This window comes from Stenotrophomonas sp. STK16_22 (assembly GCF_051984505.1).
In the GTDB taxonomy this organism is placed as follows: domain Bacteria; phylum Pseudomonadota; class Gammaproteobacteria; order Xanthomonadales; family Xanthomonadaceae; genus Stenotrophomonas; species Stenotrophomonas maltophilia_A.
Map to the genome: position 1 here is coordinate 56,234 of NZ_CP196972.1, position 57,671 is coordinate 113,904.

Annotated in this window: 45 protein-coding genes (2 of these 45 running past the window's edge); 20 read left to right on the forward strand and 25 right to left on the reverse strand. The window is 67.9% G+C overall.

Going from position 1 to position 57,671, the window contains the following annotated elements:
- A protein-coding gene (locus ACSYAO_RS00255; protein WP_049461550.1) for a GNAT family N-acetyltransferase crosses the window boundary here: on the forward strand, positions 1-10 show its 3' end. Its footprint begins 518 nt before the window's first position; 10 of the gene's 528 nt are visible here — the last part of the coding sequence; its start codon lies off the left edge, out of view; the stop codon is at positions 8-10.
- Positions 11-36: 26 nt separating this feature from the next.
- Here the strand turns inward: ACSYAO_RS00255 and ACSYAO_RS00260 are convergent, their stop codons facing one another.
- Positions 37-687, reverse strand: coding sequence for a YceH family protein (locus ACSYAO_RS00260; protein WP_032128686.1), 651 nt, complete (start codon positions 685-687; stop codon positions 37-39).
- A gap of 101 nt (positions 688-788) precedes the next feature.
- Between ACSYAO_RS00260 and ACSYAO_RS00265 the strand changes: the two genes are divergently transcribed.
- The 4 genes from ACSYAO_RS00265 (at position 789) to plsB (ending at position 6,448) form a co-directional block, all read left to right on the forward strand.
- The gene (locus ACSYAO_RS00265; protein WP_049461551.1) at positions 789-1,712 is read left to right on the forward strand and encodes a 5'-nucleotidase, lipoprotein e(P4) family; all 924 of its coding nucleotides are present in this window, start codon (positions 789-791) and stop codon (positions 1,710-1,712) included.
- Entirely contained in the window at positions 1,709-2,434 is a 726-nt protein-coding gene (pyrF, locus tag ACSYAO_RS00270) for an orotidine-5'-phosphate decarboxylase (RefSeq protein WP_032128688.1), read from the forward strand. The genes ACSYAO_RS00265 and pyrF overlap by 4 nt, the downstream gene beginning before the upstream one ends.
- 424 nt (positions 2,435-2,858) lie before the next feature.
- On the forward strand, positions 2,859-3,812 hold the full coding sequence (locus tag ACSYAO_RS00275; protein WP_049398565.1) for a hypothetical protein: 954 nt from the start codon (positions 2,859-2,861) through the stop codon (positions 3,810-3,812).
- A complete protein-coding gene (gene plsB, locus ACSYAO_RS00280) occupies positions 3,812-6,448 on the forward strand; it encodes a glycerol-3-phosphate 1-O-acyltransferase PlsB (protein WP_049461552.1) in 2,637 nt (878 codons plus the stop codon). The genes ACSYAO_RS00275 and plsB overlap by 1 nt, the downstream gene beginning before the upstream one ends.
- 100 nt (positions 6,449-6,548) lie before the next feature.
- Here plsB and ACSYAO_RS00285 read toward each other — a convergent pair whose 3' ends face one another.
- Positions 6,549-6,752 (reverse strand): YdcH family protein, encoded by a 204-nt coding sequence (locus tag ACSYAO_RS00285; protein ID WP_049461553.1) that lies wholly within the window; start codon positions 6,750-6,752, stop codon positions 6,549-6,551.
- A 91-nt stretch (positions 6,753-6,843) separates the two neighbouring features.
- Here ACSYAO_RS00285 and ttcA point away from each other — a divergent pair, with 91 nt between their 5' ends.
- From ttcA to ACSYAO_RS00300, 3 genes are read left to right on the forward strand one after another with little or no spacing between them, the layout of a single operon-like run.
- Positions 6,844-7,764: a tRNA 2-thiocytidine(32) synthetase TtcA gene (gene ttcA / locus ACSYAO_RS00290; protein WP_180862782.1), complete on the forward strand. Its 921-nt coding sequence runs from the start codon at positions 6,844-6,846 to the stop codon at positions 7,762-7,764.
- A 36-nt stretch (positions 7,765-7,800) separates the two neighbouring features.
- The gene (locus ACSYAO_RS00295) at positions 7,801-8,706 is read left to right on the forward strand and encodes a recombination-associated protein RdgC (RefSeq protein ID WP_005411825.1); all 906 of its coding nucleotides are present in this window, start codon (positions 7,801-7,803) and stop codon (positions 8,704-8,706) included.
- A gap of 59 nt (positions 8,707-8,765) precedes the next feature.
- On the forward strand, positions 8,766-9,545 hold the full coding sequence (locus ACSYAO_RS00300; protein ID WP_032128692.1) for a M48 family metallopeptidase: 780 nt from the start codon (positions 8,766-8,768) through the stop codon (positions 9,543-9,545).
- Positions 9,546-9,994: 449 nt separating this feature from the next.
- Here the strand turns inward: ACSYAO_RS00300 and ACSYAO_RS00305 are convergent, their stop codons facing one another.
- Positions 9,995-10,861 (reverse strand): methylglyoxal synthase, encoded by an 867-nt coding sequence (locus tag ACSYAO_RS00305; protein WP_049461554.1) that lies wholly within the window; start codon positions 10,859-10,861, stop codon positions 9,995-9,997.
- 167 nt (positions 10,862-11,028) lie between these two features.
- Between ACSYAO_RS00305 and ACSYAO_RS00310 the strand changes: the two genes are divergently transcribed.
- Positions 11,029-13,437 (forward strand): ATP-binding protein, encoded by a 2,409-nt coding sequence (locus ACSYAO_RS00310; RefSeq protein WP_100437680.1) that lies wholly within the window; start codon positions 11,029-11,031, stop codon positions 13,435-13,437.
- On the opposite strand, the gene ACSYAO_RS00315 is transcribed toward ACSYAO_RS00310, so the two are convergent.
- The 3 genes from ACSYAO_RS00315 to ACSYAO_RS00325 all read right to left on the reverse strand — a co-directional run bounded on the left by ACSYAO_RS00315 (position 13,423) and on the right by ACSYAO_RS00325 (position 19,976).
- Positions 13,423-14,868 carry an FAD-dependent oxidoreductase gene (locus ACSYAO_RS00315; protein ID WP_014035469.1) on the reverse strand — a complete coding sequence of 482 codons (1,446 nt, stop codon included), beginning with the start codon at positions 14,866-14,868 and terminating at the stop codon, positions 13,423-13,425. The two genes, ACSYAO_RS00310 and ACSYAO_RS00315, sit on opposite strands and share 15 nt — an antisense overlap.
- A gap of 89 nt (positions 14,869-14,957) precedes the next feature.
- On the reverse strand, positions 14,958-19,412 hold the full coding sequence (gene gltB, locus ACSYAO_RS00320; RefSeq protein ID WP_049461555.1) for a glutamate synthase large subunit: 4,455 nt from the start codon (positions 19,410-19,412) through the stop codon (positions 14,958-14,960).
- Positions 19,413-19,586: 174 nt separating this feature from the next.
- Positions 19,587-19,976 (reverse strand): I78 family peptidase inhibitor, encoded by a 390-nt coding sequence (locus tag ACSYAO_RS00325; protein ID WP_005407509.1) that lies wholly within the window; start codon positions 19,974-19,976, stop codon positions 19,587-19,589.
- 111 nt (positions 19,977-20,087) lie between these two features.
- Between ACSYAO_RS00325 and ACSYAO_RS00330 the strand changes: the two genes are divergently transcribed.
- Complete coding sequence (locus tag ACSYAO_RS00330; protein ID WP_049461556.1) at positions 20,088-21,143, forward strand: DNA topoisomerase IB; 1,056 nt, start codon at positions 20,088-20,090, stop codon at positions 21,141-21,143.
- On the opposite strand, the gene ACSYAO_RS00335 is transcribed toward ACSYAO_RS00330, so the two are convergent.
- Positions 21,121-21,429 (reverse strand): hypothetical protein, encoded by a 309-nt coding sequence (locus ACSYAO_RS00335; RefSeq protein WP_005407511.1) that lies wholly within the window; start codon positions 21,427-21,429, stop codon positions 21,121-21,123. The genes ACSYAO_RS00330 and ACSYAO_RS00335 overlap by 23 nt on opposite strands.
- Before the next feature lie 195 nt (positions 21,430-21,624).
- On the opposite strand from ACSYAO_RS00335, the gene ACSYAO_RS00340 reads away from it, so the two are divergent.
- Complete coding sequence (locus ACSYAO_RS00340) at positions 21,625-22,731, forward strand: SDR family oxidoreductase (RefSeq protein ID WP_049461557.1); 1,107 nt, start codon at positions 21,625-21,627, stop codon at positions 22,729-22,731.
- A gap of 72 nt (positions 22,732-22,803) precedes the next feature.
- Here the strand turns inward: ACSYAO_RS00340 and ACSYAO_RS00345 are convergent, their stop codons facing one another.
- Complete coding sequence (locus ACSYAO_RS00345) at positions 22,804-23,871, reverse strand: serine hydrolase domain-containing protein (RefSeq protein ID WP_049461573.1); 1,068 nt, start codon at positions 23,869-23,871, stop codon at positions 22,804-22,806.
- Positions 23,872-24,015: 144 nt separating this feature from the next.
- Positions 24,016-24,963 carry a helix-turn-helix transcriptional regulator gene (locus tag ACSYAO_RS00350; protein ID WP_049461558.1) on the reverse strand — a complete coding sequence of 316 codons (948 nt, stop codon included), beginning with the start codon at positions 24,961-24,963 and terminating at the stop codon, positions 24,016-24,018.
- A 127-nt stretch (positions 24,964-25,090) separates the two neighbouring features.
- On the opposite strand from ACSYAO_RS00350, the gene ACSYAO_RS00355 reads away from it, so the two are divergent.
- The 5 genes from ACSYAO_RS00355 to ACSYAO_RS00375 all read left to right on the forward strand — a co-directional run bounded on the left by ACSYAO_RS00355 (position 25,091) and on the right by ACSYAO_RS00375 (position 31,458).
- A complete protein-coding gene (locus tag ACSYAO_RS00355; RefSeq protein ID WP_223224697.1) occupies positions 25,091-25,483 on the forward strand; it encodes a hypothetical protein in 393 nt (130 codons plus the stop codon).
- On the forward strand, positions 25,473-26,693 hold the full coding sequence (locus tag ACSYAO_RS00360; protein ID WP_049461559.1) for an MFS transporter: 1,221 nt from the start codon (positions 25,473-25,475) through the stop codon (positions 26,691-26,693). The genes ACSYAO_RS00355 and ACSYAO_RS00360 overlap by 11 nt, the downstream gene beginning before the upstream one ends.
- 17 nt (positions 26,694-26,710) lie before the next feature.
- A complete protein-coding gene (locus ACSYAO_RS00365) occupies positions 26,711-28,966 on the forward strand; it encodes a TonB-dependent receptor (RefSeq protein WP_049461560.1) in 2,256 nt (751 codons plus the stop codon).
- Between the two features lie 107 nt (positions 28,967-29,073).
- Positions 29,074-29,460 carry a BlaI/MecI/CopY family transcriptional regulator gene (locus ACSYAO_RS00370; protein ID WP_004133922.1) on the forward strand — a complete coding sequence of 129 codons (387 nt, stop codon included), beginning with the start codon at positions 29,074-29,076 and terminating at the stop codon, positions 29,458-29,460.
- 3 nt (positions 29,461-29,463) lie between these two features.
- Positions 29,464-31,458 (forward strand): M56 family metallopeptidase, encoded by a 1,995-nt coding sequence (locus tag ACSYAO_RS00375; protein ID WP_049461561.1) that lies wholly within the window; start codon positions 29,464-29,466, stop codon positions 31,456-31,458.
- A 67-nt stretch (positions 31,459-31,525) separates the two neighbouring features.
- On the opposite strand, the gene ACSYAO_RS00380 is transcribed toward ACSYAO_RS00375, so the two are convergent.
- From ACSYAO_RS00380 to ACSYAO_RS00390, 3 genes are all read right to left on the reverse strand, one after another.
- Positions 31,526-31,840, reverse strand: a complete 315-nt coding sequence (locus ACSYAO_RS00380; protein ID WP_049461562.1) for an I78 family peptidase inhibitor — start codon at positions 31,838-31,840, stop codon at positions 31,526-31,528.
- 66 nt (positions 31,841-31,906) lie between these two features.
- Positions 31,907-32,932, reverse strand: coding sequence for a ribonuclease H-like domain-containing protein (locus ACSYAO_RS00385; RefSeq protein ID WP_049461563.1), 1,026 nt, complete (start codon positions 32,930-32,932; stop codon positions 31,907-31,909).
- A complete protein-coding gene (locus ACSYAO_RS00390; protein WP_049461564.1) occupies positions 32,929-35,418 on the reverse strand; it encodes a DEAD/DEAH box helicase in 2,490 nt (829 codons plus the stop codon). The genes ACSYAO_RS00385 and ACSYAO_RS00390 overlap by 4 nt, the downstream gene beginning before the upstream one ends.
- Positions 35,419-35,630: 212 nt before the next feature.
- On the opposite strand from ACSYAO_RS00390, the gene ACSYAO_RS00395 reads away from it, so the two are divergent.
- Positions 35,631-36,149 carry a hypothetical protein gene (locus tag ACSYAO_RS00395; RefSeq protein WP_049461565.1) on the forward strand — a complete coding sequence of 173 codons (519 nt, stop codon included), beginning with the start codon at positions 35,631-35,633 and terminating at the stop codon, positions 36,147-36,149.
- A 39-nt stretch (positions 36,150-36,188) separates the two neighbouring features.
- Complete coding sequence (locus ACSYAO_RS00400; protein WP_049461566.1) at positions 36,189-36,863, forward strand: hypothetical protein; 675 nt, start codon at positions 36,189-36,191, stop codon at positions 36,861-36,863.
- 99 nt (positions 36,864-36,962) lie between these two features.
- Here ACSYAO_RS00400 and ACSYAO_RS00405 read toward each other — a convergent pair whose 3' ends face one another.
- From ACSYAO_RS00405 to ACSYAO_RS00445, 9 genes are read right to left on the reverse strand one after another with little or no spacing between them, the layout of a single operon-like run.
- The gene (locus ACSYAO_RS00405; RefSeq protein WP_049461567.1) at positions 36,963-38,771 is read right to left on the reverse strand and encodes a hypothetical protein; all 1,809 of its coding nucleotides are present in this window, start codon (positions 38,769-38,771) and stop codon (positions 36,963-36,965) included.
- Positions 38,768-40,936: a hypothetical protein gene (locus ACSYAO_RS00410; protein WP_049461568.1), complete on the reverse strand. Its 2,169-nt coding sequence runs from the start codon at positions 40,934-40,936 to the stop codon at positions 38,768-38,770. The genes ACSYAO_RS00405 and ACSYAO_RS00410 overlap by 4 nt, the downstream gene beginning before the upstream one ends.
- Positions 40,933-42,054 carry a BatA domain-containing protein gene (locus ACSYAO_RS00415; protein ID WP_049461569.1) on the reverse strand — a complete coding sequence of 374 codons (1,122 nt, stop codon included), beginning with the start codon at positions 42,052-42,054 and terminating at the stop codon, positions 40,933-40,935. Before ACSYAO_RS00415 ends, ACSYAO_RS00410 begins: the two co-directional genes overlap by 4 nt.
- The gene (locus ACSYAO_RS00420; RefSeq protein ID WP_049461570.1) at positions 42,051-42,947 is read right to left on the reverse strand and encodes a DUF58 domain-containing protein; all 897 of its coding nucleotides are present in this window, start codon (positions 42,945-42,947) and stop codon (positions 42,051-42,053) included. Before ACSYAO_RS00420 ends, ACSYAO_RS00415 begins: the two co-directional genes overlap by 4 nt.
- A gap of 7 nt (positions 42,948-42,954) precedes the next feature.
- On the reverse strand, positions 42,955-43,938 hold the full coding sequence (locus tag ACSYAO_RS00425) for an AAA family ATPase (RefSeq protein ID WP_049461571.1): 984 nt from the start codon (positions 43,936-43,938) through the stop codon (positions 42,955-42,957).
- A gap of 16 nt (positions 43,939-43,954) precedes the next feature.
- Entirely contained in the window at positions 43,955-44,662 is a 708-nt protein-coding gene (locus ACSYAO_RS00430) for a DUF4159 domain-containing protein (RefSeq protein ID WP_032128709.1), read from the reverse strand.
- Positions 44,662-45,996, reverse strand: coding sequence for a TldD/PmbA family protein (locus ACSYAO_RS00435; RefSeq protein ID WP_019336350.1), 1,335 nt, complete (start codon positions 45,994-45,996; stop codon positions 44,662-44,664). Before ACSYAO_RS00435 ends, ACSYAO_RS00430 begins: the two co-directional genes overlap by 1 nt.
- Before the next feature lie 21 nt (positions 45,997-46,017).
- A complete protein-coding gene (locus tag ACSYAO_RS00440) occupies positions 46,018-47,652 on the reverse strand; it encodes a TldD/PmbA family protein (RefSeq protein WP_032128710.1) in 1,635 nt (544 codons plus the stop codon).
- A 30-nt stretch (positions 47,653-47,682) separates the two neighbouring features.
- The gene (locus ACSYAO_RS00445) at positions 47,683-49,314 is read right to left on the reverse strand and encodes a TldD/PmbA family protein (RefSeq protein ID WP_049461572.1); all 1,632 of its coding nucleotides are present in this window, start codon (positions 49,312-49,314) and stop codon (positions 47,683-47,685) included.
- A 688-nt stretch (positions 49,315-50,002) separates the two neighbouring features.
- Here ACSYAO_RS00445 and ACSYAO_RS00450 point away from each other — a divergent pair.
- Entirely contained in the window at positions 50,003-50,617 is a 615-nt protein-coding gene (locus ACSYAO_RS00450; protein ID WP_049462868.1) for a DUF938 domain-containing protein, read from the forward strand.
- Here the strand turns inward: ACSYAO_RS00450 and ACSYAO_RS00455 are convergent, their stop codons facing one another.
- The 3 genes from ACSYAO_RS00455 to ACSYAO_RS00465 form a co-directional block, all read right to left on the reverse strand.
- The gene (locus tag ACSYAO_RS00455) at positions 50,618-51,940 is read right to left on the reverse strand and encodes a type II toxin-antitoxin system HipA family toxin (protein ID WP_049462867.1); all 1,323 of its coding nucleotides are present in this window, start codon (positions 51,938-51,940) and stop codon (positions 50,618-50,620) included. It abuts the gene before it with no gap.
- 3 nt (positions 51,941-51,943) lie between these two features.
- Positions 51,944-52,201 carry a helix-turn-helix domain-containing protein gene (locus ACSYAO_RS00460; RefSeq protein ID WP_004134030.1) on the reverse strand — a complete coding sequence of 86 codons (258 nt, stop codon included), beginning with the start codon at positions 52,199-52,201 and terminating at the stop codon, positions 51,944-51,946.
- Positions 52,202-52,358: 157 nt separating this feature from the next.
- On the reverse strand, positions 52,359-56,045 hold the full coding sequence (locus ACSYAO_RS00465) for an indolepyruvate ferredoxin oxidoreductase family protein (RefSeq protein ID WP_049462866.1): 3,687 nt from the start codon (positions 56,043-56,045) through the stop codon (positions 52,359-52,361).
- 168 nt (positions 56,046-56,213) lie between these two features.
- Here ACSYAO_RS00465 and ACSYAO_RS00470 point away from each other — a divergent pair, with 168 nt between their 5' ends.
- Complete coding sequence (locus tag ACSYAO_RS00470; protein WP_032128715.1) at positions 56,214-56,849, forward strand: tetratricopeptide repeat protein; 636 nt, start codon at positions 56,214-56,216, stop codon at positions 56,847-56,849.
- Positions 56,850-57,440: 591 nt separating this feature from the next.
- Here the strand turns inward: ACSYAO_RS00470 and ACSYAO_RS00475 are convergent.
- A protein-coding gene (locus ACSYAO_RS00475; protein ID WP_049398189.1) for an AAA family ATPase crosses the window boundary here: on the reverse strand, positions 57,441-57,671 show its final stretch. Its footprint extends 1,254 nt past the window's final position; the window shows 231 of its 1,485 coding nt (coding positions 1,255-1,485); its start codon lies off the right edge, out of view; it ends in the stop codon at positions 57,441-57,443.

Genomic DNA, 57,671 nt, shown 5'->3' on the forward strand with positions numbered 1-57,671 from the left:
CGTCGGGTAGTGCCGGCCGCTGGCCGGCACCCACCATCAACCGCGCAGTTCAGCCAGTTGCGCCTGCAGTTCGGCCACGGCCGCTTCCAGCTGGGCCACGCGCTCGGCCAGGCCCGGATCGGCCGCGTCGCTGCCACCGCCGCTGCTGGCGTATTTGGCCGCAAGCGCCGCGCCGTCCACTTCACCGCACAGCAGGTGCATGTAGCGGTCTTCGCGCTGGCCGCTGGCGCGCGGCAGTACTACCAGCAGCGCGCGCTGCTGCAGGCGCTCGATGGCGTGGCGGGCTTCGTCGGCGTCGGCGAAGCGGTGCAGTCGCTCGCTGCGCGTGACCAGTTCGCCCAGGGTCTGCGGCCCACGCAGCAGCAGCATCGCCAGCAGCACGGTCTGCTGCCGGGTCAGGTCCAGCGCGGCCTGCAGGCGGTGCTCGTAACGGTCTGCACGGGAGGAGAAGTGCTGGCGGGCCAGGCCAAGTGTTTCCAGCTGGCGCAGCGCGTGCTGCACGCTGCCGGCATCGACGTTCATCACCGGCTCGCGGGCGGTCTTCTGGTTGGCGGCCGATTGGGCGGCGTTGACCGTCAGCGGATAGGTGTCCGGGGTGGTTGCCTCCTTCTCCACCAGGCAGCCCAGCAGGCGGGCCTGCACGGCGTCGAGCAGGGGGACGTCGGGGGTCTGGGTGGAATCGGTCATGGCGGCCTCCGGAAGGGCAACGGGTCAACCGCCAAGCATAGCCGTCCCGGGACCGCCTTTGCCGGTAAAATGCGCCGGTATATCTGATTGCCGGTGAATCCATGCGTCGTCCCGTTTCCCTGTCCCTGACCCTGCTCGCCACCGCGGCGCTGGGCCTGTCCGCCTGCAAGCGCGTGGATGCGCCTGCCGCCGAAGCCGCTGCACCGGAGGCCCCGGCCGCCGCTGCCAAGGCCGACGGCACGCTCGATGCCACTGCCAACGACAACCTCAATGCGGTGCTGTGGATGCAGCGCGCGCAGGAGTACAAGGCGATCACCGAACAGACCTACCGTGCCGCCGCCGACCACCTGGATGCCGCGCTGAAGGAAGCCCACTGGGATGCGCTGGTGCCGGAAGAACGCGGCAACGAGGCCAAGGGCCTGAAGCCGGCCGTGGTGCTGGACGTGGATGAGACCGTGCTGGACAACTCGCCCTACCAGGCGCGCCTGGTGCGCGACGGCAAGGAATACGACGAGCTGACCTGGGACCAGTGGGTGGCCGAAAAGAAGGCCAAGGCCATTCCGGGCGTGGTTGATTTCGCCAAGGCCGCCAACGCCAAGGGCGTGACCCTGCTGTACATCTCCAACCGCGCCGTGCACCTGAAGGACGCAACCCTGGCCAACCTGCGCGAGCAGGGCCTGCCGGTGGCCGATGACAGCGTGTTCCTGGGCCTGGGCACCGTGGTCGAAGGCTGCGAGCAGGCCGGCAGCGAGAAGAACTGCCGCCGCCGCCTGGCCGGGCAGAAATACCGCGTGCTGATGCAGTTCGGCGACCAGCTGGGCGATTTCGTCGAAGTGACCGCCAACACCAACGACGGTCGTGACGCGCTGCTGCAGCAGTACCACGACTGGTTCGGCGAGCGCTGGTGGATGCTGCCGAACCCGACCTACGGCGGCTTCGAGCCGGCGCAGTTCAACAACGACTACAGCCAGTCGCGCCAGGCCCGCCACGACGCCAAGCGCGCCGCCCTGGACTACGCACCGTGAGCCGCGCGCCGCTGCCGCTGCGCGATGACGAGCGCCTGATCTTCGCGCTGGACGTGCCTGACCGCGTGCAGGCGCTGGAGTGGGTCGACCGCCTCGGCGACAGCGTGGCGTTCTACAAGATCGGCATGGAACTGCTCGCCTCCGGCGAGTACTTCCAGGTGCTGGACGAGCTGGCCCGCCGCGACAAGCGCGTGTTCGTCGACCTGAAGTTCTTCGACATCCCGGCCACCGCCGCGGCGGTGATCAAGCGCCTGTCGCAGTGGCCGGTCAGCTACGCCACCATCCACGGCTGGCACCCGGCGATGATGGAAGCCTGCGCCGCCGCCAACAGCAGCGACATGCGCCTGCTGGCGGTGACCGTGCTGACCTCGATGGGCCGCCCGGACCTGGCGCAGATGGGCATCGACCGTGAGCCGGTGGACGTGGTGGTCGAGCGCGCGCTGGCCGCGCAGGCGGCCGGTATCGATGGCGTGATCGCCTCGGGCCAGGAAGCCGGCCCGATCCGCGCCGCTACCGGCGCCGGGTTCTCGATCGTCTGCCCGGGCATCCGCCCCGGTGGCCCGGTCGGCGATGACCAGAAGCGTACCGTTGGCGTGGCCCAGGCCTTTGCCGATGGCGCCGATGCCATCGTGGTCGGTCGCCCGATCCGCCTGGCCGCCGATCCGCAGGCTGCGGCCCGGGCCATCCAGCAGGAAATCGCGTCGGCGTTGGCTACGCGCTGAGATTCCGCTGCGCAGTCTGCAGGCCCGAACGCCATCCCGACCCGCGCGGGATGGCGTTTTTGCATCCGCCGAAGGACCGGTTGTGCCCGAATCGCCGCGAAACCTGCCGTAGATTTCATGGCCCCGGCGCAAGGCATCAGGCTACTCAATAAAATCAATGATTTATATGACACTACGTGAAGTGTTGCCTTAACTTGAAGGGCAGCGTAGGATCGCCGCCATCCGGTCCTCGGACCGGACATGTGCCACAACACTGTCCACCGGCCCTGCGCCGGCTTGAAGAGCCTGTGATCCTCGTGATCCCGGCTCTTTTTTTATTCCGATCAGTGACTTGCACAAGCAACCGCGGAAACCGTGACGTCCCGGCTTGCCGCTGTCACCTCGCAGGCCGCAAGATGCGGACCGGTCCGGGGAGTCCGAGTGCATGAGCGTGGCAGTGCGAGGAAGGTCTGCGCGTGGATGGGGGCTGGCAGCCATGCTGTTGCTGGCCGTGGCCGCGTGCCGTGAATCGGTCAACGATCCGGCCAAGCCGGCGGCCGAGCCGGTCGCGGCGGTGCAGGCGATGGCCCTGCGCCTGGCCGAGGACGATCTGGTCGGCTATGCAAAGCTGTCGGTTCCGCCCAGCCAGTACCAGCGCCTGCAGCAGGCCTGGGCCGAGGGCCATAGCCAGTGGCCGCTGACTGAACTGCCACTGGGCGACCAGCTGCTGCCGATGCTGGCCGCACTGCGCACGCCCAATGCCGGTGCCGAACTGCAGCGCAGCTTCGATCGCCAGCTGGCTGGTCAGGCCAGCGCCGTACGCCAGGCCGCGCAGTCGATGGGCAACTTCGGCGTGCAGTACCTGCGCCACCAGAAGGGCTATACGCCCGGCCAGCAGGCCCATTACATCGCCCTGGTGGAAACCCTCGCCAGCTGGGCGCAGGGCGCGCCGATCAGTGACCGTGCGCGTGCACGCAGCACGATCGCCGCGCTGGTGGGGGCCGCCGGCAAGGTCGGCTTCGACGATGAGGCCGGCCTGCAGGCCGCGGGCATGGAAGGCAGCCTGCAGCAGCTGGCGCCGTTCATCCATACCCTCAAGGCGGTGCTGGGCAGCTACGGGTTGGGCGTGGATGACGCGCTGCGCAGCGTGCGGGGCGAGCTGCTGTCGGTGGAGGGCGACAATGCGCTGGTACGCCTGCACTACGACCTGGCGGGGCGTGAGATGACCCTGCAGCTGCCGCTGAGCCGCCGCGAGGGCCACTGGTACCTGACCCGCACCCTGGCCGACACCGATGCCCTGCTGCGCAAGGCCGACGCGGCCCGTGCCGCAGCGGCGCCGGCACCGGCCGAGACCCCGCCCGAGGGTGGGGAAGCGGCAACACTGCCGCCTAAGCCATAATGGCGCCGATGTCGAAACAGAACCCGCTGCCGTTCCCCGGCGAAGAATCCCAGTCGACGCCCGCCGATACGGTGCCGGCGTCCCCCTCGACCGGTACCGGCCCGAACCCGGTACCGCCGCCCGCGCACGCGCGTCCGGCTGGCCGCCGCCCGCTGTGGGCTCGCCTGCTCGGCCGTCTGGTCGAACCGTGGCTGTCGCTGAAGATCGAACCGGAAGACCCGGGCCAGTACAACGATGGCCGCCCGGTCATGTACGTGCTGGAGGACTACGGCCTGTCCAATGCGCTGATCCTGGACAAGGCCTGCCGCCAGGCCGGCCTGCCGTCGCCGCTGGTGCCGCTGGCCGGTGACCCGACCGGCCGCAAGCGCGCCTACCTGGCGCTGTCGCGGCGCAGCTCCAGCAACTCGCTGATTCCCGAACAGCGCGGCGCCAAGACCCACTCCGATTCGCTGGCCAAGGTGCTGCAGGCCCATCGCGTGCGCGATGACCTGGACGTGCACCTGGTGCCGGTGTCGATCTTCGTCGGCCGCGCGCCGGACAAGCAGAGCGGTTGGTTCGCCGTGCTGTTCTCGGAAAACTGGGCGCTGGTCGGTCGCTTCCGCCGCCTGCTGGCGGTGCTGCTCAACGGCCGCAGCACCATCGTCCGCTTTGCCCCGCCGATCTCGCTGCGCAGCACCGTGGACGAAGGCCTGGAGCCGGAGCGCACGGTGCGCAAGCTGCAGCGCGTGCTGCGTACCCATTTCCGCCGCATTCGTGAATCGGTGATCGGCCCTGACCTGTCGACGCGGCGCCTGCTGGTCGACCAGGTGCTGGCCGCCGAACCGGTGCGCGAAGCGATCGCCGCACAGGCCAAGCGCGACAATTCGAAGCCGGCCGATGCCTGGAAGAAGGCGCACGCCTACGCCTGGGAAATCGCCGCGGACTATTCCAGCCCGGTGGTGCGTTCGGCCAGCTTCATGCTCAGCCACGTGTGGAACCGCATCTATGCGGGCGTGCTGGTGCACCACCTGGACAAGTTCAAGGCCGCCGCGCCGGGCCACGAAGTGGTCTACGTGCCCAGCCACCGCAGCCACATGGACTACCTGCTGCTGTCCTACCTGCTGTACGACCGTGGCATCGTGCCGCCGCACATCGTGGCCGGCATCAACCTGAACCTGCCGGTGGTCGGCACCCTGCTGCGCAAGGGCGGTGCGTTCTTCATCCGCCGCTCGATCCGTGGCAACGCGCTGTACTCGGCGGTGCTCAGCGAATACGTCGCGCAGCTGGTGGCCGGTGGCTACTCGCTGGAGTACTTCGTCGAAGGCGGCCGCTCGCGTACCGGCCGACTGCTGCAGCCCAAGGGCGGCATGATCTCGATGACGCTGCGCGCGTTCCTGCGCCAGCCGCGCAAGCCGGTGCTGTTCCAGCCCATCTACATCGGCTACGAGAAGCTGATGGAGGGCGGCAGCTACCTGGACGAACTGTCCGGCCGGCCGAAGGAAAAGGAATCGATCTGGTCGCTGCTGTGGGGCATCCCCAAGGTGCTCAAGCAGAACTACGGCCAGGTGGTGGTGAACTTCGGCGAGCCGATCGCACTGAACGACGTGCTCGCCGAGAAGGCGCCGGAGTGGAAGGGCGAGGCGGTCTCCGAGGACGAGAAGCCGGCGTGGCTGTCGACCACGGTGGATACGCTGGCCGAACGCATCCAGGTGCGCATCAACGGCGCCGCCGACGTCAACCCGATCAACCTGCTGGCGCTGGCCCTGCTGTCCACGCCGAAGCATGCGATGGGCGAGTCCGACCTGATCGCGCAGATCGAGCTGTGCAAGACCCTGCTGGTCGAGATGCCGTATTCGGACCGGGTGACGGTGACCCCGCACTCGCCGGAGCGGATCATCGCCCACGCCGAAGAAATCAACGTCCTCACCCGCATCAAGCACCCGCTGGGTGACGTGCTCAGCGTCAGCGGCGATACCGCGGTGCTGCTCAGCTACTTCCGCAACAACGTGGTGCACCTGTTCACCGCCTCGTCGTGGGTGGCCTGCTGCTTCCAGAACAACCGCCGCATGAGCCGCACCGGCCTGGTCCAGCTGGGCCGTACGGTATACCCGTTCCTGCAGGCCGAGCTGTTCCTGCCGTGGAGCGAGGATGAGTTCGCCCAGCGCATCGACCGGACCATCGACGTGTTCGTGCGCGAAGGCCTGCTGCAGAACGTCAACGATGACGATGGCGGCATCCTGGCGCGCAACACCGGGCAGACCGACGAGGTGTTCCGCCTGCGTGCGATCGGCCATTCGCTGCAGCAGGCGTTCGAGCGCTATTACATCGCCATCTCGGTGCTGGTGAAGAACGGCCCGGGCGTGCTCGGCGCGGCCGAGCTGGAAAGCCTGTGCCAGCAGGCCGCGCAGCGGCTGAGCCTGCTCTATGCACCGGCGGCACCGGAGTTCTTCGACAAGTCCCTGTTCCGCGGCTTCATCCAGAAGCTGCGCGAGCTGCGCCTGGTGTGGCCGGACGAGAACAGCAAGCTGCTGTTCGACGAACGCCTGGACGCCTGGGCCAAGGATGCCAAGTTCATCCTCGGCCGCGAGCTGCGCCACACCATCGAAAGGGTCAGCCCGGAAGCGGCCCGCCCGGACGAGCCTGCGCCGCAGGATTGAAGGCAGCGCCGGGCGATGCCCGGCGAACGGCATGCCAACCAAGGTTGGCATCTACCGGGGCGAAGCAGTAGATCCACGCCATGCGTGGATGGGCCACCGCTCAGGCCGGTTCGTCGGGAATCTGCAGGCTTTCCAGCTTGGCGATGCAGTCCTTCAGCTGAAGCTTGCGCCGCTTCAGGCGCTTGGCTTCCAGCTCGTCCTCGCCATTGGCGGCCATGCGGGTGATCTGTTCATCCAGCAGGCGGTGCTCGGCGCGCAGGGCGGCGAGGTGCTCGACGATCTCGGCGGGGCTGTAGGTGTCCACAGCCTCCGAGCATACACAGCGATGATGACTGCCGGGAGAGGGGAATTCCGACCCCCGGCCGTGGCCGCTCCGAGCCGTTAGAATGGAACCCATGAGTGCCGTGATTTCCCTTCCCGATCCCCAGCCGCGCGCCGCCCGTGATCCGCGCGTGGCCGAGCGCGAGCAGCACAAGCTGGCCAAGCGCCTGCGCCGCCAGGTCGGCGAGGCGATTGCCGACTTCGGCATGATCGAGGCCGGCGACAAGGTCATGGTCTGCCTGTCCGGCGGCAAGGACAGCTACACCCTGCTGGACGTGCTGCTGCAGCTGCAGAAGAAGGCGCCGGTGCCGTTCGAGCTGGTGGCGGTGAACCTGGACCAGAAGCAGCCGGACTTCCCCGAGCACGTGCTGCCGGAATATCTGGCAGGCCTGGGCGTGCCGTATCACATCATCGAGCAGGACACCTATTCGGTGGTCAGCCGGGTCATCCCGGAAGGCAAGACCATGTGTTCGCTGTGCTCGCGGCTGCGTCGTGGCGCGCTGTACAACTACGCCGAACTCCATGGCTTCACCAAGATCGCGCTGGGCCACCACCGCGACGACATGGTGGCCACGTTCTTCATGAACCTGTTCCACCACGCCAAGCTGTCGGGCATGCCGCCGAAGCTGCGCAGCGATGACGGCAAGCACGTGGTGATCCGGCCGCTGGCCTATGTGCGCGAAAGCGACATCGTCGAGTACGCACAGGCACGCCAGTTCCCGATCATTCCCTGCAACCTGTGCGGCAGCCAGGAGAACCTGCAGCGCCGCCAGGTCGGCCTGATGCTGAAGCAGTGGGAAAAGGACCACCCGGGCCGCATCGAGCAGATCGCGCGTGCCATGGGTGAAGTCCGGCCCTCGCAGCTGGCCGACACCACCCTGTTCGACTTCATGGCGCTGGGCCGTCGCGACGACGCGCCGCTGCCCGACGCCCATGCCTGGCTGGCCGGCTCCCCGGCCGACGCCGACGCAGATCCCGAGACGCCCACCGTCTAAGGTCGGTCGCCCTTCCTCTTTGCCATCCGGAATTCCATGTTCTTTCGCAACCTGACGTTCTTCCGTTTCCCGACCACCACCGATTTTTCCGAAGTCGACACCCTGCTGCCGCACGCCCTGCTGAAGCCGGTCGGCGCGCTGGAAATGAATTCGCGCGGCTTCATCTCGCCATTCGGCCGCGAGGAGAAGGAACTGCTCTCCCACCGCATCGCCGAACATTTGTGGCTGACCGTGGGCGGCGAGGACAAGATCCTGCCGGCGGCGGTGGTCAACGACCTGCTCGAGCGCAAGCTGGAAGAGATCGAGGAGAAGGAAGGCCGCCGCCCGGGTGGCCGCGAGCGCAAGCGCATGAAGGACGACCTGCTGCATGAACTGCTGCCGCGCGCCTTCGTGAAGTCCTCGCGCAACGACGCCTTCATCGACCTGCAGCACGGCTACGTGGCGGTGGATACCTCCAGCCGCAAGACCGGCGAGTACTTCATGTCCGACATCCGCGGCCTGCTCGGCAGCTTCCCGGCGATGCCGCTGAATGCCGAAGTCGCACCGCGTTCGATCCTGACCGGCTGGATCGCCGGCGAGCCGCTACCGACCGGGCTGAGCCTGGGCGAAGAGTGCGAGATGAAGGACCCGGTGGAAGGTGGCGCGGTGGTCAAGTGCCAGCACCAGGAACTGCGCTGCGACGAGATCGACAAGCACCTGGACGCCGGCAAGCAGGTGACCAAGCTGGCGCTGATCTTCGAAGACAACCTGTCCTTCGTGATCGGCGACGACCTGATCGTGCGCAAGCTGAAGTTCCTCGACGGCGCCCTGGACCAGCTGGAGCATGCCGACGAAGACGGCCGCCGCGCCGAGTTCGACGCCCGCTTCGCCCTGCAGAGCGCCGAGATCCGCCGCCTGTTCCTGTTGCTGGAAGAAGCCTTCAAGCTCAGCAAGGCTGACTGAACAGGCAGCCCGACGGCCGCCGGTCATCCGGCGGCCCGAAGCGGCGCTATGCTGGGCGCATGAGCCGTCTGCTGCGCCGCCTGATCAGCCCGACCCCGCCCGCCACCGTACAGCGCGACACCGTTCGCCTGCGCCTGGAGGATGCCGAGATCGAGGTGCTGCGCGTGCGCGATCCACGTGCGCGCCGCATCAAGCTGAGCGTGGACGAGCGCGGCGCACGCTTGACCCTGCCGCCGCGCGCAAGCCTGGTGATGGGCGAACGCTTCCTGGAACAGCATCGCGACTGGCTGGCGCTGCAGCTGCGCCAGTACCAGGGCCAGGGCCTGCCGGCACCGCTGCAGCCCGGCGAAGACGGCGTGCTGCCCCTGCGTGGCGAACTGCTGCCGCTGCGCTGGCAGGAAGGCCGCTACGCGCGCCTGGAGATCGACGCGCACGGCGCCTGCGTGCAGTGGCCGACCCGCGGCGGTGATGCCACCCTGCGCCGCCTGCTGCGCGAGTTCTACGAAGCCCAGACCCGCGCCGACGTCGGCCGCTGGCTGCCGAAGTACCTGCCCACCCTGCCGCGCGCACCCAGCCGCCTGCGTCTGAAGGTGATGTCCTCGCAATGGGGCTCACTTGCCCCGGATGGCAGCATGGCACTGGACCTGGCGCTGGTGCTGGGCCGATCCGAGGCGTTCGAGTACGTGCTGGTGCACGAACTCTGCCACCTGATCCAGCCGAATCACTCACCCGCGTTCTGGCACGAAGTGGAACAACGCTTCCCCGCCTGGCGCGAACAGCGCGATTACTTCCAGCTGGAAGGGCGACGCCTGAAGGCCATGCTCCGGCAACTGCTGTAGCGCGCGCGCTACAGCAGTTGCCCACGCATTCTTCCTCTACCCCCGCCTTCGGCGCGCCCCTTCAACAGAAGGGGCTTCACTCAAGACCGCGTGCTGAGCAGTCGAGCAAGCTCGACTCTACAGAAGCGCACACAGCGCGCGACCCGCTTCCGCTCTTGCTCTTCTTTCTCTCTTCCGTGGCTGGACACGCACGGAAACTGTCTGAGGCCGGGCGGGTGAGCCATGCAGGGGCGTTGGCGCCATGGATGGCGCCATCGAGCTTACAAGGGTGAAGGCGCTTTGCTTGCGAAGCACTGCTTCGCAAGCGCCTGAACGCACAGCCGCCAGCGGCTGGGCCGGGCCCCGGAGGGGGACTTGCAGCGACCCCTGCGCAATCCACCCCACCCGGCCAAGCACGGCTTCTGATCTGAACGACCCACCACGAGGGGCTCAGCCGTTGGCCGAAACCCTCACCCCGCCCGCAGCGCCACCGCCGCCGCCCACCGCGCCGCCACCCGCGGCGCCGTGATGCACACCGCCTGATCGGTCACCGTCGTCACCGCGCGCTCCAGCAGCTGGATATCCGCCTCATGCTGGCGCGCCACATGCGGATCCTCGAAGAAGATCGCGCGCTGGCAACGCCCCTCCAGCACCCGGTCGGCAATCTGCGCATCACCGCCCATCGGACCGCTCTGGTAGCGCGTCACCCACGGCGTATCACGCGGCCAGCCCCGGCTCCAGGCCAGCTCGTTCAAACGCTGGCCGGTGGTCCCGGTGGCCACCCGCTCACCGAACCGGGCCAGCACATCGAAGTGCTCATCGGCGAAGGCCAGCATCGCCGGCTTCATCGCATCGTGCGCGATCAGCGCCAGCGTCTGGCCTTCGAACGCATGCAGGTCGTCGGCGCCGGCATCGGCTGCCAGCCCGGCGTGGACGCGCTCCACCTCCACCCAGTCGCGTGCGGTGGCCACGGTCGAAATGAACGGCTTGCCGTGGATCACGCACTGCCGCTTGAGCGCGGTTGCTTCCGGAAACACCGAGGATGGATCGACCGGGTCGATCAGGTAGATCGCGCCATCCAGTGTCCGATCCGGACCCATGCCAACGACTTCGGCGACCAGCTTCATCAGGCCACCCTCGCGTCCGTAGGGATAACGGTGCAGGCCCGCGTACCCGGTCAGGAAGCCCTGCCGTTCGATCGCGTCATGGGTGCGGCCGACCGCATGCAGCGACACGCCCAGCTCGCGCAGGCCGGCCTCGCTGCTGCGCAGCCAACGGAACAGCGCAGCGCGCGCGTCGTGGTGATGAAGACGGTTGGCAGCCAGGCCGATGCGCATCGAACGCTCCGCAGGTACGGGTGAAGGCGGCAGTGTATGTCGGCATTCCCCCATCTGGATGCTTTTACAACTTTCTTCATTGCCGTCGGCCCGGGCGTCGATAGCGTGGCAGGCAGCGGTACCGCAGCGCGGCCGTTCCTTCCGCCCGCGAGATGAGGATGCCTACCGTGAATGTCGCCGGCTTCCCGGCAGCCATTGCTGTCATGGCCAGCCTGCTGCTGCCTGCCGCGGCCTCCGCCACGGGCTGCAGCACACCGCTGCGCATCGCCTGGCCGTCCGACCGTGCTCCTTTGTCGTCCAGCGAACAGGGCGAAGCCCGGGGGCTCGGCGCGGCGTACCTGAAGCTGCTGGGCGGGCAACGGCCACTGCAGCTGTTGCCCGTGCCGGCCACCAGCGTGGACCGGGACGAGCTGCCGGCCGGCACCCAGGCGCTGCTGGGATGGCCACGCTCGCAACTGCCTGCCGGATGGGTGGTCAGCACGCCCTACCTGCAGCTGCCACAGGTGATCGTGCGCCGGGAGGATGCGCCGCCGGTGCTGGGCCTGGAAGATCTACGTGGACGCATTGTGGCCAGCCCCAGCCGGGTGCCGCTGCAGGGGCTGCTGGCCGAGCAGGCAGCGGGTGCACAGCTGCTGCCACCGGCAGCGCTGGACGATGCACTCCCGCTGCTGGGCACCGGATTGATCGATGCGGTGGTTGCCAACCTCGGCGACGTCGAGGCGGCGTTGCGCCGCTACCAGGGCGATGCACTGCTGATCGCCGCGCCGGCCGGTTTCGATGATGCCCTGGTGCTGGCGACCACGCCCGCCTGCGCCGATGTCATCGCCGGCTTCGAACAGGCGCTGTCGCAGCTGACCGATACCGAGCGCGATCAGATCCGCGCGGCCTGGCTGCCGGACCGGCCGCGCAACGCTCCGTCATCGTCGCCCCTGCGCTGGCTGGTGCCGGCCTCGCTGATCCTGCTCGCCCTGGCGCTGGTCCATGCCTTCGGCTACTGGCGGGTCCATCGCGAGAGCGTGCGCCGCCGAGGGGTGGAGCAGCGCCTGCAGGAGGTGACCGCGAACCTGCCGGCGGTGGTCTACCAGGCGCGTCGTTCGGCGGGCGGCCACTACAGCTTTCCGCAGATCGCCGGGGACGTGCAGGCCCTGTTCGGAATCAGCGTGGAGACCGCGCGGATCGATCACCAGCGGTTGTTGGCCGCGGTCCACCCGGATGACCGCAACCAGGTGATGGCCTGCGTCGAGATGGCTGCATTGGCGCGTGGCCCGATCGACGTCACCTTCCGCACCCGCTCGCCACAGGGCTGGCGATGGGTGCGCTCGCATGGGCGGCCGTTGTCCTGCGACGACAGCGACGTCGAGTGGAGCGGCTACTGGATCGACGTCAGTGAGGTGCAGTCACGTACCCGCGCGCTGGCCGAAGCGCGCCGCGAGGCCGAGCAGGCGGCACAGGCCAAGGCGCACTTCCTGGCAACGATGAGCCACGAGATCCGCACCCCGATGAGCACGCTGCTGGGCATGCTCGAACGGCTGGCGGGCAGCAGGCTGGAGCCACGCCAGCAGCAGGTGCTGGCCACCGTCGATGATGCCGCGCGGATGCTGCGGCAGATCCTCGACGATGTACTGCACAGCCAACGCCTGGAGGGCGCACCACTGCAGCTGCGGCCCACCGACCTGGCGGCACTGGTGCGCGCGGTGCAGCAGCTGCTGATGCCGGTGGCCGCCAGCCGAGGCCTGCACCTGCAGGTGGTGCTTGATCCGGATATGCAGCCGGGATCGCTGGCCGATGGCCTGCGCCTGCGCCAGATCCTGTTCAACCTGGCCGGCAACGCGTTGAAGTTCACCCGGCACGGCCACGTGGAACTGCAGGTGCAGGTACTGCAGCAACGTGACTGGGGCCAGCGGCTGCGCCTGCAGGTAAGCGACAGCGGCGTGGGCATCAGCGAGGAGCGCCAGCAGGCGGTGTTCGCTGCCTATACCCAGGCGGAGCGCTCGACCACGCGGCGCTTCGGCGGCAGTGGGCTGGGCCTGGCGATCTGCCGCGAGCTGGCGATCTCGATGGGGGCGGAGCTGCAGCTGCGCAGCTCACCCGGGAAGGGCACCACGGTGTGGCTGGATCTGGACCTGGATGCCTGTGAGGCACCCGTGGCCGCGCCCGCGGCGGCGGGTGCGGACGAGCGACCATTGCCGGCGGCGCGCGTGCTGATGGCTGAAGACCATCCCACCAACCTGCATCTGCTGGAGCAGCACCTGTGCGCGCTCGGGCTGCAGGTCCACGCCTGTACCGATGGACGGTCGGCGCTTGAAGCATGGCAGGCGCAGCCGTTCGACCTGGTCATCACCGACTGCCACATGCCGGGCATGGATGGCTTCGCGCTGGCACGGGCGATCCGTGCCGATGCCTGCCCCGCGCGTGCGCAGGTGCCGATCATCGCGCTCACCGCCAGCGTGATGGAAAGCACCCGCGAAGCCTGTCGTGCGGCTGGCATCGACCACTTCCTGGCCAAGCCGGTGGAGCCGCACGCACTGCGGGCACTGCTGGCGGCACTGCTGGTACCGGACTCAGTGGGCCAGTAGCCGCACGATGCTGGCGGCGGCATCGCGGCCTTCGGCCACGGCGGTCACCACCAGGTCAGCACCGCGCACCGCGTCACCACCGGCGAACAGGCGCGGATGCGCGGTCTGGAATGGCAGGCGGTCCTTGCCGCCGGCCACGATGCGGCCGTTGGACTGGCCTTCCACGCCCAGCTCGGCCAGCCACGCCGGCACGCTCGGCGAGAAGCCGAAGGCGATGATCACCACGTCCGCTTCCAGCAGCGATTCACTGCCTTCGATCGGCACGGCGTTCTGGCGGCCGTTGGCATCGGGCTCGCCCAGCCGGGTTTCCACCACGGTCACGCCGATCACTTCATCGTCGGCGCCGGCTTCGATCGACAGCGGCTGCCGGTTGAACAGGAAGCGCACGCCCTCTTCGCGGGCATTGGCCACTTCGCGCGCGCTGCCGGGCATGTTGGCTTCGTCGCGGCGATAGGCGCAGGTGACCTTGGCCGCGCCCAGCCGCACCGCGCTGCGCACGCAGTCCATGCCGGTATCGCCGCCACCGAGCACCACCACGCGCTTACCGTTGAGGTCGGGCAGGGCAATGGTGTCTTCCCAGCCGGCAATCGGCCGACCCTTCGGGTCATCGCCGCCCACAATGCGGCTGTTCTGTACCAGGAACGGCAGGGCCGGCAGCACGCCCTTCAGGTCCTGGCCGTCGAGGCCGCCATCGGTGTAGCGGTAGGCGCCGGTGCCGACGAACACCGCGTCGTGGCTGTCCAGCAGCTGCTGCACGCTCAGGTCACGGCCGATCTCCACGCCGAGGCGGAACTGCACGCCCATGCCCTCCAGCACTTCGCGGCGGCGATGGATCACGTCCTTGTCCAGCTTGAAGCTGGGAATGCCGAACTGCAGCAGGCCGCCGATCTGCTCATAGCGGTCGTAGACCACGGCGGCAATGCCAGCGCGGGCGAGGCGATCGGCGCAGGCCAGGCCGGCTGGACCGGCGCCGATCACCGCCACGCTGTGGCCGCTGGGCTGCACCGCGCCCAGGTCAGGGCGCCAGCCGCTGGCCAGCGCGGTATCGACGATGTACTTCTCCACCGCACCGATGGTGACCGCACCGAATTCCTCCAGCGTGCAGCTGCCCTCGCACAGGCGATCCTGCGGGCAGACCCGGCCGCACACCTCCGGCAACGGGTTGGTGCTGTGGCACAGCGTGGCGGCTTCATGGATGCGGTTCTCCTGCACCAGCTGCAGCCACTGCGGAATGGCGTTGTGCACCGGGCACTTCCAGCTGCAGTAGGGGTTGCCGCAGTCCAGGCAACGGCCGGCCTGGTACTGGGCGTCCTCCTTGCCGAACTTGCCGTACAACTCGCCCCAGTCGCCGGACGTACGCAGTTCCACCGGAATGCGCTGCGGCATGGTGCGGGGCAGGTCGAGGAACTGGAAGGCGTGCTTGCGGCTCATGGCGGGCTCTGGAATGCGGGGGGGAACGTTGCCGGCCAGCGGCCGGCACTACGTGATCCTGGGATGCCGGCCAGCGGCCGGCACTACCGTTACGCGGCGCGTCGCAGGGTTTCGGTCAGCGACTCGATGCTGGCGGCCTTCGGTTTGACCAGCCAGAACTTGCCGATGTAGTCGCGGAACTCGTCCAGGATCTGCTGCGCCCAGATGCTGCCGGTCAGCTCGCGATGGCGGCCGATCAGGCGGTGCAGGTGCTGGCGGTAGTTCTCGAAGCCTTCGGCGGAGACGCGATGGATGTCGATCAGTTCGTGGTTGTAGCGGTCGACGAAATCGCGGTCGACGTCCAGCACGTAGGCCAGGCCACCGGTGAAACCGGCACCGAAGTTCAGGCCGACCTTGCCCAGCACCAGCACCACGCCATCAGTCATGTACTCGCAGCAGTGGTCACCGGCGCCTTCCACCACCGCCAGCGCGCCGGAATTGCGCACGGCGAAACGTTCGCCGGCACGACCGGCAGCGAACAGTTCACCGCCGGTGGCACCGTACAGGCAGGTGTTGCCGATGATCGCGGTGCTGCGTGCCTCGAAGCGGGCGCCGCGCGGCGGACGCACCACCAGTCGGCCGCCGGCCATGCCCTTGCCGACGTAGTCGTTGGCTTCGCCTTCCACTTCCAGGTGCAGGCCACCGACGTTGAACGCGCCGAAGCTCTGCCCGGCACTGCCGCGGAAACGCAGTTCCAGCGGCGCCTCGGCCATGCCCTGGTTGCCGTGTGCGCGCGCCACCGCACCGGCCAGGCGGGTGCCGATGCTGCGGTCGGTGTTGTGGATCAGGAAGCGGTGTTCGCCACCGCGCTTGTGTTCGATGGCCGGGGCCAGCAGGCCGTCCATCTGCGTGGCCAGGCTGTCCGGCGATTCGTACAGGCGCTGCGCCGCACAGTGACTGCCCTCGTAGCGGGCATCGGCCAGCAGGCGTGACAGGTCCACGCGCACGCCGTCGCGCGGCGCCGCCTCGATCTGCCGCAGCAGGTCGGTGCGGCCTACGATTTCTTCCAGCGAACGCGCACCCAGGTACGACAGCCAGCCACGCACTTCCTCGGCCAGCAGGCGGAAGAAGTTCTCCACGCGCTCGGGCTGGCCGGTGAAGTGGTTCTCGCGCAGGCGCTCGTCCTGGGTGGCCACGCCGGTGGCGCAGTTGTTGAGGTGGCAGATGCGCAGGTACTTGCAGCCCAGCACGATCATCGGCGCGGTGCCGAAGCCGAAGCTGTCCGCGCCCAGCAGCGCGGCCTTGACTACGTCCAGGCCGGTCTTCAGGCCGCCGTCGGTCTGCAGCAGGGTGCGCCCGCGCAGATCGTTGGCCAGCAGCGCCTGGTGCGCTTCGGCCACGCCCAGTTCCCACGGTACGCCGGCATAGCGGATCGAGCTGACCGGCGAGGCGCCGGTGCCGCCGTCGTGGCCGGAGATGGTGATCAGGTCCGCACCGGCCTTGACCACGCCGGCGGCGATCGTGCCGACACCGGCATGGCTGACCAGCTTCACCGACACCAGCGCGGTCGGGTTGACCTGCTTGAGGTCGTAGATCAGCTGCGCCAGGTCTTCGATGGAATAGATGTCGTGGTGCGGCGGCGGCGAGATCAGGCCGATGCCTGGACGCGCATAGCGCAGCCGCGCGATCAGCTCGTTGACCTTGTGCCCAGGCAGCTGGCCGCCTTCGCCGGGCTTGGCGCCCTGCGCGACCTTGATCTGCAGCACTTCGGCATTGACCAGGTATTCGGCGGTGACGCCGAAGCGGCCCGAGGCCACCTGCTTGATCTTGCTGCGCTTGGCGGTGCCATAGCGGGCGGGATCCTCACCGCCTTCGCCGGAATTGCTGCGACCACCGAGGCGATTCATCGCAATCGCCAGCGCCTCGTGTGCCTCAGGGGACAGTGCACCCAGGCTGATCGCCGCGGTATCGAAGCGCGGAAACAGCTCGCTGGCCGGCGCCACGTCATCGAGTGGTGTCGGCGCAGCGGCCGGCACCAGTTCCAGCAGGTCGCGCAGTGCCGACGGCGGACGCGCGTGCACGGCATCGCAGTACTGCTGCCAGGCACGCGGATCGCCGCTGCGCGCCGCGCGCTGCAGGGTGGTCACCACGTCCGGGTTGTACATGTGGTACTCGCCGCCGTGCACGTACTTCAGCAGGCCGCCGACATCCACGTCCTGCTGCGCATCCCAGGCCTGCGCGCACAGCTCGCGTGCGTCGGCATCCAGGCGCGCGAAACCGGCACCGCCGATGCGCGAAGCGGTATCCGGGAAGCACAGGTCCACGACTTCCGGTTCCAGGCCGATGATCTCGAACAGCTGCGCGCCGCGGTAGCTGGCCACGGTACAGATGCCCATCTTCGAGATGATCTTCGACAGGCCCTTGTAGACGCCCTTGCGGTAGCGGCGGCCGATCTGCGACTGCTCACCGCCCTTGCTGAGCTTGAGGATGCCGCGTCGGCCCAGGTCGAACAGGGTCTGGTAGGCCAGGTACGGGTACACCGCGGTAGCGCCGAAGCCGAGCAGGCAGGCCATGTGGTGCGGGTCGCGCGCGGTGCCGGTCTCGACGATGAGATTCACGTCGCAGCGCAGGCCCAGCCGCGAGAGGTGGTGGTGGATGGCGCTGGTGGCGAGCAGGGCATGCACCATCGGCCGCCCGGCCACCGGGTAGCGGTCGGACAGCAGCAGCATCACCATGCCCTCGCGCGCGGCCTGTTCGGCCTCGGCACAGATGCGCTCGATGCCGGCGCGCAGGCCCTCGTCTTCGCTGTAGGACAGGTCGAGCAGGCGGTTGGCCTGCACGTACTGGTCCATCTTCAGCAGCTGGCGCAGCTTGCGCTGGCTCAGTACCGGCGAGTTGAGGATGACGTGGTTCACCGTCTCCGGGCCGGCATGGAAGATGTTGGTCTCCTTGCCGAGCTGGGTGGACAGCGACATCGCGCAGTCTTCGCGCAGCGGGTCGATCGGCGGGTTGGTGACCTGCGCGAAGGCCTGGCGGAAATAGTCGTACAGCGGGCGGCTGCGCTGGCTCAGCACCGCCATCGGCGTGTCGTCGCCCATCGAACCGGTGGCTTCCTGCTCGGTCTCGGCCAAGGGCCGCAGCACCTGCTCCACTTCCTCGCTGCTGAGCTGGTAGAGCTTGTGGTAGCTGCGCAGGGTGCCTTCGTCGAAGGGTTCCTCCACCAGCGACGGGTCGATCAGTTCGGTCTGCAGGTAGGTCACGCCCTGCTGCAGCCACTGCTTGTACGGCGCGCGGCCACGGTTGATGCGGTCCACCGCGTCGGAGTCGAGCAGGTCGCCGCGCTTGAGGTCGATGGCGATCATCTCGCCGGGGCCGAGCTTGCCCTTGCGCACCACGCGCTCGGTTGGCACTTCCCAGACGCCGGCCTCGGAGGCGACCAGGAAGTGGCGGTCGGCGGTCAGCATCCAGCGCGCCGGGCGCAGGCCGTTGCGGTCCAGCGTACACACCGCATAGCGGCTGTCGCAGGCAACGATGCCGGCCGGGCCATCCCATGGCTCGCTGTTCAGGCCGTGGAACTCGTAGAACGCGGCCAGGTCCGGGTCCTTGAACTCCAGCGACTGGGTGGCGGGCGGCACCAGGATGCGAAGCGCCTGGATCAGCTCCATGCCACCGGCGACCATCAGTTCCAGCATGTTGTCCAGGCTCTGCGAATCCGAGCCGTGCATGGAGATCACCGGGTCGAATTCGGCGATGTCAAAGCGCGGCGTCTTCCACACCTTGCTGCGCGCCTGCGCCCAGCGACGATTGCCCTCGATGGTGTTGATCTCGCCGTTGTGGGCGAGCATGCGGAACGGGTGGGCGAGCGGCCAGCGCGGCAGCGTGTTGGTCGAGAAGCGCTGGTGGAACACGATCGCACTGGAGGCCAGCTCGCGGCGCTGCAGGTCCGGGAAGAAGCGGCTGAGCTTGTCCGGCAGCACCATGCCCTTGTAGCTGATCGCATCCGGGGTGAGGGTGGTGACGTAGAAGTCGGCGTGTTCGCGCAGCTGCTGTTCGCTGCGGCGACGGGCCAGGAACAGCGCCAGCGCGAAGCCGGCATCGTCCTGGCCGATGCCGGCGTCGACGAACACCTGCTCGATGCGCGGCAACGTGTCGCGCGCCAGCTGGCCGCAGACGCTGTCATCGGTGGGCACCTCGCGCCAGCCGGCGACCTTGCAGCCCACCGCTTCCACCTGCGCCTGCAGCTGCGCGCGGCAGGCCTGCGCCGCGTCGGCGTCGTGCGGCAGGAACACCAGGCCGGCGGCGAAGCGTGCGGAGACCGCGATGCCGGCTTCGCTGGCCAGCAGTTTCAGGAACGCATCGGGGCGGCGCAGCAGCAGGCCGCAGCCATCACCGGTCAGGCCATCGGCGGCGACACCGCCACGGTGGGTCATGCGCGAAAGCGCGGCGATGGCGGTATCAACCAACAGGCGCGATGGTTGATCGTCGAGCTGGGCGACCATGCCAAATCCACAGGCATCGCGCTCGGAGCGCGGGTCGTAAAGCCCTTGGCGGTTGCGTGGGGCCATCTCTACCTCGATGCGTATAGGGTTGGCGGCGACACTCGTCCCCGCTCATTCCCTGGAGCGCATCGTGAGGCCACCGGATGCCTCGACTAGATCACAGGTTGCTGCAACGCCGCAATACACGGTTGCAGGTGCAACGGAACGCGCCGGCAACCCAGTGCCGGCGCGGGGCGGGACTCAGCCGCAACGCACGCCGCTGACGGCGCCCTTGTCGTCCACTTCGATGTTCAGGCGGTCGCCGAGGAACTCCATCGTGGCCACGTCGTTGGGCTTGAGCACGCGCACCTGGCTGGCACCTGCATCTTCCTGTGCCTGCTTGCCGAGGGCATCGGTGTAGGCCTGGCCGACCAGGCTCTGTACCTGGCTGGCATCGCAGGTGCCGACCGGCGGAGCCTCGGTGGCCTTGCCGGCGTCGTCGGCCGGCGCCTTGGCTGCTTCGGCGGCCTGCTGGGCGTGGGCGGTGGCCGAATCCTGTTCATCCAGCGCCGGTGCCTGGCAGGCGGTCAGGGCCAGCACGGCCGGCAGCAACAGGGCGGAGAGCGAACGGGCGCGAATCGGGAACGACATCATGACTCCGGAAGGGGTTGTGAAGACCCGAGCATAGCGGCGAACCGGCCCTCACGTGTTTGTCTTGTGTTATCGACAGGATCGCGGCATGGCGACGGCGACACTGGAGGCATGCCAACTCCCTCCACCCCCGAACGACAGGCAGCGCGCGCGGCCGGCCTGCGCTATGTCGACGACACCCAGCCGGGCATCAGCCGGCGCCGCGCCGGCAAGGGCTTCAGCTACCGCGATGCTGATGGCCACGCGATACGCGACGCCACCACCCTGCAACGCATCCGCGCACTGGCGATCCCACCGGCCTACACCGCGGTGTGGATCTGCGCCCATGCCAACGGCCACCTGCAGGCCACCGGTCGTGATGCGCGCGGTCGCAAGCAGTACCGTTACCACCCCGATTGGGCCAGGGAGCGCGATGCCGGCAAGTTCGACCGCATCATCGCCTTTGGCGAGGCGTTGCCTACGCTGCGGCGGCGGCTGTCGCGGGATCTCAAGCGCCCCGGTTTCCCGAAGGAAAAGGTGCTGGCCATGGTGGTCGCGCTGTTGGCGGACACGCTGGTGCGGGTCGGCAATGAGACCTATGCGCAGCAGAACCGTTCGTTCGGACTGACTACACTGCGAAACCGGCATCTGGAGCTGCTGCGCGGTGGCCGCGTGCGCATGCGCTTCCGTGGCAAGTCCGGGCAGCTGCAGGAGGTCACCGTGGGCGACCGCAGGCTGGGGCTGCTGGTGCGGCGGCTGCAGCAGCTGCCGGGGCAGGCCCTGTTCCAGTACCGCGATGACGACGGCGCGCTGCAGCCGGTCGACTCCGGCGCGGTGAACGACTACCTGCGCGAGGTGATGGGCGAGGACTTCACTGCCAAGGATTTCCGCACCTGGGGCGGGACGGTTGCGGCGGTGCAGGCGTTTGCCGCCACCGAACTGCCGGAACCGGCCAGCCAGCGCGCGCTGGTGCAGGCGCAGCGCGCGGTGGTGTGCGAAGTGGCGTCGCTGTTGGGCAATACCCCGGCGGTGTGCCGCAAGGCCTACATCGACCCGTGCGTGTTCGCCGGCTGGGAGCGCGGCGAACTGGCCACGCTGGCCGGCCTGCGTGGGCCGCGCCAGTGGGAACAGGCGACCCTGCGCGTGCTGCGCAGGGCGCGCCGGCTCAGCCGCAGTAGATCGCGGTGATGTTGTTGGTGCGTCCCTTTTCGATGGTCAGGCGGTCGCCGCCTTCGCTGGCCGGCGGCACCCGCGGGCCGTCGTGGCGCAGTACCCGTACGTGCAGGCTGTCGCTGTCCACCCGTGCGCGTGCGACGGTGGCGTCCGACGCGGCCAGGCCAAGTGCGCCGCGCACCCTGTCGCTGTGGCACTGGCCGGAAATCACACCGTCGATCGGCTGTACCTGGGCCACCGGTGTGCTGCTGCAGGCGGCGAGGGCAAAGCAGACGGCGGCGGTGGCGATGGCGTGTTTCATGGAGGCGTTCCTTGTGTGATTGCGTGCAGGGTGCGACGGCGCACGTGGTGGCGGAATGAATGCCGTGCACATCGTGGACACGGCGCGCTCACCGCCGCCAACAGCGTGGGTGGAGACACTGCAGGAGCGGCAAGGGCCGCCCCCGGTAGTGCCGGCCGCTGGCCGGCAGCCCCTTTCCCTCCCGAGGAGACCTGCATGGCCACCACCAAGAAAGCCCCCGTCCGCCGCAAAGCCTCGCCCAAGGTGCGCAAAGGCAGCGCCGCAAGCAAGACTGTCGCCGCCCCCGATCGCCCGCGCGTGGTGAAGACCGCCACCCGTAAGGCGGCCGCCAGCGATCCACGCGCAGCGCGCGTCGCGGCCCGGCAGCGGCGCCTGCAGGACCAGGAGAAGGCCAAGGACGTGCGCGCGGCAAAAAAAGCAACGAAGAAGACCGCGACCCAGGCCGGGGCGCGCCGGCAACCGGAGGCGATGCCGGCGCAGCAGCTGGCCAAGCCCGGGCATGAACACGAACTGGAGCTGGCGCCGCGTTTCCTTGCACCGGATTACACCGGCAGCGGCAAGCTGCAGGGCATGCGTGCGATCGTCACCGGTGGCGATTCCGGCATTGGCCGTGCAGTGGCGGTGCTGTTCGCACGCGAAGGCGCCGATGTGGCGGTACTGCACCTGGACGAGGCTGAGGACGCGGACATCACCCGCCAGCACGTGGAGCGCGAAGGCGGCCGCTGCGTGGTGATCGCCGGCGACGTGCGCGATCCGCGCTTCTGCAACAAGGCGGTCAAGCAGGTGGCCAAGGCGTTCGGCGGCATCGACATCCTGGTCAACAATGCCGCGTTCCAGCTGCATTGCGCGCGGCTGGAAGACCTGGAAGACGCGCATCTGCAGGAAACCCTGCAGACCAACATCGGCGGTTACATACAGATGGCGCGCGCGGTACTGCCGCATCTGGGCGAGGGTGCCAGCATCATCAACACAGGATCGGAAACGGGAATCTTCGGCAGCAAGGCGCTGATCGATTACTCGGCCACCAAGGGCGCGATCCATGCGTTCACCAAATCGCTGGCGAGCCAATTGCTACCACGTGGCATCCGGGTCAACTGCGTGGCGCCGGGACCGGTGTGGACGCCGCTGAACCCGGCCGACAAGCCGGCGGAGGACGTGGCGGAGTTCGGCAAGGACAGCGACATGGGGCGGCCCGCACAGCCTGAAGAACTGTCGCCGGCCTATGTATTCCTGGCCTCGCCGGTCTGTGCCAGCTACATCAGCGGGGTGATCCTGCCGGTGATGGGCGGGCCGCACGGCTGACGCACCGATTCTGCCGGAAATGGCCGTCGGCGCGGCCGATGCTCCGGTAGTGCCGGCCGCTGGCCGGCAGCCTCAGGGCACGGTCACCGCAGGCGCATAGAGATCGGCAATGCGCGGAATGAACTGCTGTGGATTGGCACCGACCAGATTGGTCAGCGCCACCACCGCCACGCCGCGGTCGGGGTAGACGATGAAGGCCGATCGCGCGCCACCGATGCCGGCCACCTGCAGGTCGGGCGATGCGCGCAGCACCGGCCAGCCGCCCGCCCATGGGCCGGCACGGCCATCGGTGAGGCGCTCTGCGGTCCACATCCTCTTCCGAGCTGCATCCTGAAGCAGGCGCCCGTCGGTCAACGCGACCAGCCAGCGCGCGGTGTCATCGGCGGTGGTGAGGATGCCACCACCGGCCCACAGTGAAGGCGGAATGTCGTAGAACCAGTGCGACAGGCGCGCCGGTGCATCGGCTGCGTCGGTGGCACGCGGGGCCAGGCTGTACATCGTCGCCGCATCCGGAATCAGGTCGTAGCTGTCGCCGAAGGTGGTGCGGGCCATGCGCGCGCTGCTGAACTGGCCGGTGGCGAGGAAACGTTCGTAGGGCATGCCGGATTGCTGCGCGATGATCCGTGCCAGCAGTACGTAGTTGGTCTGGTTGTAGGCGAAGCGCTGCCCGGGTGCGGCTTCGACCGGCCGCGCAGTGACGGCTGTCCACGCCTGCGCTTCGGAGCCACCACCCAACAGCCCGTTCGCATCAAGGATGTCCGGAAGGCCTGAGGTATGCGCAAGCAACTGGCGTACGCGTACGTCTCTCCACGCTGGTGGAAGATCATCCAGGTAACGCGAGGCCGGCGCGTCCAGATCCAGCTGCCCCTGCTGGGCCAGCTGCGCGGCAGCCACGCCGGTGAACGCCTTGGTGGCCGAATTGAGCGGAAAGCGGGTGTCGCGCGAGGCAAGCACACCGTTCTCGACATTGGCCAGGCCGTAGGCCTCGGACAACACGATCTGCCCGTCTTTGATCACCGCGACCTGCAGCCCGGGAATGCGCTGCTCCAGCATGATCTGGCGGATCAGGCGGCGGGTCTGGTCGTTGGCCTGGTCCTGGCTGGCGGAGATGGCGGCGAAGGGCAGGGCAGTGATGAGCATGAGCATGACTCGAAGCGTTGGGCGGAACATGCGGGATTCCGGCGGGGCGTCGAGGATCGGATGCAGCGGGTGCGTAAAAGGTTTAAGCAGTACCTGCGCTGCGTGGCAGGTACTGGTTGTGCGCGCGGGGCGTGCCTGCTGCGGCTAGCGGATCCGGGAAGGAGACCTTCCGAACTGCCGCTTGAACGCGGCACTGAAGCTGCTGGTATGGGCGTACCCGGCCACGCTGGCCGCCACGTCCACTGACACCCGTCGTTGCAGCAGGGCATCGTGCGCCCGTTGCAGGCGCAGTGCACGCAGCCAGGCGGCGATGCTGCTGCCGTGCAGCTGCTGGAAGGCGCTTTGCAGGTCGACGGCGTTGGTACCCAGCCTGCGCGCCATCTGGTTGATGGTCAGGCCATCGGCTTCGCCGCTCTGCAGCCACTGTTGTAACTGGTCCACGCAACGCCGCAGATGTGCGCTGGGGGCAGGCGCCTCGCGTTCGGCGATCACGGATCGAACCACGCTGGCCGCGACTTCCAGCGCAAAGCTCTCGCGTTGCAGGTTGGCCAGCAGAGGCGGCTCCGCCGTTTCCGCCCCGAACAACGCTGCGGCCCGCCGCAGCAGTGGCGCAGGCGGTTGCCACGCCTGGTTGCGTGCGTGGCTCAGTAGCAGGCGGGTGAGTCCGGCCGATGCAATACCATCGAGCTGGCGCGACAACCAGTCCTGGCCGAGGTGCAGGCTGACCTTGGTTTCCTCACGACCCGCCTGCCAATGGCGCTGGAACGCTTCCTCCTCACGAAGGTGGACCAGCATCGCCGGGCTCCCGGTCCGGCGGCTGTCCATCTGCAGGCGCTGGTTGGCGATGACCACTTCGGCCTGCCCCTGCAGCAGGAAGCTGGCGGTGAGACCCGCAGGCAGGCAGTTCTGGCTGCGGCCGCCGACCATGTCCTGGCTGCGGCTGAGGTAGAGCACCAGGCCGCTGTCCATCGACTGCACCTGCTGCCAGCCGGCCAGCACCGGCAGCGCATCGGGGAGGCCCGATTCAAAGTCGACCCGGCCGCCCAGCGCGTGGGCGGCGCTCATCAGTTCGGCGCAGGAATAGACCTGCATGCAAGGCACCCGCGAATGCTGTCGTGCCTAAATTTTCTTTCGTCGCGCCTAAACTTTCAATGGTATTGCAAATTATTCTCATTTGCGGGGGTTCGCTGCCCCTTTCCCCTGTTCAGCAAGAAGGTCGATGGCGATGGGTCTGGTGATCAACGAGGCGGTGGTGCTGCGTGCCGTCTTCCATGGCGCGGTGGATGCGCACCAGATCCGGTACTGGCTGGACCGCGTGCAGGCGCTGATCGATGCCCACCGCCCCTTCTACTTCGTTGCCAGCACCGCGCCCGGTGCCACCTTCTGCGACGATTACCGTGCCCTGCAGGCGGTCTGGTACAAGCAGTACAAGGCCGCCTTCCGGCAGTACTGCCGGGGCCTGGTGCGCATCGCCAGCGATGCCGCCGAGCAGCAACGGCTGGACACTCCGGCGCTGCATGCGGCGTGGGCCGTGCCGTACTTCGTCACCGCCGATGCCGGCGCGGGCATGCGCTGGATTGGCGAGCACCTGGAGCAGGCTGATGCGCACTGAGCGCGCCGCCGCTTCGCCGTTCGGCCTTGGGGTGATCGTCGCGCTGTACATGGCGCATGCCTTGCCCCTGTATTTCTACAGCGTGGCGGTACCGGCCATCCTGCGCAGCCAGGGCGTGGATCTGCGCTGGATCGGCATGTTGTCGCTGCTTTACCTGCCGTGGGCGCTGAAGTTCCTGTGGGCACCACTGGTCGACCGCTGGCATCTGCCGGCCCTCGGTCGCCGCCGCAGCTGGCTGTGGCTGACCCAGCTGTTGCTGCTGGCCGGGATCCTGGTGCTGGCGTTCACCGGCCTGGATCATGGCCTGGTCGTGTTCGTGCTGGTCGGCATGTGGATCTCGACCATTGCCGCCACCCAGGACATCGCCATCGACGGCTATACCGTGGAGGCGCTGGCGCCGGCCGAGCACCGGCTGGGCAGCATGGCGCAGAGCGTGGGCGTGGCCCTGGGCAGCATGATCGGTGGCGCCGGCGTGCTGTGGCTGTATGAAACCCGCGGCTGGAGCGTGGCCCTGCTGAGCCTGGCGGCAATGAGCGCACTGACCCTGCTGGCAGTGCAGCAGATCAACGAAACGCCGGCCAGGCCCGACGCGCCGCGGCCGAGCATCCTGCGTGCGCTGCGTCGCCGCGAACTGCGCTGGGCGCTGCTGCTGATCGTGCTGTACCGGCTGGTGGAAGCGCCGGCCATGGCGATGATCAACCCGCTGCTGGTCGACCAGCAGTTCAGCCTGACCGAGATCGGGTTGCTGATCTCGGTGGGCGGCGCCGGTACCGGCATGCTGGCTGCGGTGGCCGCCGCCTGGCTGCTCAAGCAGCGCCGGGCCGAGCAATTGCTGATGCACGCTGGCTGGTGGCGCACCGTGTTGTATGTACTGCTGGCATTGATGCTTTACAGCGGTGCGATGGCATCGTCACGGTGGGGCCTGGGCGCGCTGGTGATCGCACTGCTGGCGCTGCGCTATGTGGCGATGACCAGCCTGTATGCCCTGTTCATGCGGGTCAGTTCGCGTGCCCAGGCCGGCACTGACTTCACCTTGCTGGTGTGCTTCGAGCTGCTGGTCAATTTCATCGGCGGTGCATTGTCCGGCTTCCTCGCCAAGGGCCTGGGCTACCCCATCTACTACATCGCGCTGGCGGCAGTTTCGGCGCTCGGGTTGCTGCTGTGCCGGCCGCTGATGCGCCGCTTCGCAGCACCCACGAACTCCCCCTGATACGCAACGAGGACACCATGCGGCATACCGCAGCAACCCTTCCGCTGGCGATGCTGGCGATGGCCATCAGTGGCCAGCTGGCGGCGCAGAATGCGTCCGCTACGTCCGGCACCCGGCAACTGGATGCGGTGAGTGTCACCGCCGTGCGAGGTGCACGCAGCGTGGCCGAGATCGCCGGCACCGTGTATGCCATCGAGCGCGAGCAGATTGCCCAGCAGATCACCGCCGGGCGCAGCGCCGCCGACATCCTCGGCCAGCTGGTGCCGTCGCTGGCGCCGGCCAGCGGAACCACCAGCAACTACGGCATGACCATGCGTGGCCGCAGCGTGCAGGTGATGATCGATGGCGTACCACTGACCGGCGCGCGCGATGGATCGCGCCAGCTCAACAGCATTTCGCCAACCATGATCGAGCGCATCGAGGTGATCTCCGGTGCCACCGCGCTGTATGGCGCCGGTGCCAGTGGCGGCATCATCAACATCATCACCCTTCAGCCCGGTGAGCAGCCGGTGCAGCTGGCCAGCCAGTTCGGCCTGCGCAGTCCCTCGCATCTGTCCAGTGACACGCTGGCCTGGAACGCCGCGCAGACCATGACCGTGCGCGGCGATCAGTTCAGTGGCGCGTTCGGCTTCGCCTATGGCCGGCAGGGCGCATCGCTGGATGCGCATGGCCGCCGTATCGGCCCGGAGATCGCGCAGACTGATCGGCAGGACACCGAGACCCGCGAACTCAATGCGCGCTTCGACTGGACCCCGACGGACAGCCAGCAGTTGAGCGTGGGCGTGCGCTGGTTCGACGATGAGCAGGACAGTGATCATGGCCCCGACTATGGCCCGCGCCTGGCTGCGCTGTTCAACCCTGCATTCACGCCCAGCCACCAGGCGCTGCCCGGCCTGCAGCTGGAGGCGCAGCCACGTACCCGGCACCAGGGAGTGAATGCGCAGTACCGCAACCGCGATGTACTGGGCGGGCAGGAACTGAGCGTGGAAGCCTATTACCGCAACGAGCAGGGACGCTGGTTCCCGTCGGTGTCGACGCTGGTGCACCCGGCACTGCGCGGTGGCTTCGCCTATGTGGCGATGCAGTCCAATACCGATATCGATGTGTGGGGGCTGCGCACAGCGCTGCACAAGGGTTTCGACGTGGCGGGCAGCAGCCTGCAGCTGTCGTACGGCGTGGACCACGAGCGCGAGCAGGACAGTCAGCGCGGGCAGATGTATGACATCAACCGCTTCATCGCCAGCAACGGTCTCGATTACCAGCCCACCGCGCAGTACGCGATGGGGCCGGACGTGCGCGTGGATACCACCGGCCTGTTCCTGCAGGCCGACCATTCGCTGAGTGAGCGCTTCAGCGTGCAGGCCGGCGTGCGCCACCAGATCCTGCGCAACCGCGTAGAAGACTCGCTTCCGTACACCGAAGCGATCACCGCCGATGCCGTTGCCGGGTATCAGCCGCACCTGCTGCGGGGCGGCCGCGTGCGCCACTCGCAGACCCTGTTCAATGCGGGCGTGGTGTACCGGCTGGATGCATCGCAACAGCTGTTCGCCAACGTCTCGCAGGGTTTCAGCCTGCCCGACACCCAGCGCATGCTGCGCGATGTACCGGCAAGCTTCGTCATCGACAGCCGCAACGTCGGCCCGATCAAGGTCGACAGCTATGAGCTGGGCTGGCGCCGCAGCGATGCATCGCTGCAGAGCGCGGTGACCGCGTTCTACAACCGCTCGGACAAGACCGTGCAGTTCAACCGCGACTACAGCGTGTCGGTGGCCGACACCGATGAGCGCGTGTGGGGCGTGGAGGCCAACCTGCGCTACACACCGACGGCGCAGCTGGAGCTGGGCGCAAGCCTTGCCAGCACCCGGGGCCAGTACCGCGATGCTGCCGGACGTTGGCGTGAGCTCAATGCGTTCCGCGTTTCACCCTTGAAGGCGGGTGTGCATGGGCAGTGGCGCTTCGCCAATGACAGCCTGCTGCGCTTGCAGGGACAAGTGGTGGGCGGCACCGATCGTGCCTGGCGCGATGCGCCACTCGCAGCGATCAGTCCCAGCATCCGCGCTACCCCGGCGGCGAAGATCCACGGCTATGCGGTGTTCGACCTGATCGGCGAGCTGCCGCTGGCAGGCGGCCGCTTCAGTGTCGGCATCTACAACCTGGCCGATCGTGACTACCGCACGGTCTATGGCCAGCAGGCCGAGGCGACCTACGGGAAGATGTCCAGCCTGCCCGCGGCAGGGCGCACCTTCTCGATCGGGTATCGGGTGGAGTACTGAGCCGGGCGGCGTCCCCCTACCGTTCGTCGGCCCATGACTTCCGGGGGGTTGACTACAGTTGTCGTCACGCAGAAAGTGGCGACACGTGTAGTCAAGGGAGTGGTGTCATGCGTGGCAAGACGATCGGGGACCAGGAGCTGGCCCTGCTGCAGTACATCGATGAACATGCGCCGGCCAGCGTCGGTGAGGTCGCCAGTGGCTACGGCGAGGCCCGTGGCCTGGCCCGGTCCACCGTGCTGACGATGATGGAGCGGCTGCGGGCGAAGGGGTATCTTCGTCGCCAGCAGCAGGACGGCGTCTACCGCTACCAGGCCACGCGTGGCCCGGAAAGCGTGCTGCAGGGTGCAGTGGCCCAGTTCGTCGACAACACCCTGCAGGGCTCGGTGTCGCCGTTCGTGGCCTACCTGTCGCAGCGCCAGCAGGTCAGCGACAACGAGCTGGCCGAGCTGGAAGCGCTGGTCGCCGAACTCCAATCGCGCCGCCACGAGGGCTGAGCCATGGACACCACGATGCTGATCCCGTTGTTGGAACGGCTGGGCTGGACCAGCCTGCAGACCGTGCTGCTGGTGGCCCTGGTGTACGGCGTGTGCCGCGCACTGCCGTCGCTGTCGGCGGCCACCCGCTGCCGCCTGTGGTGGCTGGTATCGCTGCAGGCCGTGCTCGGCCTGTTCTGGAGCCAGCCGTTGCAGCTGGCCTGGCTGCCGGCACCGCAGGCGGTGGCGATGACCGCCACTGACGTTGCCGCAGATCTGGTCTACCCGCTGGCGCCGGAAGCCTCGGCGCAGCTGCTGGCGGCGATGCCGGTGCCTGCAGCGGACGTGCCGGCAGTTGCGTGGTGGGCCGTTGCACTGGCTGCGCTGTGGGCATCCGGTGTGCTGCTGATGGCCCTGCGCACCTTTGGTGAATGGCGCCGCTGCCGCGCGCTGCTGGCCGCCGCCTATCCCTGCGAGGACGAAGCGCTGGTGCAGGCCCTGCAACTGGCCTCCGATGCGCACGGCGTGCGTCCTGCGCCGCGGTTGTGGATGAGCACGCAGGTGGACGCACCGCAGCTGGTCGGGCCGTTCCGCCCGGTGCTGCTGCTGCCGGCCGGCGACAACGCCCTGCAGGGTGATGCGCTGGACCTGGCACTGACGCATGAACTGCAACACCTGCAGCGGCGTGACCTGCAGTGGGGCCTGCTGCCCGCACTGGCCCAGCACCTGTTCTTCTTCCACCCGCTGCTGCGCCTGTCGGTGCGCGAATACGCACAGGCCCGCGAAGAAGCGGTGGATGCGGCCGTGGTTGGCCAGCATGGCGCGAGCCGTCAGGCCTACGGTCGCCTGCTGTTGCAGCTTGGCGTGGCACCGCAGCCACACCTGGGCGTGGCCAGCGCCGCGCCGAACACCACCAGCCTCAAGCGTCGCCTGCTCTCGCTGCAGCCGCGCCGGGCCTGCCCGCGCATTCTGGCGATGGCACTGACCGCCGTCGTGGTGCTGGTGGGCGTGGCACCGATGCGGCTGGTCGCTGCGCCAGTGCCACCGGCACCGCCCGCGCCGCCGGCCGCACCGAAGGCCGTGGTGCCGCCGCCGCCGAAGGCTCCGAACGCGCCGCCCGCAGCGCCTTCGGCCGCGCGCGTTCCGGCCGTGCCGGTGGCGCCCGCGCCGCCTGCCGAGCCGGCCGATGTCGAGGCGCTGTCAGGCCCGGACGATGCCGATGTGGCGGTCGACGTGGATGTCGATGTGGATACCGACATGCACAGTGAGCATTCGACTTCCCACACCACCTCCATCACCACCTACGGGCGCCTGGATCTCGGCAAGTCGCCGTTGCAGGCCTACGTGCTGGTCGATGGTGATTCGACCTTCGCCAATGGCGGCATCGACGATGTAACGGTGGCCCGCAGGCAGCTCGGCAAGGGGCCGGCGCTGTGGTTCCGCCAGGGCGACAAGCGCTATGTGGTGCGCGACCCGATGCTGATCCAGACCCTGCAGCGCGCCTACAGCGGCGCCGTAGACCTCGGTCGCCAGCAGAGCGAACTGGGCCGCCAGCAGAGTGCGCTGGGTCGCGAGCAGGGCGAACTCGGCAGGCAGATGGGTGAGATGGGCCGCCTGCAGGGCGAGGAGTCACGCCGCCTTGCGCTGGCCGCCGCTGAGGTAGCGCGCAGCGCGATGGCCGCCCACGACATCAACCGTGAGGCCGCGGCAGAAGCAGCGAAGGCGGCGCGTGGTGCGACCAGCGATATGGCCGTTGCACGTGAGGCTGCACGCGAGGCCGCCGCTGAGGCACGTCGTGCAATGCAGGAAGCCCGCAGCGAGGCCGCGCAATCCGGCCGCACCCGTGACATGCAGCGCCTGGCCAGCCAGCAGTCTGAACTGGCCAGCCGACAGGCGGCACTGGGCAGCCAACAGGCCGCGTTGGGAGAGCGTCAGGCACGCGTGCATGCGCAGGCATCGCAGCAGGCACAGCAGGTGATCGCGCGCGCACTGGCCAGCGGCAAGGCCGAGCGCCTCTGAGCGGTAGTGCCGGCCGCTGGCCGGCAATGTGGGGTGCCGGCCAGCGGCCGGCACTACCCTGAGGCGATCATCCGCAGCTGGCGCGCTCGATGCGGTTCTGCGCATCCACCTGCACGGTCACGCGGTCCTGGCGGAAGTCCATGGTCACCGCCATGCCGGGTTTGACTACCCGTGCACCGCGCGCGCCGCTGTCAGCCACCAGTTTCTTGATCGTGGCTTCGTCGGCGGTCTTGCCGGTGAAGGCCTCCAGCGCCTCCGGCCTGCATTCGTGCGCAGCATCGGCCACGGGTGCCGGCGCGGGATCGTGGGTGGTGCTGCTGCCGGCGTGACTGCAGGCGGCCAAGGGCAGGATGGCGAGCAGGACCAGAGGGTTGAGGCGCATCGTCGGGCTCCAGGCGTGGATGGTGGCGGCAGTGTCACCGCTGCCACCGTCAGGCTGCGTCAACGCCTACTGCCCGACCAGCGCCAGGGTTTCGCGCTCACGTTGTTCTTCCCGTACCAGCCGCTGCAGCAGCAGGGCCAGGGTCACCACGTCCTGGTGGTTGTGGTCGGCCACCCGGCGCAGGTTCACCGCGTCGCCGCCGCGCAGGAAGCGCAGCCATGCGCCCGGCGCTTCAGAACCGGGCAGGTCGTCCTCGCGCACCACGCGCAGCAGCTGGCGTTCGATGGTGGACAGCTTGCAGTTCTCCCACGTGCCGCGATAGCGGCGGCGGGTCGGATAGAGCAGGTCGACGTGATCCAACGCGCTGATCGGGCAGCGCTGGCGGGCCAGCCGGTAGCGCGCCTTCAGCAGCGGCGCATCGTAGCTGCGGCCGTTGTAGCTGCAGAACACGGTGGACGGCTGCAGCCAGCGGGCGAAGGTGGCCAGCATCGCGTCCTCGGCGGCCATCGTCGCCATCAGCAGCTGGCGGATGCGCAGGCCTTCGCCGCGTTGCGGGCACACATGCCAGTCGGCGGCCCCGATCATGAAGGCGCGGGTGCCGGTGCCGCCGGCCAGGCCGGTGGTTTCGGTATCGAAGAACAGCAGGTCGAGCGGGGATACGTGTTCGCCTTCGCGGCGGGCGAAATCCAGCGACAGCGGCTGCGACGGAATCGGCTGTGGCTGCAGCGACTGGATCAGGAACAGGCCCGGTGCGATTTCCTCGCCGGGCAGCTGGCGATCCTGCGCGCTGGCGCGTGCCGGCGCGGCTCCACCCCGCGAACGCAGGCCGAGCAGGCGATGCAGGCTGCCCACTTCCGGCCGACGCAGCGGTGCGGGTGCCGTCACGGGCGCGGCAGCGCCGGTCGGCTTGTGGCGGATCTCCTGCTCGACCCAGGCGAACACCGAACGCTCGGCCGGTGGTTGCCGCGCATCGTTGGCGGCAACCGGTGCCGCAGGTGCTGCGGGCGGCGGCTCGGGCGCAGCCGGCGTGACTGCCTTCGGGTCACCGGCCTGCTTCCGCAGCAGGCGCAGCTTGTCCAGGCTCAGGCTCACGGTGCCAGCAGCTCCATCGGATCGCGCGTGGTCACCACCACGTCGGGGACGTGCTGGCAGGCCTCGGCATCGAACAGGTCCAGCACACGCAGCGCCAGCGCGCGCGGCGAGGTGTCATCCTCTTCCTGCGCGGCCAGCACCGGGCCCACGCAGGCCGGGCAGCCGGCCTTGCAGTCGCAGCGCTGCACCAGTTCGCGCGCGCGCTGCACCAGCTCGGCCTGGCGCTGCCACAGCGGTTCGCTCAGGCCGACGCCGCCGGGGAAGTTGTCGTACAGATACACGGTGGGCACGAACTCCTGCAGCAGCTCCACCACACCGGGATCACCCTCGCTGCCGCGCAGCTGGCCGCGGCCGCTCTGGTCGGCAATCGCGAACCAGGAACCATCGCCGTTGCCGACCGACTTCTGCAGGTCACGCGCATCGGCCATCACCGCTACGGTGGCGACGATGTGCAGCGCATACGCGGCGCCGAGGAAGCCATCCAGCGCATCCTGCTTGCTGGCGAACGCGCGCAGCAGCAGCGCCTGCGGCAGTTGCCACCACACCGCAGTGGTGTGCAGTTCCTGGTCGGGCAGGTTCACCGGGCCGTAGCCGATGTTCTCGTGGGTGTAGTAGCGGATCTTCTTGTAGCCGGCCACGCGGCGCACCACGTGCACTTCGCCATGATGCGAATCCCCCCGGCCGGCCACGCCGCCGTCGAAGCGGTCCAGCACCTTGAGCTTGGTGAAGTCGATGCTGTCGGTGTAGTAATCCACATGCGTGCGTGTGACATAGGCCTTGCGGCCGTCCCAGTCGAGCGTCTCCACCTGGTAGGGCGTGGACTGCACCATGTGGATGGCACCTTCATACAGGGTGAGTGCGGCAGCGGAATAGTCGACCTCGGCGATGATCTGCTGGCGGCCATCGCTGCGATCGACCACCACGAAGTTGCCATCGGCCACCGCACGCAGGCTGACCGCGTTGGCCGGGTAACTGTCGGCGATCCATTCCCAGCGTTCGCCCTCGCGGTGGATCACTTCTGTCTCTGCCAGCGCTTCCAGGAACACTTCCGGGTCGATCGGGCCGAAGCCATCGCCGACCCGGAACGGCAGCTCGAACGCCGCGCAGCGGATGTGGTCGAACAGGATCAACGGCTGGTCCGGCGCAATACGCGCGTGTTCGGGCGAGGCCTCGGCGAAGAAGTCCGGATGCCGCACCACGTACTGGTCCAGCGGCTGCGAACTGGCCACCATCACCCCCAGCGCCGGCTGCTGACGGCGGCCGGCACGGCCGAAGCGCTGCCAGGTGGCGGCCACGCTGCCGGGGTAGCCGTTGAGGATGACCACGTCCAGGCTGCCGATATCCACGCCCAGCTCCAGCGCCGAGGTGCTGACGATGCCGTCGATGTTGCCCGCGCGCATCGCACGCTCGGTCTCGCGGCGTTCGGTGGGCAGGTAGCCACCGCGGTAGGCGCGGATGCGTGGCGGCTTGCGCGGGTCGTGGTCGAAGATGTCCTTCAGGTACTTGGTCAGCACCTCGACCATCAACCGGGTCTGCGCGAACACCAGGGTCTTCAGCCCGGACTTGATCGCGATGCGCGCGATGCGGTTGCTCTGCGAGCGCGCCGAGGCACGCAGGCCCAGGTCCGGGTTGATCACCGGCGGGTTCCACAGCAGCACCTGCTTGGGCCCGCTGGGCGCGCCGGACTCGGTGATGGCGGTGACCGGTGCCTCGATCAGCGCTTCGGCATGGGCCTGCGGGTTGCCGATGGTGGCCGAGCACAGGATGAACTGCGGTTGCACGCCGTAGAACGCGCAGATGCGCTTGAGCCGGCGCAGCACGTTGGTGACGTGGCTGCCGAACACGCCACGATAGGTGTGCACTTCGTCGATGACGATGTAGCGCAGGTTCTCGAAGAACTGCGCCCACTTGGTGTGATGCGGCAGGATCGCCTGGTGCAGCATGTCCGGGTTGGACACCACGATGTCGCCGTGCAGGCGGATGGCCTGGCGCGCGTCGCCGGGAGTGTCGCCATCGAAGGTGAAGGCCTTTACGCCCAGATCGCCGGCGCGGTTGAGTTCCAGCAGCTCGGCCACCTGGTCCTGGGCCAGTGCCTTGGTCGGGAACAGGTACAGCGCCTTGGCCTTGTCCTGCATCGCCGCGCTGACCACCGGCAGGGTGTAGCACAGCGACTTGCCGCTGGCGGTGGGGGTGACGATGGCCACGTGCTCGCCGCGCTGGCTGGCGTTCCAGGCCTCGGCCTGGTGGCTGTAGAGCTGTTCGATGCCACGCGCCTTCAGGGCGGCAGCCAGGGCCGGCGGAACCGAATCGGGAATGGGCGCATAGCGGCCTTCGCGGCCGGGAATGGCAAAGCTGCCGGTGATGCGGTCCTGGTAGCGGCGCTGCAGGCGCGCGCTGAGCAGTGCGCCGTCGCGGGCGGGCAGGCCATCGCGGGTGGCGAGCTTCTGCTCGGCATCGGCGGTGCGCTTGGCGAGTTCGTAAGCCATGGAAAGTGGAGCCGGGACGGATTGCGAGGGGTCACATGGCACCACACTCACGTCTCAGGATGTGAGACACCGCACACCAAGGGCATGAACCGTTCAGTGCTCGCGTCCCGTGGCGTCGCCGCATCTCCCCTGGCTGAACAGCTGCCAGTGCAGCAACGAAATCTGAAGCCGGCATCCGTATCCTTGGGTGCTGGACGCAACCAACAGGGTGGATGGCTGTGGCACGACGTGGAACGCAGGGAGCCGTCCTGGCCAGCATGCTGCTGGCCGGTATCGCGCAGGCGCAGCAGGCCACGCCGGTAGCGGTGCCCAACCCAGCGCCCGAACCTCCTGCAGATGCGCCGGCGGCAACCACCGCGCCGATCTCCACCACCCTGCCGCAGGACAACGTCACCACCCTTGGCGAAGTGCGTGCGCTCAAGCCCGAAGACGAGCCGCTGGATCTGTACCGTTTCAAGAACCCGGTGAAGTTCGGCGACAACCGCTTCAGTCGCGACTGGAGCGAACCGCCGTCGCCGGAGCAGGTCAGCATGGGCGGTGGCTACATCATGATGGGCGTGGTCAAGGGTGTGATGGCGGCGGCCAAGGGGATCAACAAACTCACCGGCGGACCGGCGCAGATCCAGGCCGCCGTGGCGCGGCCACCGCCGGAGCTCAGTGCCGAACAGCAGCAGCGTGCGCTGCGGTTCTCCCAGGAGCAGGATGCCGGCGATGCACCGCCGGTGAAGTAGGCCGGTATATCCTGCCGGCTCCCCACCGCTAGTGCTGCCATGTTCCTGCGTTCGATCTGCCTGCTGGCCGCATTGCTGCCGGCGTCCGCCTTCGCCGATGGCATCGCCGATGATGGCGCCTGCCGCAATGGCGCGTTTCCCTCTGAACAGAGCCGGTTCGCTCTGGCGCGGGTGGTCGATGCGCCCCGTCTGTACCTGCTTGGCGACATGGACGGCTGCCCGGCGAAGGGCGAACCGGCCTGCCGACAGCGCAGCTATGTGGTCAATGGCGATACCGTGGTGACCGGGCGTGATCTTGGCCGCTACCGCTGCGCGTTCTTCCCGAACAAGGTGGGTGGCAGTGCTGGCTGGGTGGACCGCAGCAAGCTGCAGGCGTTGCCGGTGGTCGTGCAGTCGCTGCAGGATTGGGCGGGCCACTGGAAGGACGGCGACAACGGCCTGCGCATCACCGTGCAGGGCGGGCAGTTGCATGTGGAGGGTGACGCCTACTGGCCCTCCGCCAACCCCACGCCGGAGCAGCGTCCCTACGGGCCGAACATGGGCCAGGTGGAAGCGCGCGCGGCGCCGCGTGGTGCCGATGTCGAGTTTGCAGAGGACACCTGCAAGGTGCGCGTGCATTCGCTGGGGGAGGTGCTGATCGTGGCCGACAACAGCGAATGCGGTGGCATGAACGTGCGCTTCAACGGCGTGTACCGGCGCGCGGGCACGCGTTGACCTCGCGGAAAGGCGCCAACCAAGGTTGGCATCTACCAGGGCAACCGGCCAGTAGATCCACGCCATGCGTGGATGCTGTCCGCGATCCAATCGATGGGCTCAGCGTCGCCGTTCCAGCCACCACAGCAGCGATGCGCACAACACGAACGCCAGCCACCACGGCCAGCGTGGGCCTGCCACGGGTTGCATCACTGACGCGTCTGCCGGCGTGCTGGCAGCCAGTGCACGCGTGGTCGCATCGATCATCGCCTGCCGATGCAGCGTCGGTGCATCCTTCGGATCGAACACATAGCGCCAGACAACGATGTCGCCGTGCTGCAGGCGCTGCCAGCCCGGTTCGCGGGGCCACCAGCCAGCGCAGCGCAGCGCCGACGTCGCGCCATCGACGATCAGGGGTACATCGTCGCCACGCCTGTTGAAGACCTGCAGCGGCGCCTGCACACCGCACAGCGTCTGTCGTTCGCCTGCCCAGCCGATCGGTTGCGGTGACCACAGCGCATCAGCGCTGCCCTGTGCACGTGCCAGCGTGGCCACCACGCCGCTCCACAGTTCGCCGTGGCGGTCGTCGCGCCCGGCCAGTACCCAGCGCCAGCTGTCGGTCAGCGGCAGCAGGCCGATGCGGCCCTTGCCGGCAGCGCGCCAGCCACCGACAGCCTTGCCCGTGCCATCCTGCAGCAGGGCGGTGCTGCCCGGTGCCTGCAGCGCGAGTGCTTCCAGCGCAGGCAGGGGAGCATTGTGCGAGCTGCGGTCAGCCTCTTCGCCGTAGCCGGTCGGCAGCGTACCCGCGGCGAGCGGGCCACGCCGTGCAGCGAGGACCGCGCTGTCGCCGTCGCCGGGAAGTTCGAGGGTGCGGCTGCTTCCATCGCCCTGCACCGGCAGGCCCAGATCGCGGAGGCGCTGGCGCGCGCTGGCCGAAGGTGCGCCCGCACTGCGTACCAGCACGCCCAGTCCCTCGCGCAACGCCTGCCGCACGGCAGCCAGCTGGCCGGCACTCAATGCGGCCAGGCTGCGCTCGTCCAGCAACAGCAGATCGCTGCGCGCGAGTGACGCCGCATCCAGCGCGACCGCGCCATCTCCCACGCTGACACCCGCCCCGGTATCGGCCTGCGCCTGCACGCGGATGCCGGCATCGGCCGCCCAACGCCGCAGGTACTTCAGCTCTGGACCCGGCGCACTGGCGCGCACCAGCAGGCGCAGCGGTGCGGCCGGCAGGGTCTGCTGCGGTACCGGTACGCTGTCCACCACATGGCCGTCGGCATCGAGCAGGCGCAGCTGGAACACGCTGCGGCCCTCGGCGCGGGCGATGCCGCTGAGCTTCACGCGCCCGTCCTCGGCAACGTCCGTGCGATCAACCACGCTGTCGGCGGGGTCAAGCAGCTCTGCTTTCGCTTTGGCCGCGCCACGCGCCTGTGCCTGTACGTCAAAACGAGCACCGGGAGCGACATCGGCCGGTGGTTGCAGTGCGATCCAGCCGCGCGGCTCCGGTGCGGCCTGCCAACGTACATCCGGTGGCAGCAGCGCATCACGGTCACGTGCGGCCAGGCCCGCACCGACCAGTGTCAGTGTGGACGCCGGATGCTGGCGCAGCGCGGTGGCCATGTCGGGAACGCGCTGTGCGCCGGGAACATCGGCAGCTTCGGGCAAAAGCAACAGCGGGCCTTCGCTGGCCGGGAGCGCGCCGGCCTTGCCGGCATCGGTTCCCAGCACGACCAGCCCGCCTGCGGGTTGCTGGCGGGTGGGCGGCACCAGGCAGAAATACAGCAGCGCGGCGACGATGATCTGCAGTGCGATCACGATCCACCGGCGGCCAGGGTGCGCGGTGTTTCCACGCAGCTGGCGCACGCTGGCGATGACCACGATCAGGACGAGTGCCAGCGCAATCCACAGGTTCACAGCGGAGGCGTTCATGGCTGCGCCTCCAGCGCGTCGAGGTAGCGCTGGCCCATCGCATCGGCGGCACTGCGCCGCATCGCCTGCGGCAGCGGACGCTGCAGCGCCCGCCACAACTGTGCGCGCAGGCGCTGGCGACAGTCGCTGCAGTCGGGCTCGATGCGCAGCTGCTCGATGGCCGCAGCCAGATCGAGTGCATCGGGCAGGTAGGCCGCGTTGCGCTGCTGCCAGGTCGCGAGCGCGTCCAGATCCGGCGCGCCGGTGTCGTCGCCGAGACGCTGCCAGGCTTCGACGATGGCCGGATCGGGCGGGGTGCGGGCGGCCAGCGGCAGTTCACGACTGGCCAGCCCGGCACGGTCACCGCCGAGGCGGCGGCCTTCATCGATCGGTGGCAGCTCCGGTCCGACACGGGCCAGATAGATGCGCTCGGCCTGCTGCACCTGCTTGATGAAGCCCAATGCCTTGTAGGCAAACGGAAGCGCCTGCTCCGGGCGGCCTTGGCGCAGCTCGCCTTCGGCCGACCACATCTGGTCAAGCGCCGCCTTCAGCGTGGCACGGGTCTGCGGATCGAGCAGAGTGGCCGCCTCGGCGTGGTCATGGGTGTGTCCGTATTCCGAGAGCACGTCGGTGGCGCTGCCGAACACCGGTGGCGTATCGGCATTGGACGCCTTGCCGCCGTGATCGTGGCCATGCTCATCGTGCGCTCCGGCCTCGGCGCCATGGTCGTGATCGTCGTCGTGATCGTGGTCGTCTGCGGCGGGCGTATCGCTGGTGGGCAGGTCGCTGGTCGGCGGTGGCTTCGGCGCACCTTCGCTTTCCTCACCCAGGAACTGGCCGTAGCGCAGGCGCAGGATGCGCTGGTCGACGCCGATCGCATCGCTGCGCTTCACGAAGTCCTCGGCGGCGAGAGTGCGGCGCTGCCGGATCAGCGCTTCGGCATCAATGATGATCTGCCTCTGGCTGCGGAAGTAGGCCGGCAGGGTCTTCTTGATGCGGCCTTCCAGCTCTGCACCGAGTGCGACTTCGGCGCTGGGCAGGCGCAGGATCACGCTGCTGCTGCGTCCGGTCTGCGGCGTGGGCGCATGGTTGTCGCGCACTTCCAGCTGGGCGATGACATCGTTGCCGGGCTGTGCGCCCAGCGCAGCAAGATCAAGGGTATGGGCGAAACGCCGCGCGGTGGCTTCGCCGCTGCCGGCAAGCGTGACGCTGCGCTTCACGAAGGTGATGTTCTCACCGCTGCCCTGGGTGGTGGTGATCGACAGCGTTGCCTGCGCCGCGACACCGTAATCGTCGCTGGCCTCGAAGCGCAGCGCCCATTGCCGTTGCCCGGGCGTGCCCAGCACCAGGCTGGCGGCCGGCTCCAGCACGCGCACGCTGGGCGCGCGGTCGGCCACAACATCCAGCCGGTACAGGCGGGTTTCGGCCAGCGCCGGTTCGCTCACCACGCGGTACAGCACCGGCGTGCGCGCCACATCCTGTGCCTGCCACTGCCCATCGCGCTCGCTCAGCGGCAGCCGTCGACCATCGTGGAACTGCAGCCATGCCTTGGCCGGTGCGTGGTCGAAGCGCAACGACCACGACAGCCGGCTGTCGGCGGCGACCTTTGCATCCAGCGTGCTCTGCGTCAGCGTGGCTTGCCCGGTGTAAGCCGGTGCGTCGATGCGCAGGCGACTGGACTGCAGTTGCAGCGGGCCTGCAGACGCCGTGCTGCCGGTCGTGGCGGAATGAACGGCTGCCGGGTCTGGGTTCGAACGCGGCCAGCCGAACGCGAGCAGGGCAACGGCCAAGCCACCGATCCAGCACAGCATCACCGCCAGGTGCGGCCAACGCGGACGCAGCTCCGGCATCGCGCGTTCAAGCGTGGCCAGCACATGCACACGCTGGCGCTGCTGCAGCGGATTGAGCGTGGTGGCGTCGGCGAACAGCAGATCGGCGCTGTCTTCGCTCGTACCGCTGCCATCGAGTTGGCGCTGCAGCCACTGGCGGTCCAGCTGGCGGGCACTTGCAGTGGCGAAGGCCGCGCAGGCGAGCAGGCTGACCGTGGCGACCACGCAGGCGATATCGAAACCGGACAGCCGCAGTGCGAGCGCCGTCGCAGCCAGCGCCCACGGCAGGCCCAGCAGCAGGGTGATGGCGGCGCGGCGACGACGCGCACGTTGCCAGGCATGCTGCAGCGTCTTCATGCGATCGCCCTGCGCCGCGCGCTGCTGGCCATCCAGCGTTCCAGTGCGAACAACAGCACGATTGCCAGCAGAAGCCACGCCGTGGGCTCACGCACCGGCGACGCTGCGGCGGGCAGTGCAATCTGGCGCGGCGCCTGGTCCTGTGCATCGCCCACGCGTGGCGACGGCGGCGGCTGCAGGGCCAGCAGCAGGGAACGCGGCAGCTGTGGATCGCGCAGCGCGGTGTTGCTGGCGGCATCCCAATCACCCGGTAGTAACAGCAGGCGGCCAAGGCCGACACGTTGCTGCCACAACAGCGGCACGCCTTCGGCGCTGCGCAGCAGGACCTGGGCTTCCGTGGCGGGCTTGGCGGCGATCAGCACACTGCCGCCGTCGCGCAGCCAGGCCTGCCAGTTCGCCGGCAGTGCGTCGTTGCGGCTCCATACGCCGACCTCGCCGCGTTCGGGCAGGGCATCCGCCACCAGAGGAGCGAGCGGCGCCTGCACGCCCCATGCGCGCTGCAGTGCATTCAACCAGTGCTGGGCAGCGGCCGAAGCATCGCTGTGCACGCGCAGGCGCGGCGACGTTGCGGCACGCGGTTGCGCAGTGACCGGCATCGGCTGCGTGTGCCATTGCACCTCACGCGACAGCTGCAGGCGGGCGCCATCCAGGCCGGGCAGGGGATCGGGAACGTGCACGGTCAATGCGGTGCCAACGGGCAGCTGCGTGTCCAGTTCGCGCAGCAGGCTGGGCAGGGATGCGCTGGCTGCGGCGGGCGCCTGATCAATGGCCGGGAAGCCGGGTGCCAGCCAATGCCAGTTGCCATCCTTGGCCGTGCCACGCAGCGCCGTGGCATCCAGTCCTGGGGCCACCACCGTCCACGCACTGGGGGTCGGAGCGGGACCGGTCAACGCAGGCCGTGCCAGCAACAAGGCCAGCGCGGCCAGCAACAGCAGGCGCACCAGCAGCAACGGCCAGTCATCGAAGCGGATGCGCTGGCGCGGCCGGATCTGCGCGCGCAGCCAGCGCAGCGCGGCAAAATCCAGCGGCGTATACGGATGGCGGCGGGCGAGGTGGATCAGCAGCGGCAGCAGCCATGCAGCGAGCGCGGCCAGACCCAATGGGAACAGCAGGGTCATGCACCGCCCCCACGGCCAAACAGCGCCTGCAGTGGTTGGTCCAGGGGCTGGTCGAGCCAGCCGGTGGCGCTGGCGATGCCGCTGGCCTGCAGGCGCGACTGCAATGCGTTTCGTGCGTCAGCGAAGTGCTGCAGGTAGTCGTTGCGGATCGCCGCGCCATCGCCCAGCAGTTCCTCGCCGGTCTCCGGGTCGCGGAAGCGGTGGCCGGCGTCGAATGGGAAGTCGCGCTCGTCGGCAGTCAGGATCTGCAGCAGGGCCACTTCGCGGCGCGCGCTGGCCAGTTGTTCCAGCAGTACGATGCCGGCCTCGTCGAAGCCATCACCGATCGCCAGCAGCAGGTCGCCCGGGCGTACGCGCTCCCACAGGGGACGCAGGCGATCGGCCGCAGGCCAGCCACCGCGTGCCTGCAGGGCATGCAGTTGCAGATGCACGCGATCACGCTGGCGTGCGCCGCTCGCTGCGGGCACCAGCTGCAGTCCATCGCCATTGATCGCCAGCAGGCCGAAACGGTCGCCCTGCTGCAGGGCCAGCTCCACCACGCACGCGGCCACGCCGCGCATATGATCCAGGCGCGTGCGCTGCGGTACCGCGCGATCGGCCTGGCCGGCGGAGGCGGTGGCATCGAGCAGCAGCCAGACCGTGATCGGGCTTTCGCGTTCGGATTCGCGCACGAAGAAGCGGTCCGAGCGTGCATACAGCTTCCAGTCGATCTGGCGCAGTTCGTCACCCGGCTCGTAGGCCCGGTACTGGGCGAACTCCAGGCCGGCACCACGGCTGCGGCTGGCGTGCTGGCCAATGCCGCTCGCACCGCTGGCCAGGCGCGGCCGCAACCGCAGCAGGCGCAGGCGCGCGCGCAGTTCGGGTGGCAACGTCAGCGGGGCACCTGCGTTCACGCGTGGCTCAACCCGGGAACGGCACGGCCTGCAGCAGGGCGGCGACCACGTCGTCGGCACGCTTCTGCTCGGCCTCGGCGGCGAACGACAGCAGCAGGCGATGGCGCATCACCGGTGCGGCCAGTGCCTGCACATCCTCGCGGGTGGCGGCGAAGCGGCCCTGCAGCAGTGCGCGTGCCTTCGCCGCCAGCACCAGCGACTGCCCGGCGCGTGGGCCGGCACCCCATTTCACCCATTGGTTGATTGCTGCCGGTGCGCCTTCGCCTGGGCGGCTGGCGCGAACCAGGCGGGTGATCCAGGCCAGCACATCAGGGCTGACATGCACCTGGCGTACTGCGGCCTGCAGCGCGATCACCGCTTCGGCATCCATCACCTTCGGCACCGCGTCGGTGGCACCGCCGGTGGTCTGTTCCAGGATCTGCCGCTCCTCGTCTTCGCTGGGGTAATCCACCAGCACGTGCAGCAGGAAGCGGTCCAGCTGTGCTTCCGGCAGCGGGTAGGTACCGGCCTGCTCGATCGGATTCTGCGTAGCCAGCACGAAGAATGGCGCGGGCAATGCGTAGGTGGTGCCGGCGTAGCTGACCGTGCGTTCCTGCATCGCTTCCAGCAGCGCGGCCTGGGTCTTGGGCGGGGTGCGGTTGAGTTCGTCGGCCAGCAGCAGGTGGGTGAAGATCGGGCCCTGCTGGAAACGGAAGTGGCGATGGCCGGTGCCGTGGTCTTCCTCCAGCAGCTCGGTGCCGAGGATGTCGCTGGGCATCAGGTCCGGGGTGAACTGCACGCGCCGGAACTGCAGTTCCAGCGCCTGCCCCAGCGAGCGCACCAGCAGGGTCTTGCCGAGCCCGGGCGCACCTTCCAGCAGGCAGTGTCCGCCGGCCAGCAGGCCGATCAGCAGCTGTTCGACCACGGTGTTCTGGCCCACCACCGCGCGTGCGAGCGCAGCGCGCAGATCGTGCAGGCGCGGCAGCAGGGAGTCGAGGTCAGCGGTGGTCATGGGCGTGCAGGTCCTATCAATTGTTCAACGCGTACATCACGATGTTGACGCCGAAGCGGGTGTTGTCTTCGGCCAGGAAGCGCTTGTTGCGCCAGTCGTAGTCCCACTCGCAGCCGTAGTCCTTGTTGCTGTAGAGCAGGCCCAGGCGGCCATCGACCTCGATGCCCTTCAGATAGTCGTGCACCAGGTCGTCGCCCCAGCCGTTGAGTTCGAAGCTGGTGGCGGGCGGGCCATCGGGGAAGCGGAAGAAGCTGCGGTACAGCGGGTGGCTGTTGGGCAGCTTCTGCAGTGCCTTGGGACCAAACAGGCGACCCATCTGTGCCTCGAACGAGGTGGCGAACAGGCCGTCGATATCGTGGTTGCAGTCGTCGACGAAGACGAAGCCGCCATTGCGCACATAGCGCACGAAGTTCTGCCGCTCGGCGGCGTTGAACTCCACCAGCGTGTGCCCGGCCAGGTAGCAGAACGGCGCTTCCAGCATGCGCGGGTCGGCCAGCGCCACCACGTGTTCCTGCGGGTCCACGCGCAGCGAGGTGTAGTCGATCAGCGAGGTGATCAGGTTGGACGGCATGCGCGCGTCCACGTCCCAATCGCCGGAGTCGTACTGCAGGCGGGTGAACCAGAAGTCGTAGCGCGAACTGCGCGGGCCTGACTGCGCCAAGGCCGGCAGCGCCGCCGCCGAAGCGGCAGCGGCCAACCAGCGCAGGCAGGCCCGGCGATCCATCAGACCGCGTCGGACAGCGAGGTGAAGGTGAAATCGCGCAGCTTCATCGGCGGGATCATCATCACGTAGCTGGATTCGTCACCGGCCACGCGCACCGGCTTGCCCAGCTCTTCGATGTTGTTGAGCATGATCACCGGCGATTCGTTGAAGCGGAAGTTCTTCACCGGGTGCTTGATCTGGCCGTTCTCGATGTAGAAGGTGCCGTCGCGGGTGAGGCCGGTCAGCAGCACGGTCTGCGGATCGACCATGCGGATGTACCAGGTACGGGTGACCAGGATGCCCTTCTGGGTGCCGCGCACCAGCTCGGCGGTGCTCTTGTCGCCACCGCTCATCAGCAGGTTGCCCGGCGTTGCCTTGGCGGTCTTGCCCTGCTTCTGCGCCCAGAAGCGCGAGTAGTCCAGGTTGGCGATCTTGCCGTTCTCGATGATGGCCATGCGCTCGCGTGGCATGCCTTCGCCGTCCCACGGCAGCACCGGTGCGTCCGGATGCCACGGATCGGCAATCATGGTCACGCGCGGGTCGTAGACCTGCTCGCCCAGTTTGTTGCCACCGCCTTTCTTCGACAGGAAGCTGCGGCCTTCATCGGCCGAGCGTGCGCTGAAGAAGTTCATCATGAAGCTGATCAGGCCCGCGGCCGCGGCCGGTTCCAGGATCACCGTGTACTTGCCCGGCTCCAGCGCTTTGGCTTCGGCCGATTCGGTGGCCTTGCGCATGGCGATGCGGATGTCCTGGTCGGCCTTGAAGTCGGCGGCATCCTTCAGGTTGCGGCCGACCCAGCCCGAACCGCGGCCATCTTCGGTACGCACGGTGCAGGTGTAATCGAAGTTGGTGGTGCGCTGGTAGGCGAAGTTGCCGTTGCTGTTGGCGGTGGCCTGGAAGCCCTGGCCGTCTTCGAGGAAGCCGGCGGCGATCAGGCCGTGGCCACGGCACGGGGCGATCGAATCGGCGGCGACCTTGGCGCGGAAGGCTGGATCGATCGCAGCGGTGGATTCGCTGAAGGTCGGGCTGGCGCGATAGCTCTGCTTGCCGATGGCCGGCATGAACTCCGGGTTCTCCGGCGCCAGGCGCGCCAGGTCTTCGGCGCGGCGTACCACGCGTTCCAGCGCGGCATCGTCGAACTCGTTGATCGAGGCGGTACCCACGCGCTTGCCGAAGGCGACGGTGACCGCCAGCTCGGTGTTGTCGACGATGCCGCTGGTGGAGACATTGTTCAGCGCGAAACGGATGTTGCCGCTGATCGCGCCGGCCAGCACGGCGGTGCATTCGTCGGCCTTGGACAGGGCGATGACCTTGTCGAGGATGGCCTTGGCCTGGGCTTCGGTGAAGATACTCATGGTGTAAGGGCTCCTGACCGATCAGCCGAGGCTGCGTGCGGTGTTGATGACGTTGATGCCGTTGAAGCGCGCGGTGGACGAACCGTGCGAGACCGCCGAGACCTGGCCCGGCTGGCCCTTGCCGTCGAAGAACGAACCGCCCAGGCGGTAGTCGCGCTCGTCGGCCACGGCGGTGCAGGCATTCCAGAACTCCGGCGTGCGGATCTGGTAGGCCACGTCTTCCAGCATGCGGGTGATCTGGCCGTTCTTGATCTCGTAGAACAGCTGGCCACCGAACTGCGCGTTGTAGCGCTGCTGGTCGATCGAGAACGAACCATCACCGATGATGTAGATGCCGTTCTCCACGTCCTTGATCAGGTCCGGCACGCTCAGCGGCTTCTTGCCCGGTGCCATCGACACGTTGGCCATGCGCTGGAACTGCACGCTGGACCACGAGTCGGCGTAGCAGCAGCCGTCGGACTCGGTCTTGCCGAGGATGTGGGCCTGGTCGCGGATGGTCTGGTAATCCACCAGTTTGCCGTTGCTGATCAGGTCCCAGCGCTTGCACTTCACGCCTTCATCGTCGTACGCCACCGCACCGAGGCTGCCCGGCTGGGTCTTGTCGGCGAAGATGTTGACCAGCTCGCTGCCGTACTGGAAATGCTGCTCGCGCTTGTCCAGGGTGGCGAAGCTGGTGCCGGCGTAGTTGGCTTCGTAGCCGAGCACACGGTCCAGCTCCAGCGGGTGGCCGATCGACTCATGGATGGTCAGCCAGGTGTGCGACGGGTCGAGCACCAGATCGTACTTGCCTGGCTTCACCGACGGGGCCTTCAGCTTTTCCTGTGCCTGCTTGGCGGCGGCGATGGCATCTTCCTTCATGTTGTAGGAAGAGCTGTAGTTGACCACGCCATTCGGGCTGACCACCTTGCCGGCAGCCGCGCCGTCCAGATACTCGTAGCCCAGGCCCATCGGCGAGGACAGGCCTTCGCGGGTACGGAACTTGCCGCTGGACTTGTCGATGGCGGTGATCGTCATCGGTGCCCAGATGCGGTGCACGTCCTGGTCGATATAGGAACCATCGGTGGAGGCGAAGTACTTCTGCTCGTTGACCAGGAACAGCATCGAGTTGACGAAGCTGGCACCGGCGCCCATCGCCGCAGCGTTGACGTCCAGCAGCAGGCCGACCTTGTCCTTGATCGGCACTTCCATCGCATTCTTGCGGATAGGCGTGCGCCAGCTCACCTCACCCACGCCCGGCGCCTTGGCCAGCTGTACCGGTGCGGTCTGCACGCCGGCATTGGCCTTGGCGATTGCTGCGGCCTGCTGCGCGGCCTTGGCTACATCGGCCGTACCCAGCGCATTGGTGGCGGCGAAGCCCCAGGCACCGTTGACGATCACGCGGATGCCCACGCCGGTGGACTCGGTGTTCACCACGTTCTGCACCTTGTCCTCGCGGGTGATCACGAACTGGCGCAGGTAGCGGCCGATGCGCACGTCGCAGTAGGTGGCACCGGCCTGGCGGGCAGCGGCCAGCGCCGCATCGGCCAGGCGCTTCTTCAGCCCCAGGTCCAGCGTGCTCTGCAGTTGTTCGGCGGCAATCGCCTTGCCGAAGAAGGAGGGCACGATCAGCCCGCCCGCGGTAAGCCCGGTCAGGGCCAGGAAGTCACGTCTTTGCAAGGCTGCTCTCCATGTCGAAGGATGGGTGGCTCAAGCGCCGAGACTGCGCGCGGTGTTGATGATGTTGATGCCGTTGAAGCGGGTGGTGGACGAACCGTGCGAGACCGCCGAGACCTGGCCGGGCTGGCCCTTGCCGTCGAAGAACGAACCACCCAGGCGGAAGTCACGCTCGTCGCAGATCGCAGTGCAGGCATTCCAGAATTCCGGCGTACGGATCTGGTAGGCCGCATCCTCGACCATGCCGGCGATCTTTCCGTCCTTGATCTGGTAGTACAGTTGGCCGCCGAACTGCGCGTTGTAGCGCTGCTGGTCGATCGAATACGACCCGCGGCCGTGGATGTAGATGCCGTTCTCCACGTCCTTGATCATGTCCTCGACGCTGAGTGGCTTTTTGCCAGGTGCCAGCGAGACATTGGCCATGCGCTGGAACTGCACGCTGGACCAGGAATCGGCGTAACTGCAGCCGTGCGAGGCGTTGCGGCCGAGGATGTGGGCCTCATCGCGGGTGGCCTGGTAATCGACCAGGATGCCGTCGCGCACCAGATCCCAGCGCTGGGTCTTGACGCCTTCGTCGTCGTAGCCGACCGCACCGAGGCTGCCCGGTTGGGTCTTGTCGGCGAAGAAGGTGACGATGTCGCTGCCCCAGCGGAAACCGGCATCGCGCTTGTCCAGCGTGGCGAAGCTGGTGCCGGCGTAGTTGGCTTCGTAGCCGAGCACGCGGTCCAGCTCCAGCGGGTGGCCAACGTTCTCGTGGATGGTCAGGAACAGGTTGGACGGGTCCAGCACCAGGTCGTACTTGCCCGGCTTCACCGACGGCGCCTTCAGCTTCTCGCGCGCGTGGCGGGCGGCGGCGATGGCGTCCTCGACCGGGTCGTAGGAATCGCGGTAGGCGGTGATGCCCCCGGGCAGCTGCACCTTGCCGCGCGCATCGCCATCGAGGAACTCGTAGCCCATGCCCATCGGCGAGGACAGCCCGGCACGGGTGCGGAACCTGCCGCTGGCCTTGTCGATGGCGGTGGCAGTGAACGGCAGCCAGATGCGGTGGATGTCCTGGTCGATGAACGAGCCGTCGCTGGAGGCGAAGTACTTCTGTTCATTGACCAGGAACAGGGTGGAATTGATGTAGTCGGCGCCCGCATTCAGCGCGGCGGCGTTGAGCGCCAGCAGCAGCTCGACCTTGTCCTGGATCGGCACCGCCATCGCGTTCCTGCGCACCGGGGTCTGCCAGTGCACCTCGCCCACCGACGGCGTCGGTGCCAGCTGCACCGGCCGGGTCTGGATGCCGGCGTTGGCGCGGGCGATCGCTGCGGCCTGCTCGACCGCCGCGCGCACGGCAGCCTCGGTCTGCTGGTGGGTAGCGGCAAAGCCCCAGGCGCCGTTGACGATCACCCGCACGCCGATACCGGACGATTCGCGGTTGGTCACATTGCCGACCTGGTGCTCGCGGGTGATGACCGACTGGTTGAGATAGCGGCCGATGCGCACGTCGCAGTAGCTGGCCTTGGCTGTGCGTGCGGCGGCGAGCGCAACGTCCGCCAGGCGTCTGTGCTGGGCGGTATCGACCGGGGCGAGCAGCTGCTCGGCGGCGATGGCACGGGAATGCGGCAGCAGCAGGCCCGCCAGGCCCAGACCGGAAAAAGCCAGGAACTCACGTCGTTGCACAGCGTTTCTCTCTCTCGCTTGCGTGCGGTTGGCAACGGGCCGGACCGATCACGTCAACTCCTCGACTTTCGCCAGCGCGGGGCGTGGGGACAAGTGACTGCAGTCATGGTTGGGTGGGTTTCGGCAGGGCTGCGCCCTGCACCTGCAGAGGCTACAAGCCAAGGCAACGTCAAGGTCAACGTCGAAAGCTGGCCATCCGTGGGTTGGCGGGGTGGGTCCGGTTGCGGGGGACGCCGTAAATCCGTCCATGGAGGCTCGGTCGCGCCATCCATGGCGCTCACGCCCCCGCAACCGGACCCACCCCGCCTTCGACGGTTTCCTGCGAGCTGTTGGAACCTGCTGCTGTTGGTGGGTGCCGACCGTTGGTCGGCACGCGGTCGGATCACGTCTTAAAAATTGATATCTGACAGATGTGTCGACCAACGGTCGACACCTACCAACAGCACACGAAATCTGTCAGAGGCGGGGCGGTGTGGGTGGGCAGGACCGTTGGCGCCATGGATGGCGCCATCGAGCCCCCATGGATGGGTTTACGGCGTGTCCTGACCACCCACACCGCCCCGCCATCCCACGGAATGCCCGCTTCTGACGTTGACGTTGTCCTGGCCTGAAGCAGGTGCAGGGCTGCAAGCCCTGCAGACACCCCCTCGTGCACAATGGGGCCGACCCCGCCTGGACACCGTCCCTGATGTCGAGCAAGCCGTATTCAGAAGCCTGCGAGCGCAACCGCGAACCCATCGCCACCGCACTCGACCCGTGGATGGGCGACCGCCATCGGCTGCTGGAGATCGGCAGTGGCACCGGCCAGCACGCGGCGTTCTTCGCCGAGCGCTGGCCCTGGCTGCGCTGGCAGCCCAGCGATCATCCGGACCATCTGCCCGGCATCGAGGCCTGGCGCGCGGAGGCGGCGTTGCTGAATCTGCTGCCGCCGGTGGCACTGCAGGTGGAACTCCCCCCGGCGCCGGGCCTGTCGTTGCCCGAGGGCAGCACGTTCGATGCCGCATTCAGTGCCAACACGTTGCACATCATGGGCTGGGAGCATGTGCAGGCGCTGTTCGCCGCGCTGCCGTCGGTGCTGCGGCATGGTGCGCTGCTGGCGGTGTACGGCCCGTTCAACTACGGCGGTCGCTACACCAGCGACAGCAACGCGCAGTTCGATGCCTGGCTGAAGGCGCGTGATCCACGCAGCGGCATCCGCGATGTGGAAGCGGTGCAGGCGCTGGCGGCGGACAACGGCTTCACCCGCCTGGGTGATGTGGCGATGCCGGCCAACAACCGGTTGCTGCTGTGGCGGCTGGGGTGATCAGGCGTCCGGCGACATGCTGGAAAGGCGTGCCGCCGCAGCGCGCAGCCCGTTGAAAATGGGTTCGGACACGTTTACGGGGAAATCACTTGGGAGCTGACGCGCGACCTGCTCGATGGCGGGTTCGACGGCTGCGATCAGCGCTTCGATCCACGGCTCCGCACCATCAGCGACACCACAGGCGCGTGCGGTTTCGTTCCAATGGCGTCGTCGCACAAGGTGCAGCTTCCGGTGGCGATTCTTGCCCTGGACGGACATGGCGAGCTGTGCATTCCGCGGGTCGAGCTGGTTTGGCCCCCTACCCAGGATGGGATGCACCGACAATACGTCGTAGACGGGTGTCAGGCGGAAGCGTCCACCGGCTTCGAGGTAAACACTGAAGTTCTTGGCATGTCCATCGGTTGCAGCCAACATCCAGAAAAGAATCTGCGTCTTGAAGAAGGTCGCCCGATCCTCGAAATGCTCGGATTGTCGAAGCAGATCCATGATGGTCACGATGCCTGGGCCGCCATCGGATTCATACTTCCTGGCAGCGGGCAGACCGAAGACCTGGCACATGTCTTCCTGCGGCAGCCGCAGCCACCACCGGCGATCCGCAGAAAGGCGGCGGTCGAATCGCTCCACAATAAGCGCGCGTTCGTCCTTGAAGCGTCCCATCTGCGTATTCGCAACGGGGATTCCAAAGGCGGAAAGCAGTTGCATGCACAGCCATTCGTTCTCGACGGATTGGTGCATGTCCGCCCGCATGTTGCCCACAATGCCAAGCGGCAGCTTGAAGATATGGGTGGATGGGGTACTGCCGGTGGGAATGCACCACTGGCCAGCATGCAGCAGAAGTCCCGTCTTCTCCTGCGCACCGGCGATGGATATGCGGAACGCATCATCACTGGTGGGTGCGCCAGGTAGATTCCCTGCCGTCACCTGACGCAGGATCGCAGCGACGCCTGATTCGTCCAACGCTTCGCACGTAATCTGCTGGATGTCCCCCGGTGTATGCGAAAGCGGCAGCAGTTGCACTGCGCCGACGCAATCCCGGCCAATGGCTTCGAGAAGATCGAATGTGTCGCTGCTGCGCGTGGAGAACCTGTCGCGGATCCGGTTGCGGATGACGGCGTTGTCGGGAAGAAGGTTGTCGAAGTAGTTGTTGACGACATCGCCCCGATGGCTCTCACCCTCCGGGAGCAGGGGCAGTGAGAGTGACAACGGCCGGGACTGGGCGGAGCTGATCCACGAGTCGACGTACGAAAGCCGGGAAGAGCCGCTCCGGACATCATCCCAGAGCGCGACCTCGACACCATTCATCCAGACCCGCAACGTACCCATGGCTCACCACTCCAACGTTGACGTTGTCTCCGGGGGGCTTCGCTGCTGCAATCTGACTTCCAGACCCAGCACTGCCCAGACCCGCATCAGCCGTTCGAAGCTTGCCGATGCCGGGTCGCGCTCCAATGCGCCTACTGCCTGGCGGCTTATGCCGAGCTGTGCCGCCAACTGCGCCTGGCTCAGGCCCGCCTGGCGCCTGAACGCACGCATCAGCGGTGCCAGTTGTTGAGGTGTCCTCACCGTGTGCAGCGGCCTGTCCATATCGGCAGTCCCCTAGAAAGTGACCGTACGCGAACGTGTACGCAAAGGATAGGTTGCATTACGACAAGCAACCTATCTCTTTCCTTCGCTGGAGGCAACCTATCGATTGCTATCTCAATATGCAATCAATAGGTTGCTTTCGTGCCGTCCGCGGTGCTCAAGCCACCTGCACGATGTGCAGCGCCTTTGGGTTCCGCCACTGCGCCAGCAGGGCGGCTTCGCGCGCCTTGGCCTGCTCGAAATGCGCTTCCTTGACGTGGCCGAAGCCGCGGATGTGCTCGGGCACGCTGGCGATTTCCACCGCCAGCGCCAGGCGGTCGTCATCCAGGCCGTCCAGCAGCAGCTGCACGGTGGCCTCGTAATCGCCGATCAGCTTGCGCTCCATGCGGCGTTCCTCGGTGCGGCCGAACACATCAAGCCGGCCGCCGCGAAGGAACTTCAGCTTGGCCAGCAGGCCGAAGGCCTTGAACATCCACGGGCCGTATTCCTTCTTCAGCAACCGGCCCTGCTCGTCCTTCTTGGCGAACAGCGGCGGTGCCAGGTGGAAGCGCAGCTGGTAATCGCCCTCGAACTGCTGCTGCAGGCGGCGCTGGAAGTCGCCACTGGTATACAGGCGGGCCACTTCGTACTCGTCCTTGTAGGCCATCAGCTTGAACAGGTAACGGGCTACGGTCTCGGTCAGCGCGGTGGAACCGCCGATGCGGTCGGCTTCGGCGGCGCGCACGCGCTCGACCAGGCTGCGGTAGCGGTTGGCGTAGGCAGCGTCCTGGTACTCGACCAGGAACGCGGCGCGGCGCTCGATCATTTCATCCAGCGAGCGCGACAGGCGCGCGTCGTCCAGCGGCAGGAATGCCACGTCGCCACCGTGCGAGGGCAGGCCACGCAGTTCGCGTTCGTCGCCGGTGTTGCGCGGTGCGGCGGTGGCACCCCATTCGTTGCCCTCCCACTCGCCCGGCGGCAGCGGGTGCAGCGGGCCCGGAGTGGATTCGGTATCGGTGTGGCGGTTGCGCACCAGGCCGGCGGCCTGCTGCACGGCCTGCGGGTCGACCACGGCCAGGCGGCCCCAGGCGAAGGCCTGCTGGTTCATCGCCACGGCCGCACCGTTGAGCTCGATGGCGCGCATCAGCGACTCGAACGACAGCGGCACCAGGCCCTGCTGCCACGCATAGCCGAGGATGAACAGGTTGGCGGCGATCGCATCGCCCAGCAGCGCGGTGGCCAGCTGGGTGGCATCCAGCAGCAACGGCTCCTGGCCGCCCAGCGCCACGCGCACACCGGCCACGATGTCGGCGGCGGGGAACTGCATGTCCGGGCGGGTGGTGAAGGTGCCGGGCATTGCTTCGTAGGTGTTCAGCACCACCTGCGAACGGCCGGCACGCACCTTCGATAGTGCCCAGTAATCGTTCACCACCACCATGTCGCAGCCCACCACCAGGTCGGCTTCGCCGGCGGCGATGCGCACGGCGTGGATGTCTTCAGGGCGACGGGCAATGCGGATATGCGTGGTCACCGCGCCGCCCTTCTGTGCCAGGCCGGTCTGATCGAGCACGGTCGCACCCTTGCCTTCCAGGTGGCCGGCCATGCCCAGCAGCGCGCCGATGGTCACCACGCCGGTACCGCCGACGCCGGTGATCAGGATGTTCCAGGGCTGTTCGAGGGTGCCGCGGATGGCCGGTGCCGGCAGGTTGTCCAGCAGGGTGGAAGCATCGCGCTTGCTGCCCTTGCGCGGCTGGCCACCGTGCACGGTGACGAAGCTCGGGCAGAAACCGTTCACGCAGGAATAGTCCTTGTTGCAGTTGGACTGGTCGATCTCGCGCTTGCGCCCGAACTCGGTTTCCTTCGGCAGTACCGACACGCAGAAGCTCTTCTTGCCGCAGTCGCCACAGCCTTCACAGACCAGCGAATTGATCAGCACGCGCTTCTGCGGATCTTCCAGCTTGCCGCGCTTGCGGCGGCGGCGCTTCTCGGTGGCGCAGGTCTGTTCGTAGATCAGGATCGAAACACCCTTCACCTCGCGCAGGCGCTTCTGCACCTCATCCAGCTCGCTGCGGTCGTGGAACTCGACGTCGCTGGGGAAGTGCTCGCGCTGGCCGGTCCACTTGCCGATGTTGTCCGACAGCACCACGATGGTGTGGATGCCTTCGGCGCGCATCTGCTTTGCGATGTCGGGCACGCTCAGCGGGCCGTCCACCGGCTGGCCACCGGTCATCGCCACCGCGTCGTTGTAGAGGATCTTGTAGGTGATGTTGACGCCGGCGGCGACCGCCTGGCGGATCGCCAGCGAGCCACTGTGGAAATAGGTGCCGTCGCCCAGATTCTGGAATACGTGCGGGGTGTCGGTGAACGGCGCCTGCCCGGCCCAGGTCACGCCTTCGCCGCCCATGTGGGTGAAGGTGTCGGTGCTGCGGTCCATCCAGGTCACCATGTAGTGGCAACCGATGCCGGCCAGCGCCCGCGAGCCTTCCGGCACCTGGGTAGAGGTGTTGTGCGGGCAGCCCGAGCAGTAGTGCGGTACGCGCGGGAAGCTGGCGCGCGGCAACGCAAGCTCGGCTTCCTTCTCCTGCATCCACTGCAGGCGCTGCTCGATCGATTCGTTGTTGAAGAACTTCTGGATGCGGCGACCGATCACGCCGGCGATGGTGGCCGGCGTCAGCTCACCGGTGGACGGCAGGATCCATTCGCCGCTTTCATCGTACTTGCCGACGATGGACGGGCGCTGGCCCCAGCTGGCCGGCCAGTTGAAGAACTGTTCCTTCATCTGGCGCTCGATGAAGGCACGCTTCTCCTCCACCACGATGATGTCTTCCAGGCCCTGCGCGAAGCGCGCGATGCCCTGCGGTTCCAGCGGCCAGGTCATGCCGACCTTGTACACGCGGATGCCGATGTCGGCGCACGCGGCTTCGTCCAGGCCCAGGTACTCCAGCGCCTGCAGCACGTCCAGGTAGCTCTTGCCGGTGGTGACGATGCCCAGCCGCGCGCGCGGCGCATCCATCACCACCTTGTCGATGCCGTTGGCGCGGGCAAAGGCCTGTGCGGCCTTCACCGCATAGCGGTGCAGGCGCATTTCCTGGTCCAGCGGCGGGTCTGGCCAGCGGATGTTGAGGCCACCCGACGGCATCTCGAAGTCTTCCGGCAGCACGATGCGGCGCGCCATCGGATCGACCTGCACCGACGCCGACGATTCCACCGTCTCGGCGATCGTCTTGAAGCCGACCCAGCGGCCGGTATAGCGGCTCATCGCCCAGCCCAGCAGGCCCATGTCGAGGATGTCCTGCACGCCGGCCGGGTTCAGCACCGGCATCATCGCGCTGACGAACTCGTCCTCGCTGCCGTGCGGCAGCGTCGAACTGCGGCAGGCATGGTCATCGGCGGCCAGTGCCAGCACGCCACCGTAGCGCGAGGTGCCGGCGGCATTGGCGTGCTTGAACACGTCGCCGCAGCGGTCCACGCCCGGGCCCTTGCCGTACCACATGCCGAACACGCCCTGCACGTTGGCGCCGGGGAACAGGTTGGTCTGCTGCGTGCCCCACACCATGGTGGCGCCCAGGTCCTCGTTCAGGCCCGGGGTGAACTTCACCTTGGCTGCTTCAAGGTGCTTGCGCGCGCGCCATAGCTCCAGGTCGAAGCCACCCAGCGGGCTGCCACGGTAGCCGCTGACAAAGCCGGCGCTGTCGATGCCTTCGGCGGCGTCGCGCAGCCGCTGCATCAGCGGCAGCCGCACCAGCGCCTGCACGCCACTCAGATAGATCCGCCCCTCGCTGCGGGTGTACTTGTGGTCGAGCGTGTAATCACGGTCGAGCAGGTCGGCGGACGAGGGCGAAGTGAGTTGCGCGGTACTGGTCATGGCTGGCCCGGTAGGATCGGCTGGCACCGGCCGCGTGCAGGCACGCGGCGGGAAAGGCGCGAATTGTAGCAGCGGGGCCGCGAGGCCCCGGCACTCGCGCCCGCGGCGGTGCTGGGGTTAGGATCGGGGAGAGAGAGGGAGGCTGCAGTTGCGGCCTGGGGAGAAGGGATGTCAGTTCCAGGAAAGATCCTGGCCAGCGTGCTGCTGGCCTCGGGAGTGGCCACTGCGTGGGCCGCGCCGGCCGTGCCGGCACCACAGGAGTTCTACTTCGACAACGACCTGGCGGCAACGCCGATGGTGGCGGTGCAGGGCGAGGGCGATGAGCTGGTGGCCCAGCTGGTCAAGCTGCGTGAGCGCGGCCGCCGCGCGGTGGAAGCGACGGTGCAGCTGGCCTCGGTGGCCGGCGCGCAGGGCCGTGGCGAGCTGGCCGAGCAGCTGTATGGCGAGGCGATGAAGGAGGCGCCGGCACAGAGCAGCAGCGGCCGCAGCGTGCGCTGGAACTACGGTTGGGACCTGCTGCGCCAGGGCAAGCCGGAGGCGGCGCTGGAACAGTGGCTGGTATCAGCCAGCAACGCCCGTACGAAGCCCACCTGGGTGCCACCGACCTATGCGTTGGCATTGTGGCGGATGGGGCAGAAGCAGGAGGCGGTGCAGTGGTATGCGGCTGCGGTACGCACCGAGCCGACGCAGTGGAGTACCACGGCCAACTATGGGCAGCTGCTGCCGCAGTGGCGTGAGGATGAGCGCGCGTCGCTGGCCGAGGTGCAGCAGGCCTGGGCGGCCGCACCACCTGCCTGGCCCTGAGGGAAGGGGTTCGGCCGGGTTGCACCCGGCACCCGCAGAGGCAACAGCGGAAGCAACAGCAACAGCCGAAGCAACAGCGGGCTTCCTGCGGGATGGCGGGGCACTGTGGGTTTGCGGGGCCGCCGTAAACCCGTCCTGGGGGCTTGGTCGCCGCATCCATGCGGCTCACACCCTGCAAACCCACAGTGCCCCGCCTTCGACAGATTCCGGCAGCTGTTGGTAGGTGTCGACCTTGGTCGACACGGTAGATCCACGCCATGCGTGGATGAATCTGTAACGGAATCGACTATTCGATATCTGATCGAAATGCAGCCGAATGTGGGCTCGGCTCTACAAAGAGCGGCCGGCCAAGCGCTTTTGCCTTTGCTTCTGCTCTTCTTTTTTCTTTTCCGTGGCGGACGCACTCGGAAATTGTCAGAGGCCGGGCGGGGTGGGTTCGCGGGGGTGTCCGCGGCATGGATGCCGCGGCCAAGCCCCCATGGACGGGTTGACGGCGTCCCCCGCGAATCCATCCCGCCCGGCCAAGCGCGGCTTTTGATGTTCACAGTCAACCAGCCGCCACGAGGGGCTGCGCCGTTCGCTGGAAACCCCTCAGTCGTCCGCGGAAACCGTCCGCCCCGACGCCCACGCACGCAGTGCTTCTACCTGCTCTGCCATCAGCACCGACAGCGGTCGGGTGGCGCGGATCTCGGTCATCAGCAGCTCGGTGTCCAGCGGCCGGCCCTCGGCATGCGCCGCATACAGGCCAGCCACGATCGCCTGCTCGATCTCGGCGCCGGAAAAACCATTGGCGGCCGCCGCCAGCGCGGGCAGTGCGAAGTC

Coding starts and splice junctions, on each gene's coding strand:
- ACSYAO_RS00260 (WP_032128686.1), bottom strand. CDS start 687: ATGACCGATTCCACCCAGACCCCCGACGTCCCCCTGCTCGACGCCGTG.
- ACSYAO_RS00265 (WP_049461551.1), top strand. CDS start 789: ATGCGTCGTCCCGTTTCCCTGTCCCTGACCCTGCTCGCCACCGCGGCG.
- ACSYAO_RS00275 (WP_049398565.1), top strand. CDS start 2,859: ATGAGCGTGGCAGTGCGAGGAAGGTCTGCGCGTGGATGGGGGCTGGCA.
- plsB (WP_049461552.1), top strand. CDS start 3,812: ATGGCGCCGATGTCGAAACAGAACCCGCTGCCGTTCCCCGGCGAAGAA.
- ttcA (WP_180862782.1), top strand. CDS start 6,844: ATGAGTGCCGTGATTTCCCTTCCCGATCCCCAGCCGCGCGCCGCCCGT.
- ACSYAO_RS00295 (WP_005411825.1), top strand. CDS start 7,801: ATGTTCTTTCGCAACCTGACGTTCTTCCGTTTCCCGACCACCACCGAT.
- ACSYAO_RS00300 (WP_032128692.1), top strand. CDS start 8,766: ATGAGCCGTCTGCTGCGCCGCCTGATCAGCCCGACCCCGCCCGCCACC.
- ACSYAO_RS00305 (WP_049461554.1), bottom strand. CDS start 10,861: ATGCGCATCGGCCTGGCTGCCAACCGTCTTCATCACCACGACGCGCGC.
- ACSYAO_RS00315 (WP_014035469.1), bottom strand. CDS start 14,868: ATGAGCCGCAAGCACGCCTTCCAGTTCCTCGACCTGCCCCGCACCATG.
- gltB (WP_049461555.1), bottom strand. CDS start 19,412: ATGGCCCCACGCAACCGCCAAGGGCTTTACGACCCGCGCTCCGAGCGC.
- ACSYAO_RS00325 (WP_005407509.1), bottom strand. CDS start 19,976: ATGTCGTTCCCGATTCGCGCCCGTTCGCTCTCCGCCCTGTTGCTGCCG.
- ACSYAO_RS00330 (WP_049461556.1), top strand. CDS start 20,088: ATGCCAACTCCCTCCACCCCCGAACGACAGGCAGCGCGCGCGGCCGGC.
- ACSYAO_RS00335 (WP_005407511.1), bottom strand. CDS start 21,429: ATGAAACACGCCATCGCCACCGCCGCCGTCTGCTTTGCCCTCGCCGCC.
- ACSYAO_RS00340 (WP_049461557.1), top strand. CDS start 21,625: ATGGCCACCACCAAGAAAGCCCCCGTCCGCCGCAAAGCCTCGCCCAAG.
- ACSYAO_RS00345 (WP_049461573.1), bottom strand. CDS start 23,871: ATGCTCATCACTGCCCTGCCCTTCGCCGCCATCTCCGCCAGCCAGGAC.
- ACSYAO_RS00350 (WP_049461558.1), bottom strand. CDS start 24,963: ATGCAGGTCTATTCCTGCGCCGAACTGATGAGCGCCGCCCACGCGCTG.
- ACSYAO_RS00355 (WP_223224697.1), top strand. CDS start 25,091: ATGGCGATGGGTCTGGTGATCAACGAGGCGGTGGTGCTGCGTGCCGTC.
- ACSYAO_RS00360 (WP_049461559.1), top strand. CDS start 25,473: ATGCGCACTGAGCGCGCCGCCGCTTCGCCGTTCGGCCTTGGGGTGATC.
- ACSYAO_RS00365 (WP_049461560.1), top strand. CDS start 26,711: ATGCGGCATACCGCAGCAACCCTTCCGCTGGCGATGCTGGCGATGGCC.
- ACSYAO_RS00370 (WP_004133922.1), top strand. CDS start 29,074: ATGCGTGGCAAGACGATCGGGGACCAGGAGCTGGCCCTGCTGCAGTAC.
- ACSYAO_RS00375 (WP_049461561.1), top strand. CDS start 29,464: ATGGACACCACGATGCTGATCCCGTTGTTGGAACGGCTGGGCTGGACC.
- ACSYAO_RS00380 (WP_049461562.1), bottom strand. CDS start 31,840: ATGCGCCTCAACCCTCTGGTCCTGCTCGCCATCCTGCCCTTGGCCGCC.
- ACSYAO_RS00390 (WP_049461564.1), bottom strand. CDS start 35,418: ATGGCTTACGAACTCGCCAAGCGCACCGCCGATGCCGAGCAGAAGCTC.
- ACSYAO_RS00395 (WP_049461565.1), top strand. CDS start 35,631: ATGGCTGTGGCACGACGTGGAACGCAGGGAGCCGTCCTGGCCAGCATG.
- ACSYAO_RS00400 (WP_049461566.1), top strand. CDS start 36,189: ATGTTCCTGCGTTCGATCTGCCTGCTGGCCGCATTGCTGCCGGCGTCC.
- ACSYAO_RS00405 (WP_049461567.1), bottom strand. CDS start 38,771: ATGAACGCCTCCGCTGTGAACCTGTGGATTGCGCTGGCACTCGTCCTG.
- ACSYAO_RS00410 (WP_049461568.1), bottom strand. CDS start 40,936: ATGAAGACGCTGCAGCATGCCTGGCAACGTGCGCGTCGTCGCCGCGCC.
- ACSYAO_RS00415 (WP_049461569.1), bottom strand. CDS start 42,054: ATGACCCTGCTGTTCCCATTGGGTCTGGCCGCGCTCGCTGCATGGCTG.
- ACSYAO_RS00425 (WP_049461571.1), bottom strand. CDS start 43,938: ATGACCACCGCTGACCTCGACTCCCTGCTGCCGCGCCTGCACGATCTG.
- ACSYAO_RS00430 (WP_032128709.1), bottom strand. CDS start 44,662: ATGGATCGCCGGGCCTGCCTGCGCTGGTTGGCCGCTGCCGCTTCGGCG.
- ACSYAO_RS00435 (WP_019336350.1), bottom strand. CDS start 45,996: ATGAGTATCTTCACCGAAGCCCAGGCCAAGGCCATCCTCGACAAGGTC.
- ACSYAO_RS00450 (WP_049462868.1), top strand. CDS start 50,003: ATGTCGAGCAAGCCGTATTCAGAAGCCTGCGAGCGCAACCGCGAACCC.
- ACSYAO_RS00455 (WP_049462867.1), bottom strand. CDS start 51,940: ATGGGTACGTTGCGGGTCTGGATGAATGGTGTCGAGGTCGCGCTCTGG.
- ACSYAO_RS00460 (WP_004134030.1), bottom strand. CDS start 52,201: ATGGACAGGCCGCTGCACACGGTGAGGACACCTCAACAACTGGCACCG.
- ACSYAO_RS00465 (WP_049462866.1), bottom strand. CDS start 56,045: ATGACCAGTACCGCGCAACTCACTTCGCCCTCGTCCGCCGACCTGCTC.
- ACSYAO_RS00470 (WP_032128715.1), top strand. CDS start 56,214: ATGTCAGTTCCAGGAAAGATCCTGGCCAGCGTGCTGCTGGCCTCGGGA.